We start from the raw sequence: 57,002 nt of genomic DNA on the forward strand, positions 1-57,002 counted from the left end.
CACATCGGTCGTGCGAGTGAGCTGTCCCAGCCTATTGTATATGCTGGTGGTCACCGCCCCGCGCGGATCGGTGGTCTGCACCAAATCGCCAAAGGCGTTGTATTGGTAGGTAGTGGTGCGAGCCGAGGAAGTCCCGGCTGCCTCGGTCATCGAGACGATCCGCCCATTCACGTCATAGTTGAACGTGGTTACCATGCCACGCGCATCGGTTGTGCTGGTACGGTTGCCATGCCCGTCATAGGCATGTTGGACCAACGCCTGCTCCGCCTCGCCAAATGCGGTATATTCGTGTGTGATCCGGCCCGCACCGTCATATTGATAGTGGCTGCGCGTCTGGTCGGCTGTGCCGTGCGCGATATAGATATTCGCGAGCGTGCCGTTCGCATTGTATTCCAACAAGGTGCGAACGCCCAGGCCATCATAGGTCGAGCTCACCCGCCCGGCAGCATCATACTCCCAGCGCGTATCCACCCAGGCACCAACTGCAAGGCTATTGACCTGCACGATCGTGGTCGCATCGCTAACACTGACCGGGGCATCCCAGATGACTTCACGGACCTTTCGATCCGCAGCATCATAATCATAGCGCCTTACATAACCTTCAGCGTCGATGCTGAACCGCAAAAGTCCGCTCGCTGTGTAGTAGTTGCGTGCGATCCTTGCCGCGGCGCCGCTGCCAGTCTGAACCCTTATGACTCTACCGCTGGTGTCATATGTGTAAGTCGTGACCAGCCCGAGTGGATCAGTGCTGGTCGCCAATCGTCCCGCACTGTCGTAAGTCAGTGCTGTGACCCGGTCATTGCCGTCGGCTACAATCGCGGATTTGACCGCGTCATACGTGTAATCAGCTGGCGTGATGGCAATCGCATGAACCTTGCTTGAGATCAGGTTCCCTGCAGCATCATAGTTAAAACTGGTAACCTGACCCGCGCCATTGACTTGATAGCGTAGTTGGCCCTGACCATCGTAGACGTAGCGCACCCGCCGGTTGTCGGCTTGAGCCGGATTGGCGCTCCAGCGCAGATTTGCAAGCGTCCCGGAATTCCAGAACTTCGACTCTGTGCGGGTGAGATAGGCCACTTCTTCGATCTTCCGGCCCGCCTGATCGTAAATGATCTCAGACAGATAACCTTCACCGTCGAGCATGCCGACCAATTGCCCGCTCCGATTGTAGAAGCTGCGGGTTACCTTGTCCCGTGCAGGGTCCAGGCCTGGAAGCTCAAATGTTGCTAGCTTGTATTTCTCATAATAGGTCTGGGCCGTATCGACTGCCGAAGGCGCGCGCCCTTCCTTCCACCCTTGGACCAGGAAATGGTGGAACGGATTGATATTCGCTGCCGCTACATCCGGATTCTGGGACAGATAGTAGTTGGTATCGAAAGCCACATTCGGCTTCCTTCCTTCGCGCCAGCCTTGCACACTGAAGTGCCAAAAAGGATCGACGCCCGCCGCAACAATATCTGGGTTGTTCTTGAGATAATAAGCCTCATCAAAACCGAGAGCCGGAAGCGGCCTATCTGTGCGAAGAGCGCTAAAGTCGGTTAAATCTGGAGGAGCAATCTTATAACTATTTATAACAGATTGATCGATTTTGTTTGCATATGATTTCGTGGAAATAATTCTTCCAGATGCATCATATTTAAATGTCGCAACCGATCCTGCGCCGTCGATACTGGCTACAACTCGCCCAACCGCATCAAAGACGGTCCACGACCAAATATCCGCGGAATTCGCTGCAGGGCGGAGATCGCTCATCTGCAATATGTTGTCCGGGTTCTCCAACTTGGTCAGATTGGCCGCAGAGATCGTCCCTGCATAGCGCACCTCCGCGATCACCCGACCGACCTGATCAAGCCGGTATTCGGTGAGTTGGCCAAGATGATTGACCTTGCCTACGAGTTGGCCTGCCCGGTCGTATACCAGAAAGTTCTTCGCGCCGGTCTCGTCTATCGTCATCCGCAAACGACCGTTCTTGTCGTAGCGGAACTGGCTCGCCCCGGTCACATCAAAATTGCCGCTGCCGACTGAACTGACCAGTTCGCCTGCTTTGTTGTAAGATTGAACGCTCGTATAGCCCGATGCCGACGTCACCGTCGTGGTTAGCGCTGCATCATTGAACACGAAAGTCGTAGTGCCGCCATGCACATCCGTGCTCGCGGTCATCCGTCCCAGCCCGTCGTAAAGGAAGCTCTCTGCCGCCTGCCCTTGCGCATTCCGCTGCAACAACCGCCCCGCTTGGTCATATGTGGTGTAGGCCCGGCTATAGCCTTCCGTCGCCAAGCCCTCTCCCGCGGCAGTAGCCTGGCCGTATTTCAGGACCTGTGTCTGGTTGCCACGCGCATCGTAGCTAAACACCGTAACCTTGGTTGAAGAACGGTCCGCCAGCGCATCGCGCCAGGCGTTCATCGTCGCTTCACTCACCACAGCCGAACCAACCGGATAGGCATGCTCCGGATATTCAATCGTGTATTGCAGCTCCCCCTGACTATTATAGCCGTACTCGATCACTCGACCGTCGCGGTCGATCGAATAACGCAGATGACCCTCGCCATCATAGGCAAAGCGCGAGTTCTGCTCGACACTGGAACTCGCCGCATCTGATCCGTATGTGCGCTCCCGAACCAAACGGTTGCCAGCATCATACCAGCGCTCAACCGTATTGAAGTTGGGATCGATGATCTTGGTGACATTGCCAAATTCGTCGTAAGAGTAGCGCGTGACCTTGCCGGCGGCATCGGTGACACTCACCAAATTGCCGTCTACATCATATGCGAACTGCACCACCTGGGCAGCCGCACCGACAAAGGCGGGCGGCGCGGTGATCTTCGTAAGTTGACCTGCCGCATCATAGTCAAGCCGCGTCACTTGCCCGTCAGGCCCTGTAACGCTGGTAAAGCCGCTACCGTAGGACAGGCTAGTTACCCTCACATCGCCTGCCGCGACCTGCTGGGTCACACTGCTCACCCGGCCCGAGCCGTCATAGGCAATATCGACCTGCGACCCATCTTTCTGCAGGATGCGTGTTACCCGCCCGGAACCATCATAGGTGTACCGGGTCCAGTATGATTGCACGAGGTCAGGGGAGAGGTTGTCATCGGGCGTCAGGTCGACGCGCACCTGGCTCAGCTTGCCATCTGTATAATCATACCATGTACGGGACAAAGTCTTCGCGGTGCCGGTCGCGATATCCGTATAACCCGTCGTGATCCGCGTAATGGCATTGCCTGACCAGGTATACTGGAGCCACTCGCCATTGGCGGTCATCACCTTGTCGAGTAAATCGCTCCCCGCCCGGTAACTAAACGTGAGCTTGTTGCCGTCCGTGTCACGCCGTTCGACCAGTCGCCACTCGCTCGCGCTGCCTGCAGACGCGGCATAAGTCTCAGCCACCTGGCTGTCGCCGTCAGTCCACATCCACGTATCGCCGGAGCCCCGCTCCAGCCGGTCATGCGCGCCAGACCCATCGGTGGTCCAGTAGGCCGAAATACCGCCGCGGGTGCCCCAAGCATAGGTAACAATTGAGCCATCCGAGCTCAGCCGTTTCACCGTACTCCCGGCCGCAGACAGGGTCCCAGTCAGGCCATAAATTCGCTGCGTCGTCGATTGCTGCCAGCGGTCACCATTGTCCCGGTCATCGCTCAATTGGCCCAAGCTGTTATAGGTCCGCAAAATCCCGGCATCGAGGCCGCGGCCGATCAAGAACTCGTCCTGGCGCGACAATACCAGATTGCCTGTCGCCGCGTTGACCGACATCCCCTCGCCGCCGCGCCCGAAAAATGCCGATCCCAATTGACCGGCAGAGCCCAGCACACTCGATGATCCACGGGCAAAACCAGAACCCAATCCCGTGAATATCGCAACCATCCCAAGAACCCTCAAATGAAGAAACACAAAACTTCGATTGGCAAATCCCACCAACCGCCGAAAAGTTTAGGAAAATTTCTGGGAAACGTTCCGCCCGATAGATTGGGCGCAGTTCGACTGTTCACGAAATGGGCAGGGCATTTGCTGCCATCGAAGGTTAGGTATCGGTCGCGGCAGGACAGTTCGACGACTTAAGAGGAAAGTGGATTTCTGCTGGCTTGCCTCTGCACTGCCTGAGATCTGGTATTGATCTTGAGAACAAGGTTAGGGCGGCGCGGAATACCAATTTTCTGCGCCGCTGCCGGGCCAAATCAACGCCCAGGCGAGCGATTTAGACGCAGTGGCAGTCTGTTAAGATTGATTCTTTGCGTCGGCCGCGCGCGATTTGGCCGCGCGCGCGAATCCTGCGGAAGGACCCCCAAAAGCGCCCCCCGGTTATTCACGGATTCCATCAACCAGCCGCGAACGGACGCGAACAATTGCCCGAAATTTATCTATGTTTTTCAGTGGATTGTGCTTGGCCGGGCGTCACGGCGACGAAGCTACTGGTGCCCAGAAGAGGACTCGAACCTCCACGGGGTTGCCCCCGCCGCCACCTGAAGACGGTGCGTCTACCAATTCCGCCATCTGGGCACTCAATCGGGACGGTCATCAAAGTCCGGCCTGAGGTAGGCGCGGGCCAATAGCGAGTGCCGACGCACTCTGTCAACGCCAGAAAACACATCGTGCAAGCCGCAACGCTTGCGGCGCGCGGCGCATTGCGGCAATGCGCCCTCACACCAAGCAGAGCAATCAACGACGGACCCCCGATGGCCAAGACCAATCCTCTCGCGAACAAGCTCGTCACCATCTTCGGTGGCAGCGGATTCCTGGGCAATTATGTCGCGCAAGCGCTACTTGAGCGCGGCGTCCGGCTACGCATCGCGAGTCGCAATCCCGAGCGGTCGTTCAACCTCAAACCGCTCGCCAATCTCGGCCAGCTGCAATTCCTCCGCTGCGACATCACCAACGAAGCCAGCCTCACGGCAGCGATCGAAGGATCAGAAGCGGTAGTGAACCTAGTCGGCGCCTTCGGAGGCGATCTACGACGGTTGATGAGCGAGGCGCCCGGCGCAATGGCGCGACTGGCGAAGGCGGCTGGTGTGCAGTCCTTCGTGCATGTCAGCGCGATCGGCAGCGATGACGTATCGGAAGTCGAATATGCCCGCACCAAAGGCCTTGGCGAAAAGGCGGTTCTGGCGAACTTCCCCAAAGCCACGATCATTCGCCCGTCGGTGATCTTTGGCGAGGACGACAACTTCATCAACATGTTCGCCGGGCTGATCCAGATGCTGCCCGTCCTGCCCGTTTTCGGGCCCGATGCGCAATTGCAGGCGACCTTTGTCGACGATGTCGCCGAAGCGATCGCCGTGGCTTTGGAAGGCCCTGCCCGCTACGGCGGCAAGATGTTCGAACTGGGGGGACCTGAATCGCTTACCATGCTCGAAATCAACCACCGCATTGCCGCAGCGCAAGGTCGCAAGCGGTACTTCATCCCGATGCCCGATGGCGCATCCTCGTTCTTCGCCGCGCTTCCGGGCACGCCGATGAGCCGCGACCAATGGGCGCTGCTCCGGCAGGGCAATGTCGTTTCAGGCGAATGCCCCGGCTACAAGCAGCTCGGGATCGAGCCGCGCCCCTTGGGTCTGTTCCTCGACAAGTGGATGATGCGCTACCGCAAGCACGGGCGCTTCACGCCGGTTACAGGCGCCAGCGCAGCCTAATCTCCGCCTTCACCGCTCGAGGATTCCTCGGGCGGCGCCAGCATGGCAGCCGGTTCGACGATCAGGATGGCACCTTCGCTTCCTGTAATGCGCACCCGAGTGCCGATCGCGAGATCGGGGCCCTTTGCCAGCCATTCGCTGTCACCGTGCCTGATCCGGCCCGAGCCGCCGTCGAATGCCTGCGTCACTACCGCCGTGTCCCCCACCAGTCGCGTTCCGCGCCGGTTGAGCAAGGGGTCCGAGCTTTCGATCGGCGAATCCTTCAGGAAGCGGCGCGCGCTGAAGGCAGCGATCAGCGAGGCCGAAACGAAAACCACGATCTGAGAGGGAAGCGCGAGATCGAGCCCGAAAGTCAGCACGCCGGTGACGATCGCCGCCACTGCCAGCCAGATCAGGTAGACCCCCGGCAAAAGCATTTCGAGCGCGGCGAGGACCAGCCCGATGGCGATCCACACCCAATGCGCGTCGAGGCCTTCGAAAAGGTTCATCAGCTATCACCCGCCCGGGGCACGCTCGAACGCGGGCGCACCGGCGGGAGCGGCTGGCCCGAAGCCGCGCTCCCCGGCACGGTCACATCGCCGTCCCTCGAACCGATCGCTTCCTTCACCAGCTCGCCGATCCCGCCGAGCGAGCCGATCAGCTGGGTCGCTTCGACCGGGAACAGGATAGTCTTGGCATTGGGGCTGGTGGCGAACTTGCCCACCGCCTTGGTGTATTCCTGCGCGATGAAGTAGTTGATCGCGGCGCTGCCGCTCTGCGCGATCGCATCCGACACCATCTGGGTGGCGCGCGCTTCCGCTTCCGCGGCGCGTTCGCGTGCTTCGGCGTCGCGGAATGCGGCTTCCTTCTTGCCCTCGGCGGAAAGGATTGCCGACTGCTTTTCACCCTCGGCGCGCAGGATGCGGCTGGCGCGTTCACCCTCGGCCTCGAGGATTTCGGCGCGCTTGAGGCGTTCCGCCTTCATCTGGCGCGCCATCGCCTCGGAGATGTCATGCGGCGGGCGGATATCCTTGATCTCGACGCGCGTGATCTTCACGCCCCAGGGCGAGGTCGCGTGATCGACCACGCTCAGCAGGCGTGCGTTAATCTCGTCGCGCTTCGACAGCGTCTCGTCGAGGTCCATGCTGCCCATCACCGTGCGCAGATTGGTAGTCGTCAGCGCCATGATCGCGGCGTAGAGATTATGCACTTCATAGGCCGCCTTGCCCGCATCAAGCACCTGGAAGAACACGACAGCGTCCACGCCGACCATGGCGTTGTCGCGCGTGATGATCTCCTGGCCCGGAATGTCGAGCACCTGCTCCATCATGTTCACCTTCTGCCCGACGCGGTCGATGAAGGGGATGATCAGGTGGAGGCCCGGATCGGCGGCGATAGTGAACTTGCCGAGCCGCTCGATGGTATAGACAAAACCCTGCCGCACCACGCGCACCGCCATGATGAGGAACGTGACCAGCAGGAACAGCAGCGCAAGCAGCACGAATTCCATCGAATATTTCTCCTCAATATCCCGTTCGGGAGGAGACTACATGGCAAGCCCCCCGCTTCCAAGGGAAACCGGCCTGGCCAGCTTTCGAATTCCCATGCCCCATTGCGCGCCATGCAAGTTGATGAAACCCACACGAACGGCATGTCAACGAGCGGACAAGACGCGCGGGTTCCGAGGAGTTCCAACAGGAGGGCGCAACACCGCCCATACCGCACGAAACCCATGTAGGAAAACGGCCCGAGCGGGCCCGAAACCGCCCGTGGACTCGGCCGACACACAATATCCTGCGTTGCCCGGCAAAGGTGCCCACAAGCCCATGTTGGCACCCTTCAGAGGGCCAGCATACACCGGTTCGCCGCACGGAAGGCCCGAACCACCCCTGCAGAGGGTGCAATCAGGCCGGTTGTTAATCTGGCAGAAAGGTTGACCTGCACACCGAGCGGCTTCATGTCGTCATTGTGTGGCCCATATGCCGCACACGCTATGGAACGAGATGAAGGGGTCTGGCAGCCGGACACGCCATCCCGAGAACCGGCCAAACGAAAGGCCGCGGGCGCACAGAGCCGGCTGAAGTAGTTTTAAGGAGTAGCGTAATGAGTGTCATTTCCACCAGGCAGGGAGCCCTGTTCCTGCTCGCCGCACTTGCCGTGCCCGCAACGGGCGGCCTGTCGGCGCAGCAGAACGAGTCCGCGACCGCCGACAACATTAATGTGTATGGTTCGCTTCCGACAGATCTGTCCGGTCTGCCCGAAGGGCCCGATCTCGACGGCTTCATTTCGGCGCGCAACGGCAACCGGGTGCAGATCACTGTCGCAGGCGGCACCAAGACCGTGGTCAATGTCGGCCCGGCGACGGAAATCAGGACCAGCGGCGGCTTCCTGGGCCTCAGCCGCGAAAAGCTCACCTCGAGCTCGCTCATGAACGGCCTGCCGGTCAGCGTCGAAACGGTGCAATGGGAAGGCGGCCTCGTCGCCAGCCGGATCGCGCTCAAGGGCAAGGACCTGAAGACCGCTGCGATGATCCGCAACGCCACCGACCAGCGCTTCGGCGAAAACGAAGCAGCGATCTCGGAAAACCAGACCGCCATCGCCGAAAACGTTGCAGCCACCGAAGCGCTGCGCGGCCGCATGGGCGACATCGACAAGTACAACATCAAGGGCACCACCAACGTCTATTTCGACACCGGCAAGTGGAACCTCTCGCCGGCCGCCCAGCGCGACCTGTGCGATGCGGCCGCGAATGCCAAGTCGATCGACAACGCACTGCTGCTCGTGGTTGGATACACCGATTCCACCGGCAGCTATGAAGTCAACCAGACCCTCAGCGAACGGCGCGCGGGCCGCGTCGTGAATTTCCTGCAGCAGGAATGCAAGTGGGAACCCTGGCGCATGCTTTCGCCCACCGGGATGGCCGCGTCCGACCCGCTGGCTGACAACAGCACCCGCGAAGGCAAGGCGCAGAACCGCCGCGTTTCGGTGAACATCCTCGTCAGCAAGAGCGTTGACGATATCTAAGGCATGCGGGGTGGGCCCGGCCCACCCCCACCTTTTTCTGCTGGCAAGCCGCGCTTCGGCAGCCGGCAAACCTCCTTACAAGGCATCCCCGTAAAGCTTGAGCATTTCGGCCCAGGCGCGCTCCGCCTCGGGCTCGTTGTATGCGGGGCTGTCAGGCACGCACCAGCCGTGATCTCCGGCGAAAACCTCGATCGCCGCCTTGCGCCCCGCAGCAGAGGCCGCTTCGCGCAACACATCCTTTTCACCCGGCGCCTTGGCGTCGTCATCCTGCGCGATCGCGATCAGCAACGAAGCTTCCATCCGGTCGAACAGCTTGTGCGGGCTCAGCGGATAGTCGGGCCGCACCAGCCCGCCGCCGTGGAAGCTGGCCGCAGCTTTCACGCGCGCAGGAACCGCCGCGGCGGTCCACATGGTGAAAGGCCCGCCCATGCAATAGCCTTGCGTGCCGATGCCGCGCTTGCTGTCGACCTCGTCACGGCTGTCAAGGAAGGCGACCACCGCTGTGGCGTCACGCATGATCGCTTCGGCATCCAGCCTGGCGCGCATTTCGCGCGCGCGCGGCCAGCCGCCATTCCCGGCGAAATCGGCAAAATCCTGCCAGATCGGGGCAGGCGTATCGCGATAATACTGGTTCACCACAAGCGCGGCAAAACCGCGATCAGCCAGCCGCCGCGCCATTGCCTTCTTGCTCTCGCGCAGGCCCGCAATATCTGGCCACAGGATAACCGCCGGGGCCGGACCCGACGTGGGTGCGACCAACCACCCGTCCATCGTTCCGTCCGGCGTTTCGAAAGCGACCGGCTGCTCGGTCCATGCCGGAAAGCCCGGCGAAGTGACCACCTGCGCGCCGCTATCCGCCTGGCCCGATTTGGGCGTGCAGGCGGCAGCAATCGCGGCCATTCCGGTGGCGACGCCGAACTGTCTGCGCGTCAGCCCTTCGCGCGCCCATTTCTCCAGATTTGCTTCATCGCACATTTTTCCAGCTCCCATTCCCTGTCGGCGATCCTGCCCGCACTCTCATAAATGCGCAATGGACAGCGCAAGCGCCAAGGGGCACTCTGTCTATCGAGGGAGAGAACTCACGATGATGGCGAAAGGTTTCATGACCGCAGCGATCGGCGCAGTGGCATTGCTGCTGGCGGGCTGCGGAGAACGCGGCGCGGAACGTTCGCCGCTGGCGACCGAAGGCGTAACCGATGCGATGATCGCAGCGGGCGTAGGCGACGAATGGCTGACCTATGGCGGCGGCTATGACGAGCAACGCTTCTCGCCGCTCGACCAGGTTAATGCCGGGAACGTGTCGCAGTTGGGCCTCGCCTGGTTTGCCGATCTCGACACGGCACGCGGGCAGGAAGCCACTCCGCTGATGCATGACGGCACACTCTACATCTCCACCGCGTGGAGCATGGTGAAAGCCTATGACGCGAAGACCGGCGCGCTCAAATGGGAATACGACCCTCAGGTCCCGCGCTCCAAGCTGGTCGAAGTGTGCTGCGATGCGGTGAACCGCGGGGTCGCGCTCTATGGCGACAAGCTCTATGTCGCGACGCTCGACGGGCGACTGGTCGCGCTTAACCAGAAAACCGGCAAGGTGGTGTGGGATAAGCTCACCATCCCCAAGGGCTCGCACATGGCGATCACCGGCGCGCCGCGCATCGTCAAGGGCATGGTCGTGATCGGATCGGCCGGCGCGGAATATTTCACCCGCGGTTATATCGCCTCGTTCGACGCGCAGACCGGCGAGGAGCTGTGGCGCTTCCATACCGTTCCGGGGAACCCGGCCGACGGCTTCGAGAACGAAGCGATGGAAAAGGCCGCCAAGACCTGGAGCGGCGAATGGTGGAAGCTGGGCGGCGGCGGCACGGTGTGGGATTCGATCACTTACGATCCCCAGACCGATTTGATCTATTTCGGTACCGCCAATGCCGAACCGTGGAACCCGGCCTATCGCAACACCGATGGCGCGGGTGACAGCCTCTACACCGCGTCGATCGTGGCGGTGAAGCCCGATACCGGCGAATATGCCTGGCACTTCCAGGAAACGCCCGAGGATCGCTGGGATTTCGATTCCAACCAGCAGATCACCGTCACCGACCTCGAAATCGGCGGCAAGTCGCGCCGCGTGGTGATGCATGCGCCCAAGAACGGGTTCTTCTACGTTCTCGATGCGGTGACCGGCCAGTTCATCTCCGGCAAGCCCTTCGTCGACGGGATCAATTGGGCCTTCGGGCTCGATCCCGTGACCGGCAAGCCCGACGTCAATCCGGAAGCCAAGTACGAATTGACCAGCAAGCCGTGGATCGGCGTGCCGGGCGCAGTCGGCGCGCATAGCTGGTCGCCGATGAGCTACAGCCCGATGACCGGGCTGGTCTATATCCCGACCAACAACACACCGCAGTATTATGCGCACGATCCGAACTGGGAGCCGGGAGAGACCGGGTTCCAGCTGGGCATCGACGTGAGCGGCGGCAACATCCCGGCAGACAAGGCCGTGCGCGAAGCGACCAAGGAAGCGCTCAACGGCGCCTTGGTCGCCTTCGACCCGGTGGCCGGCGAAGTGCGCTGGAAGGTGCCGCAGCCGAGCCCGACCAATGGCGGGACGCTGGCGACCGCAGGGAACCTAGTGTTCCAGGGCACGTCCACGGGCGAATTCCGCGCCTACACCGCCGATACGGGCAAGCAACTGTGGTCGTTCGAAACCCAGAGCGGCGTGCTCGCCGCGCCGATGACCTATGCCATCGACGGCGAGCAATATGTCGCCGTGCTGGTGGGCTGGGGCGGCGTGTGGGACGTGTCCGCAGGCAGGCTGGGCGGCGGGATCACGCCCAACATCAGCCGCCTGATGGTGTTCAAGCTGGGCGCCGACGGCAAGCTGCCACCGCTCAAGCCGACGCCAGCCCTGGTGCTCGATCCGCCGGCTCCGGCAGGTACGCCAGAGCAGATCGCCCTCGGCGAAAAGCTCTACAGCAACAGCTGCAGCGTCTGCCATGGCATCTCTGCGGTAGCGGGCAGCCTCAATCCGGACCTGCGCCATTCGGCCACGCTCAGCAAGAAGGACCTGTGGCAACAAGTCGTCCATGACGGACTGCTGGCGGACAACGGCATGGTTGCGTGGAAGGACCAGTTCAGCCGCGACCAGATCGAAGCGATGCGGCTCTACGTGCTCAAGCGCGCCAATGAGGACAAGGCGCTCGAAGGGAAATAAGGCAGCGGGCGGCGCGAGTGGCGCCGCCTAGCCCCTGAACACCACCGTGCGGGTGCCGTTCACAAGCACCCGTTCTTCCAGGTGCAGCCGCACCGCTTCGGCGAGCACGCGGCGCTCGATATCGCGGCCCTTGCGCACCAGCTCTTCCGGGCTGTCGGCATGGGTGATCGGCTCGACATCCTGGTGGATGATCGGCCCTTCATCGAGATCGCGCGTCACGTAATGCGCGGTGGCTCCGATCATCTTCACCCCGCGCGCATGTGCCTGGTGATAGGGCTTGGCGCCCTTGAAACCGGGCAGGAAGCTGTGGTGGATGTTGATGCAGCGGCCGGAAAAATGCGCCGCCTGCTCGTCCGAGAGGATCTGCATGTAGCGCGCCAGCACCACCAGCTCGGCGCCGGTTTCCGTCGCAATCGCGCGCACCTGCGCCTCTTGCTCCGCCTTGGTCTCGCGCGTCACCGGCAAATGGTGGAAGGGCACGTCGCCGACATCGGTATGTTCGATGCTTTCGCGCGGGTGGTTCGAAACGATCGCCACCGGCTCCATTGGCAATTCGCCGATGCGCCAGCGGTAAAGCAAATCGGCCAGGCAGTGGTCGAACTTGCTGACCATGATCAGCACCCGGCGCGCCCGGTCGCGCAGCGCCAGCTTCCATTCCATGCCATGCTCGGCCGCGAGCGGAGCGAATGCCTCGCGGATCGCTTCGCGCTGGAGAGCGCCCGGATCGAATTCGACCCGCATGAAGAAGCGGTCACTCTCGCGGTCGTTGAACTGCTGCGCCTCTAGCACATTGCCGCCGCGCTCGAACAGGAAGGAGGTCACCCTTGCGGTGATCCCCGGCCGGTCGGCGCAACTAAGCGTGAGGACGAGCGGTTCGGCCATGTCAGCGGCGCGTCAGCGCTTCCTCGCTTTCGGCCATCAGCGCCTGGATGATGTCCGCCACCGGCTCTTCCGCCTTGACCATGCCGACCGATTGCCCGGCCATGATCGATCCGTTCTCGACGTCGCCGTCGATCACCGCGCGGCGCAGCGCGCCAGCCCAGAAATGCTCGATCTGCAGCTGGGCCTCGCCCATCTCGACTTCACCGCGATCCAGCAAGCCGGCGACTTCGATCTGCTTGGCCGTGAATTCCTCGGTGCCCTTGTTCTTGAGCGCGCGCACCGGGATCACCGGCAAGCGCGGATCGACCTGCACGCTCGCCACGGCATCGCGGGCCGAAGCGCGGAAGAAGGCTTTCTTGAAGTCGGGATGCGCGATGCTTTCGGTCGCACAGGCGAAGCGCGTGCCAAGCTGCACCCCGGCGGCACCCATCTCCAGATAGCCCGCAATCGCCTGGCCCTTGCCGATCCCGCCCGCGACGAAGATCAGGTGCTCGTCGGCCAGTTCAGGCAGCATTTCCTGCGCCAGCACGCTGGTCGAAACCGGGCCGATATGCCCGCCCGCTTCCATCCCTTCGATGACCAGCGCATCCGCGCCCGAACGCAGCAGCTTCTTGGCGAGCGCCAGCGTGGGGGCGAAGCAGATCACCTTGGCGTCATTCCCGCTTTCGCCCTTGATCGCCTCGACGCTGCCCTTGGGCGGAATGCCGCCCGCCAGTACGACATGGCTCACGCCATGCTTGCGGCACACTTCGATCAGATCGAACAGCTGCGGGTGCATGGTGATGAGGTTCACGCCGAAAGGCTTGTCGGTCAGCGCCTTCGTCGCCGCGATCTCTTTATCGAGCAGTTCGGGCGTCATCGCACCGCAGGCGATCACGCCAAAGCCCCCGGCATTGCTGATGGCGGAGACGAGGTTGCGTTCGGACACCCAGCTCATCGCGCCGCACAGGATCGCGTATTCGCAGCCGAGAAAGTCTTTGCCGCGCTGCATCAGGCGGCTGGTCTTGGTAAAATTGCTCATGGCGCGGGCGATTAGGGCCGATGCGCGCCTACGGCAAGCTTATCAATCGCGATACTCGATCCGCACCTTGCCCGCCGCCTCGGCGGCGATCCGCCGTGCATGGTCGGTATTGCCTGCCGCCGCCAGCGCCACGCCCATACGGCGATACGGCCGCGTGGTGGGCTTGCCGAACAGCCGCACATCGACCGAGCCGCCCGGCACCGCCAGCGCATCCGCCACGCCATGGAACTCGAAATCGGCGCTGTCGCGATCGGCCAGGATCACTGCCGAAGCCGAAGGGCACGCATGGATTTCGTCCGGGACCGGCAGGCCCATGATCGCGCGGGCATGCAAGTCGAACTCGGTCAGGTCCTGCGAGATCAGCGTCACCATGCCGGTGTCGTGCGGGCGCGGCGACAGCTCGGAGAAGATCACTTCCTCGCCCTTCACGAAGAATTCCACCCCGAACAGGCCCCAGCCGCGGCCCGCGCCGCCAAGGTTCTCGACCACTTTGCGCGCCATGTCCTGCGCCCTGGCGATTGCAGCATCGCTCATCGGCGTGGGCTGCCAGCTTTCCTGATAGTCGCCGCGTTCCTGGCGGTGGCCGATCGGCGGGCAGAAGGTCACGCCGCCCGCGTGGCGCACGGTGAGCAAGGTGATCTCATAATCGAAGTCGATGAATTGCTCGACGATCACCCGCTGGCGGTCGCCGCGCATATTGGCCACGGCATAGTCCCACGCCGCTTCCAGCCCGGCTTCGCTATCGACCTTGCTCTGCCCCTTGCCCGAAGAGGACATGACCGGCTTGATCACGCAGGGAAAGCCGGTGCGCTGCGCCGCCGCGCGCACTTCCTCAAGGTTCTCCGCATAGCGATAGAGCGATGTGGTGAGGCCAAGCTCGTCCGCCGCCACGTCGCGGATACGGTCGCGGTTCATGGTCAGCTGGGTCGCACGGGCCGAGGGGACGACGTTGAAACCTTCCGCCTCGAGTTCGCCCAGCACTTCGGTGCGGATCGCTTCGATCTCGGGCACGATCAGATCGGGCCGGTGCTTCTCAGCCACCGCGCGCAGTGCCGCGCCGTCGAGCATAGAAAAGACCTCGCTGGCATCGGCCACCTGCATCGCGGGCGCGCCAGTATAGGAATCGCAAGCGATGACGCAGGCTCCCAGCCGCTTGGCCGAGATGGTGAATTCGCGGCCCAGCTCGCCCGAGCCCAGCAGCAGGATCTTTGCAGTGAATGGCATGCCGCTGCCTTAGCGGCAGATTGCCGCGCCTCCAAGCGCCTGCACCTAGGTTCCGGTGCGCTGGCCATGCCATGGCGGCAAGGAGTCGCGGATTTCGGCGCGCCTGCCGCCCAGCGCGCGCGCCACCACCAGCGCACGTTCGGCATTGATCATCACCGCATCGATCGAACCCGCGATCGGGGCGATCCCGGCAGAGGCGCTGAGCCGCGTTTCGGCGCGCTGCGCGTCGCTCGAAAGCCCGGCGAAGGTGGCGAGGATGTCGCGCGTGATGTCGTCTGCCGCCGCGCCGGTGCACCCGGGCATAAGCACTGCGAAGCGATCGCCGTCGAGCCGCGCAAGGATGAAATCCTCGGGCAGAACGTTCGAGAGGAAGCGCCCGAAGGCCCACAGCATTTCCTGCGCGATGGCATGGCCGAAATTGAGCTTGAGCGAAGCGAAGCGGTCGATCTCGAAAATCGCCAGCGCGCCCGGCGCGCCGTGCACGAGCAATTGCGCCAGCATGGCATGGAAGGCGCGCCCGTTGGCAAGCCCGGTGACAGTATCGGTCATAGCGGCAGCGGCCAGCTCGTCTTCGAGCGAGCGCCGCCCCTCGACCGAACGCAGCAGGCCCAGTGTGCCGCTGATGCGGCCATCCTCGTCTGGCGCGGGGCGCAGGCTGAGCGAATACCATGCCGCCTCGCCCGATGGGGTGGACACGGGGAATTCGAGCCGACCGGCGGTCGGGGCTCGCCCCTTCAGCGCTTCATCATGGAAGGCGCGCACGGCGGTGGCATGCCCGGCCAAAGCAAGATCGGCGATATGTGGCCTGAACAGCATTTCGGCGAGCCGCAGCCCCAATGCCTCGATCCCACGCGAAGCATCCTCGATGAAGCCCCCCGCATCGGTTTTGATAACGATACTGCCAGCCGTTTCGGCCAACATGTCCTGCAAGATATCCCCGTATCTTGCGGAGAAATTTCCTGTCATTGCCGCTTGCCCCCCGGCTCTGGCGACCAACCCCCGCCAATCCGCCCTCGGCCAAGCAAATGAAGTTAGCTAACTCCCGGCATTACTTTGCGTCGATTACGCAGAACCTTAGTGTAATGCCGATATAGACTGTTAGTTTGTTCATTTAACTTGACTAAAAAACGAATCAACTTATGGTATTGTTTACCATATTATTCGGATTGCACAGCGATTCTATTGCAGGAATTGCCTGGCCCGTCGATCAAATCTCGATCAGGATGCGGACTTGCCTGGCGTCGATTCCCAAGACCCGGGCGATCTGTTCGCGGCTCGACTGGAGCAGCTCGGAAACGCCATCGGGGCGCTGCGCTTCAAGCATTTCCTCGGCATCGAGGCCCAGCACTTCGGCAATCGCGGGAAGGCGCTCGTCCACCGGGCGTGCCTTGCCCTTTTCCCAGGCCCAGACGGTCGGCTTGCTCACGCCCAGCCGATCGGCAACCTGCGCCAGCGTGAGCCCGCGCGCCTTGCGGCTCTGTTCGAGCCTCTTGCCCAGCGCCACTCCGCGCGCATTTGGGCTTTCTGCCCGCCCGATCAGCGGCGGAAGCGGTGCATCCGCCTTGAGCTGCACCGCACTCAATGCAGCAGCGCCAATCGGGCGCAGGAACCGGCAACCGAACAGGCTGCCGCTGGCCCAGACGACTTGCGCCGCCACTGCGCCTTCATGCGGCAGTTCGACCGTGAGTTCGGCACCGCTAGCCAGTTTCAGCATTGATTCGATCAGCATCCCGCCTTCGGAGATGTTGTGCAGGGTGACATTGGCCTGCTCGCCGGAGGCAAACCCGCCATTGGCCTCAAGGTAGAGGTGGCGCCTGTCATGGCTCCGCGCATCGCCCTGCGGCGCGTGCTGTTCGAGATGTCCCCTGATCGGAATCGCCTGTGCTCCTTGCTACAGGCCCTGGGTGCGGGGAATACCCTTAAGTTTTGGTTAGTGGCTCGGATTAACGGAGGCCAAGGCGCGATGACGCGAAGGCACCTGCGCGATCAGGCCGCTTCGTCCTTCGCATCAAGCCCGTAAGCCGTGTGCAGCACGCGCACCGCCAGTTCGGTTTCGTCCTCGTCGATCATCACGCTGACCTTGATTTCGGAAGTCGAGATTGCCTGGATATTGATCCCGCGATCTGACAGCGCGCGGAACATCGTGCTGGCGACGCCCGCATGGCTCTTCATCCCCACGCCGACGACGCTGATCTTGGCGATCTTGCTGTCGGTGATGATGCGGTTGTAGCCGATCACGTCGCGCTTGTCCTCAAGCAACGCCTGCGCGCGTGCAAGGTCGGCCTGCGGAACGGTGAAGGTCACGTCGGTCTCGCCCTTGTCGCGGCCCACGTTCTGGATGATCATGTCGACATTGATCGCGGCCTGCGCCAGCGGCTCGAAGATATTGGCCACCGCACCCGGCTTGTCGGGCACGCGGGTGAGGATCACCTTGGCTTCGTTCTTGTCATGCGCGATACCGGTGACGAGCTGGCGTTCCATATCGCCGTTCTCCACTAATTGATCCATTTCCTCGTCCGACACGATCAGCGTGCCGGGCAATTGGTCGGCGGGCACGGCGTCATCGCCGAGGAAGCTCGAGAGGACTTGCACCCGCACGCCTTCCTTCATTGCCAGCCCGACCGAGCGGGTTTGCAGCACCTTGGCCCCGACCGAAGCGAGTTCGAGCATTTCCTCGTAAGTGACTGCCTTGAGCTTGTGCGCCTTGGCGACGATGCGCGGGTCGGTGGTGTAGACCCCGTCGACATCGGTGTAGATGTCGCAGCGGTCCGCATCGATCGCTGCAGCCACCGCCACTGCCGAAGTGTCCGACCCGCCGCGGCCCAGCGTGGTCACGCGCCCATCGCTGCCGATGCCCTGGAAGCCCGGGATCACTGCGATCTCGCCCGCTTCCATCGACGCGACCAGCGCGTCCGAATCGATCGAATCGATCCGCGCCTTGGCATGCGCTTCAATTGTGTGGACCGGCAATTGCCAGCCGAGCCAGCTGCGCGCCTTGCAGCCGAGCGATTGCAGCGTCAGCGCCAGCAGGCCCGATGTGACCTGTTCGCCGCTGGCCACTACCACGTCGTATTCGGCCGGATCGTAAAGCGCATTGGCTTCGCGGCAGAAGTTCACCAGCCGGTCGGTCTCGCCCGCCATGGCCGAAACCACCACCGCGACTTGATGCCCGGCAGCCTGCTGCTTGCGCACGATATTCGCCACGCGACGAATGCGCTCGGTCCCCGCCATCGAGGTTCCGCCGAATTTCATCACGATACGTGCCAAGGCTTCCGTGCTCCTAGCTGGTCCGAATCCCCGCGCGCTGTTAGGGATGCCGCATGGCAAAGGCAAATGTCACAAATGTAACTATCCGCCCAGAGGAAGAAGCACATTTTTCCGGGCTGGCGCGCGAATGGTGGAATGCGAAGGGGCCGATGGCTTCGCTGCACCAGGTAAATCCGGTGCGGCTCGCCTTCCTGCGCGAAGCGGTGGACCGGCATTGGGGTGGCGATGTTCGCACCGTGCACCCGCTCGCGGGCAGGAGCGCGCTCGACGTGGGTTGCGGCGCGGGGCTGGTGTGCGAGCCGCTGGCGCGCTGGAGAGCGGACGTGACCGGGGTCGATGCCTCGGCTGAGAATGTGGGCGTCGCCAGCGCGCATGCCCAAGGTGCCGGGCTCGATATCCGCTATATGGCAGGCGAACTGGCCAGCCTCGATCTCGGGACGTTCGATCTCGTCACTTCATTCGAAGTGGTGGAGCATGTGGCCAACAAGCGCGCCTTCGTCGCAGCGCTAGCGGAAAGCGTGGCCACGGGCGGCTTGCTGGTCCTTTCGACCCCAAACCGCACCGCTGCGAGCCGGCTGCTGCTGGTCGAAGCGGCCGAGCGGGTCGGCTATGTCCCGCGCGGCACGCATCACTGGGAAGATTTCGTCACGCCGGAGGAGCTGGACGAACTGCTGTCCGAAGCGGGGCTGGTAATGGGCGCGCCATGCGGGATCGCCTGGCGCCCCGGCAAGGGGCTGCATCTGTCGCCGAGCGACCTCTCGCTCAACTACCTCGTCACCGCGACCCGCGCCTGACCTATTCGAACAGGTCGGGCGCGTCGGTGAAGATCCCGGCGACGCCCGCACGCACGAGCATGTCCTTCAGCGCCGTGGCATTGCCGTGCGCGGCATCGCCGCCTGCCCCACGCAAGGGCGCCGGCAGGAAGGCATTCTCGGGCCGCAGGGTCCATGCATGGACCTCCAGCCCCGCCTCCTTTGCGTCCGCAACCAGCGAGGTAGGCGATCCGTCGAGCGTGAGCACCAGGCCGATATGCGCACCCAGCACGTCGGCATACTTGGCGATCTCGGCCAGGCCCGAAGGCGCGATCATCTCGGCATAGCGCATCGCGGGCTCGTCTGCCGGGCCGTCCTCGGGTTTGACCAGCTGCACCAGTTTGAAGTCGCTGCGCCGGTCGAGCCGTTGCAGCACGCCGACTTCGAAGCTCTGGATGAACACCGGGTCAGCTTCGTTCACGCCCAGCCGCCGCAATTCGCGCAGCAGCAGGTCGACCATGTCGATCCCCGCTTCCTGCAGCAGGAAATTGGGATGCTTGAGCTCGGGGTAGAGGCCGATCCGCCGCTCGGTCTCGGCTTCCTTCGCGCGCACCAGCTTCACGATGTCTTCCAGCGTGGGTACCTGGTAGAGCCCGTCGAACCGCGCATTGGCCGGGCGCACCAGCGGTATCCGCTCCTTCGCACGCAGCGTGCGCAGTTCCGCCAGAGTGAAATCCTCGACGAACCAGCCCGCCACGCGCTGCCCGTCGACGGTCTTGTCGCGGCGGCGATCCTCGAATTCATCGCGGCTGGCGACGTCGGTTGTGTCGGACAATTCGTTCTCGTGCCGCGCCACCAGCACAAGGTCCTTGGTCGCGACCAGATCGGGCTCGATATAATCCGCACCCTGCTCGATCGCCATTTCATAGGCCGCCAGCGTGTGCTCGGGCCGCTCGGCGCTGGCGCCGCGATGCGCGATGACCAGCACCTCCCCTTCCGCCGCGAGCAAGGGCGCGGGCGCGCCCATCGTGAGGCCGATCAGGGTAAACAGGCTGGTCAGGCACGAATTTAACCTGTGGTTAGGGCTGATCGCGCTACATTCGCTGGCTATGTTCAAGAAGCTGCTCCTGGCTACTCTGATCGTCATTATCGGCCTGTGGGGGGCCGGCTATGACGTAATGGCGATCAAGGATGACATTTTGGGTGCCGCCAACAAGCAGGCCGGCAACATGAGCGGTCGCACGCAAATCGAAGGTGGCGACTGGGGCGCCGACGCGACCTAGAAACTCGCGTCCCACTCGCTTTCCTTGAAACCGACCAGGATCGCGCCCTGATGCTCGACCACCGGCCGCTTGATCAGCGAAGGCTGTTCCACCATCACCCGCACAGCATCGCCCGCGTCGATCGCGGCCTTTTCGGCATCTGAAAGCTTGCGAAATGTGGTGCCGCGCCGGTTCAGCACCGTGTCGAGGCCCTTTGCCTCCACCCAGCTGGCCACGCGCGCGGGATCGGCGCCTTCCTTCTTGAAATCGTGGAATGTGTAGGCGAGCCCCTTCGCTTCGAGCCACACGCGCGCCTTCTTCACCGTGTCGCAATTGGGGATGCCGTAAAACTCGATGGCCATTTTCTCTCCTATGCCCTGGGGACCAGATGCGCGTCCGCAATCGCCACGGCCAGCGCGTCGGCGGCATCGGCCCCGGCGATCTGCGCTCCCGGCAGCAGCACCTTGAGCATCGCCTGGACCTGCGCCTTGTCCGCACCGCCGGTGCCGACCACCGATTTCTTGACCAGCCGCGCGGCATGCTCGTTCACCAGCAGCCCGCCCGCCGCGCAGGCTGCCAGCACCGCCCCGCGCGCTTGCGCCAGCTTGAGCGTCGATTGCGGGTTCTTGTTGAGGAATATCTCTTCCGCCGCGGCACGATCGGGCGCGTAGGTCGCGATCACCGCACGGATCGCGTCGTGCAAATGATGCAGGCGCTCGGCTATCGGCGCCTTGGCATCGGTCTTCACTTCGCCATTGGCGACATGCGCGATGCGCGAACCTTCGGCCCGCACCGCGCCCCATCCGGTGCAACTGAGCGAAGGGTCGAGGCCAAGGATGATCACAGTGCGGTCAGAACCTGATGCCGATGCGCGGCCCGAACTGCACCATTGCCAGATAGAGCACCAGCGTAAGCGCACATCCGGCCGCGAGTGCCACCCAGAAGCTGAAGCCCTGCCGCAGCATCATCGGTATCAGCAGGAACATCGGCAAGCTCGGCAGCACGAACCAGAAGGTCGATTGCGCATGCACCGCCATGTTCTCCGCGTCGGGCCGCGCGTGCCACAGGAAGATCATTCCCAGGATCGAGACCAAGGGAAGCGACGCGATCAGCGCCGCCATGGTTGGAAGCCGCCGTCCGACTTCCGCAATCGCCGCGATCATCACGCCGGCCAGCAGCGCCTTCGCGACAAAAGCCCACATCAGCCCAACTTCTCCATGATCTCGTCGCTGATCTCGTAATTGCCCCACACGGTCTGGACGTCGTCGTCATCGTCAAGCGTGTCGACCAGCTTGAGCAAGGTCGTGGCGCCTGCCTCGTCCATCGCGACAGTGATGTTGGGTTTCCACGCCAGCTTGACGTTCTCAGCCTCGCCCAGCACGCCTTCGAGCGCGGTGGCGACTGCATGGAGATCGTCCGAAGCGGTCCAGATCGTGTGGCCGTCGTCCGAGCTTTCGACATCGTCCGCGCCCGCTTCGATCGCGGCTTCGAGCACCTTTTCCTCATCGCCCGCGCTGGCGGGATATTCGATCAGCCCCTTGCGCTCGAACCCGTGCTGGACCGAGCCTTCGCTGCCGAGGTTTCCGCCGTTCTTGCTGAAGGCGGTGCGCACATTGGTGGCGGTGCGGTTGCGATTGTCGGTCAGTGCCTCGACGATCAGCGCGACGCCGCCGGGGCCGTAGCCCTCGTAGCGCACTTCCTCGTAGTCCTCGCCGCCGGCCATGCTGGCCTTGTCGATCGCGCGCTGGATATTGTCCTTGGGCATGGACTGCGCCTTGGCCGCGTTGACCGCCAGCCGCAGGCGCGGGTTCATGTCCGGATCGGGCATGCCCATCTTGGCCGCGACGGTGATTTCACGCGAAAGCTTGGAGAACATCGCCGAGCGCTTCTTGTCCTGCGCGCCCTTGCGATGCATGATGTTCTTGAATTTGGAATGGCCTGCCATGGGTTTTCACTTCGAAAATCTGGATGGTGGGAATCGGGGGTCGCATTAGCCGCATGATTGGTGAAACCACAAGCCTTCCCGCGCTTCCTGATGCTCGCGCGGAGTGGAAGAACTATCTCGCTTTCGTAAAGCGCCCTGTTTTGCCGGAGCGTGCCGCACCGATCGGAGCGCCCGGATTGCGCGCCTTGGGGCGCATGCTGGTGCTGGACCTCAGCATCATGCTGGTGCTGGTTTCGGCGGCAATCGCGGCGCTGGTGGTGGGCGTCGATCTGCCCGAAACCGCACTGGCCGGGCTCGACATAAACCTGCAGCTGGCGCTGATGGTGGTGGTGGTGGCACCAATCGCTGAGGAGATCGTCTTTCGGGGGTGGCTGTCAGGCAGGCCAAGCGTGGTCTGGAGCACGGCGATCCTGTTTGTTGGCCTGCTCGGGATGCAATGGGTTGTTACCCATGCACAGACATTCGAGCAGCTCAATCCGATCTTCTGGATCGCGGTGCTGAGCGTGGCGACCGCCGCGGCGGCGATCTACCTGCTTCGCGATCGAGCGCCCTATCGCTGGTTCCGCGCGATCTTCCCACTGCTGTTCTGGCTCAGCTCGCTGGGCTTCGCTTCGATCCATCTGCTCAATTACGAGGAAGGCAGCCTTGCGATCCTGCTGCCGCTGGTGCTGCCGCAATTCGTGCTGGGCACGATCCTCGCCTATCTGCGGGTCAATTACGGGTTTTGGAGCTGCATCCTGCTCCACGCGGCGCACAACGGGCTGATCCTGGGGATCGTGGCGCTGGCGGCCGGTTTCGAAGCCTGATGCCCGGCGCTAAACCGGCATGTGAGCGGTCAGGAAGCCGATCACCGCCGCATTGAAGGCGTCGTTCTTGTCGCCCGCCACCATATGCCCCGCTTCGCTCACGTCGACGCATTCGGCATGCGGCACCTTGGCGCGGAACGACGCGATGCTCGAATCCGACACGATGTCGCTCAGCTTGCCGCGCACCACCAGCACAGGCACTTCGGCGCGCTGGCCCAGCTTTTCGGTCGAACGCGCGAGCGGCTCGCGGAACTGGCTCGGGTCTTCGACCTGGAACATCACCGGGTCCCAATGCCAGTAAAGGCGCCCGTCATCGCGCAGCCGCAAATTCTTCATCAGCCCGCTGGGGTCTTTGGGGCGCGGCCGTTCGGGGTAATAGGCGGCGACGGCATCGGCCGCTTCGTCGAGCGAGGCAAAACCGCCGTGATGCGCATTCATGAAGCCGACGATGCGTTCGACCCCCTTGGGCTCCATGTCGGGCACGATATCGACCAGCACCAGCGCTGCGGGCGCCAGCCCCTGCCCCACCGCATGGATCGAAGTGAGCCCGCCCATCGACGCGCCGACCAGCGCGAAGGGCGTGCCGCAACCGTCGACCACAGCGTGAATGTCCTTGATCCGGTCGTTGATCGTATAGGCCCGCGCGTCAGACCATTCACTTTCGCCGTGGCCGCGAGCGTCGAGATTGACCACTCGGTAACCCGCCGCAATGAGCGCGCGCATCGCCCCCGCCCAACTGTGCCGCGTCTGCCCGCCGCCATGCATCAGTAGCACCAGCGGCGCGCCTTCGGGCCCGCCGATATCGCCGGCCAGCGCAAGGCCGTCGGAAGCGGTGAACTTGCGGGGCGTCGGCTCGGTCAAGCGATCAGATCCTGACCGCGGTGCCGCTGGCGCTGACCATCAGCATCGAACCGGTGTCGCCGATCACTTCATAGTCGAGATCGACGCCGACAACGGCGTTGCCGCCGCGCGCGCCGCATTCGGCCTGCAGTTCCTGGATCGCCTGTTCGCGCGCTTCGGCCAGGATGCGCTCATAGCTGCCCGAACGGCCGCCCACGATGTCGCGGATATTGGCGAACAGGTCGCGGAAGATGTTCGCGCCCACGATCACTTCGCCGGTCACGATGCCGAGATATTGCTGGATCGGCTGCCCTTCGATCGTGGGCGTGGTGGTGACGATGATCCCGCGAGCGTCCTTCCAGGGTCCGGCCATGCTTTATCTCCCGTTACGTTTCGGATCAGGCGAGCCCGAGCGCCGCCTTGTAGGTATCGAGCACCATTTCCATTTCGGCGCGATCGTCGGGCTTCATTTTGCGCAGGCGCACGATCTGGCGCATGATCTTGGTGTCATAGCCGACCGCCTTGGCTTCGGAATAGACGTCGCGGATATCGTCGGCGATGCCCTTCTTCTCTTCCTCGAGGCGTTCGATACGCTCGATCAGCAGGCGCAGGCGGTCGTCGGTGGCTTCGGCCATGATTGTATTAGCTCCGGTGAATTGAGAATCGGTTGGGTGGTCGATAGCCAGCCGGTTGCGGGGCGTGAACCCGCTGCGGCGATTATTGCTGTGCGTTTCTTGCCAGGCTCGCCTCCATCGCTGCCAGCTGCTCGGGCGTCGCCTCGCGCTGGTGCTTCGCTTTCCACTCGTCCATCGGCATGCCGTGGATGAGTTCGCGCGCGGCACCCTTGTCGCCAGCGTAGCCTGCGTCGCGGATCCAGTCGGCCAGGCAATTGCGGCAAAACCCCGCCAGCCCCATCAGCTCGATATTCTGCGCATCGTGTCGGTGGCGCAGATGGCGCACCAGCCGGCGAAAAGCCGCAGCGGCGACGCGATCGTCCAGATCGTCGAGCGGATCGGGCGCATTCGTATCCATTGAGACTATTCCTTGAGTTGCAACACAGCTGTGCCATAGCATCGCGCCATGTCGAGACGCGAAACTGCCAGTACCATCGCCGCCCGCAAGGTCGACCCGCGCGGTCGCAAGGTCAAGATTCTCGCCACCGTGGGTCCGGCGAGCAACTCACCCGATATGCTCGACCGGCTGTTCAAGGCCGGGGCCGACGCGTTCCGTGTCAACATGAGCCATGGCGAGCATTCGGTGCATGGCGGCACGATCAAGGCGATCCGCGCGCTCGAGAAGAAATACGGCCGCCCGATCGCCATCCTGGCCGATTTGCAGGGGCCGAAGCTGCGCGTCGGCACTTTCAAGGACGGGCAGGCAGTGATCCGCCATTCGGGCCATTTCACGCTCGACCGAAATCCCGAGCCGGGCGACGAAACGCGCGTGTGCCTGCCGCATCCCGAATTGTTCGGCATCCTGGAAAAGGGCCAGCGGCTGTTGATCAATGACGGCAAGATCCGGCTCAAGGTGATCCGCGCGAGCGAAGACGAAATCCTGTGTTCGGCCGAGGTCGGCGGAGTGATTTCGGACCGCAAGGGCGTCAACGTGCCCGATGCCGAAGTGCCGATCCCGGCGCTGACCGAAAAGGATCGCCGCGATCTCGATTTCGCGGTGGACCAGGGCGTCGACTGGATCGGCCTCAGCTTCGTCCAGCGCCCCGAAGACCTTGCCGAAGCGCGCAAGCTGATCGGTGGCAGGGCCGCGCTTTGCGCCAAGATCGAAAAGCCGATGGCGATCCGCCGCCTGCACGAGATCATCGAGATGTCCGACGGGATCATGGTGGCGCGCGGCGACCTGGGGGTCGAGCTCGAGCCCTATGAGGTTCCGCCGCTGCAGAAGAAGATCGTCAACGCAGCGCGCACCGAAGGCAAGCCGGTGATCGTGGCGACGCAGATGCTCGAATCGATGATCGAGAACCCGACGCCGACCCGCGCCGAAGTGTCCGACGTCGCGAATGCCGTTTACGACGGGGCGGATGCAGTGATGCTGAGCGCCGAAAGCGCGGCGGGCGAATGGCCCGAGGAATCGGTGTCGATGATGGACAAGATCGCGACGCAGGTCGAGCGCAGCGAAGACTATCGCGCGCGCGTGCGCTTCCTCGATACACCGCCCGATGCCACCACCGCCGACGCACTCAGCCATGCTTGCATGACGATCGCCGACACGGTTTCGATCAGCGCGATCACTGTGTTCACCTCATCGGGTTCGACCGCGCGCCGCGTCGCGCGCGAGCGGCCCGACACGCCAATGCTGGTGCTGACGCCATCGAGCAAGACCGCCCGGCGCGTGGCGCTGCTGTGGGGCGCGCATGCGGTGGTGACCAAGGATATCGGCAGCTTCGAAGAGATGATCGCCAAGGGCAAACGGATGGCGCTGCGCCATGGTTACGGCAAGGCGGGCAGCAAGCTGATCGCGCTGGCCGGTGTCCCATTCGGCACTCCGGGCGCGACCAACCTGCTGCATGTCGTGACGCTGACCGGCGACGAGCTGGACAAGCACGGCACCTAACCCGCGCGCACTCGAAATTTCGTAGGGTTCAGGCCGCGAGGCGGCTGAGATGTTCGAGCGTCGGCTCGTAGAGCGGCTCTTCGAACGCGATCCCGGCGCGCTGGTCTTCGATCCAGATCACTTCGGCTGGCTGGAATCCCAGGCCGGGCAGCTTGACCGACACCGCTTCGCCGGGGCGGATCGACCACGAACGCGCATCGACCATGCAGCCGCCCAGGCTGATGTCGAGCACCGGCAGCTGGAGCTTCATGCCCGAACGATAGCGCACTTCGGCACTGTAGTTCGCAGCAAAGCGATCGTTCTGTCTGCGCTCCATCGCAAGGTTCCCTTAGCTTCAAACACGCTGAATTGCTTTGCCCGGAGTAACGCAACGCAATTGCCAATCCGATGACGATCATGCCCTCTAATTGGTTAACAAAGAGCGTTTCGCGGAGGTGAAGATTGGGCCGTGCGGCCCGCTGGCAATCAACCGTGCGCGGCCTTTTCCAGCCGGGCGCGCGCTTCGGCCTCGCCGATCAGCGGCAGCAATTCGCCCATGTCCGGCCCATGATCCATGCCGGTGAACGCCTGCCGCAGCGGCAAGAACAGCAGCTTGCCCTTGCGCCCGGTGCTGTCCTTGAGCGCTGCGGTGAGCGCATGCCACGGGTCCTCGCCCCAATGGAGCTGGCGCGCGGCCTCGGCGAGGTAAGCGCGATCCTCGGCAGAGAATTCGACCTGGTCGATCGGACCAGTAACGAGCCGCCACAGCTCGATGGCCTCATGCACGGTGGACAGGTTCGGCCTCACCGCATGCCAGCCCGCCTCGTCCATTCCGGCGGGTAGGCGATCTTTGACAGTATCGAATTCCATCTGGTGGACGATCGCGGTGTTGAGCCGCTCGAGTTCGGCATCGTCGAACCGGGCCGGGGCGCGGCCGAAGGTCGAAAGGTCGAAGCTCTCGATCAGTTTCGCACGGTCCGCGATCGGCTCGACCGGCTGCGCCGTGCCCAGCCGCGCAAGCAAGGCGATGAGCGCTTCGGGCTCTATCCCCTTCTCGCGAAAGGCATCGCAGCCGAGCGATCCAAGCCGCTTCGAGAGTTTGCCTTCATTGCCCACCAGCAGCGCTTCATGCGCAAATTCGGGCAGCGGTTTTGCTGCGGCAAAACCTGCAGCATAAAGTGCGGTAAAGATCTGAATCTGAACGGCTGTGTTTGAGACATGGTCTTCGCCGCGAAGCACATGGGTCACGTCCATGTCGACATCGTCGACCGCCGAAGGAAGCATGTAGAGCCAGCTTCCGTCGGCGCGGCGCACAACCGGATCGGACAGCTGAGCAGCGTCGAATTTCTGCGCGCCGCGGATGCCGTCAGTCCATTCGATCGGTTCGTCATGATTAAGCTTGAAGCGCCAGTGCGCGGCGATGCCTTCGGCTTCCTTGGCTGCGCGCTGCGCGTCGCTCAGTTCCAGAGCACCGCGGTCGTAGATCGGCGGCAGGCCGCGCCCCAGCAGCACCTTGCGCTTGAGGTCGAGCTCCTGCGCGGTCTCATAACAGGGATAGACCCGGCCTGCGGCCTTCAGCACCGCAAACGCCGCCTCGTAGCGATCGAGCCGTGCCGACTGGCGCTCTTCTCCATCGGGTTCGATCCCGAGCCAGGCGAGATCGGCACGGATCGCCTCGACATATTCCTCGCGCGAACGCTCGGCATCGGTGTCGTCGATCCGCAGCAGGAAGCGCCCGCCATGCTTCTTCGCGAGCATCCAGTTATGGAGCGCGGTGCGAATATTGCCGACATGCAGCCGGCCGGTTGGAGAGGGCGCGAAGCGGGTTGTTGTCATGGCAGGAGCCGTTAGCCGGATTGTTCGGAAAAACGAAGCCCCGCCGGATCGCTCCAGCGGGGCTCCTGTTCGTCAGTCGAAAGGCCGGGCGAAGATTACTCTTCGCCGCCTTCCGCAGGTGCCGCAGGCGCCATCGCTGCCATCGCCGCCTTCATCGCTTCTTCCGAAGGAATGGCGTCGGCTTCGGGCTCAGGCTCCGACTGGCCGGACGCGGTGAGCGCATCCTGCTGCTTCTTCCACGCTGCGCGCAGGGCCGCGTCGCGGCTCGAAGCGGTGACGCGCATGCGGTTCATGCCCGCGCCGGTACCGGCAGGGATCAGGCGGCCCACGATCACGTTCTCCTTGAGACCGATCAGCGTGTCCTTCTTGCCTTCGACCGCCGCCTGCGTGAGCACGCGGGTGGTTTCCTGGAACGACGCGGCCGAGATGAAACTGCGGGTCTGGAGAGAGGCCTTGGTGATGCCCAGCAGCACCGGATTGCCGGTGGCCGGCAGCTTGCCCTTGGCCAGCTTCGCGTTGATCGCATTCATCTCTTCGAGGTCGACCTGTTCGCCCGGCAGCAGGGTGGTGTCGCCACCGTCGGTGATCTCGACCTTCTGCAGCATCTGGCGAACGATCACCTCGATGTGCTTGTCGTTGATCTTCACGCCCTGCAAGCGATAGACTTCCTGGATCTCGTTGACGAGATATTCGGCCAGCGCTTCCACGCCGAGCACTTCCAGGATGTCATGCGGGTTGGGCGAACCGGAGATGAGCGTATCGCCCTTCTTCACATAGTCGCCTTCCTGCACATCGATCACCTTGGTCTTGGGGATCAGGTATTCCACTGCATCCCCTTCCTCCGGCACGATCGCTATCTTGCGCTTCGCCTTGTACTCGCGGACGAATTCGATCTTGCCCGAAATCTTGGCGATGATCGCATTGTCCTTGGGCAGGCGCGCTTCGAACAGCTCGGCAACACGCGGCAGACCGCCGGTGATGTCGCGCGTCTTGGCGGCTTCACGCGAAGCACGGGCAAGGATGTCACCCGCCTGCACTTCCTGGCCGTCTTCGACCGAGAGCGTGGTGCCCGGAGCCAGCATGTAGCGCTGTGCTTCGGTTTCCTCGCCCTTCTTTGCCCCCGAACTGACCGAGCCTTCGCCGAGCAGAGTAAGGCGCGGACGCAGGTCTTCCTTCTTCTTGCGGCCGATCGCACGGTTTTCGGTGACGACGCGCTGGGCGATGCCAGTCGCTTCGTCGACCCGCTCTTCCAGCGTCGTACCTTCGACCAAGTCCTGGTACTTCACGATGCCCGAGGTTTCGGTGATGATCGGCAGAGTGAACGGATCCCATTCGGCCAGGCGATCGCCTTCCTTCACCTTGCCGCCATCCTTGTGCATCAGCACGGTGCCGTAAGGTACCTTGTGGATTTCGCGCTCGCGCCCTTCGGCGTCGATCACCGCGATCTCGCCATTGCGGGCGAGCGAGAGAATCCGGCCGCGCTTGTCGGTGATGGTCGGCATGTCGCGATAGACCACGGTGCCGTCCGAAATCGCTTCGAGGTGCGAAGTTTCGTTCAGCTGCGCAGCACCGCCGATGTGGAAGGTACGCATGGTCAGCTGCGTGCCCGGTTCACCGATCGACTGCGCGGCGATCACGCCGACAGCCTCGCCGATGTTGACCGGAGTACCGCGAGCGAGGTCGCGGCCATAGCAGGTCGCGCACACGCCCTGTTCGGCTTCGCAGATCAGCGGCGAGCGGATCTTGGCCGACTGCACTTCGGCTTCCTCGATCGACTTGACCATCGGCTCGTCGAGCAGAGTGCCGGCCTTGACGATGACTTCACCGGTCTTCGCATTGACGAGGTCTTCGGCCACGGTGCGGCCGAGGATACGTTCGCCGAGCGAAGCGATCACCGAACCACCCTGCACGATGGCGCGCATTTCGAGCGCGTTCTCGGTGCCGCAATCGATTTCGACGATCACGCAGTCCTGCGACACGTCGACCAGGCGGCGGGTCAGGTAGCCCGAATTCGCCGTCTTGAGCGCGGTGTCGGCCAGGCCCTTGCGGGCGCCGTGGGTCGAGTTGAAGTATTCAAGGACGGTCAGGCCTTCCTTGAAGTTCGAGATGATCGGCGTTTCGATGATCTCGCCCGAAGGCTTGGCCATCAGGCCGCGCATGCCGGCGAGCTGCTTCATCTGCGCCGGCGAACCGCGCGCACCCGAGTGGCTCATCATGTAGATCGAGTTGATCTGCGCTTCCTTGCCGTCGTCGCCGATCGGGCGGGCCTTGATCTTGTCCATCATGGCGTCCGCCACCTGGTCGCCGCAGCGGCTCCAGGCGTCGATCACCTTGTTGTACTTTTCCTGCTGGGTGATCAGGCCGTCCTGGTACTGCTGTTCATAGTCAGCGACCAGCGCCTTGGTCTGCTCGACCAGATCCACCTTCTCGATCGGGATGATCATGTCATCCTTGCCGAAGGAGATGCCGGCGCGGAACGCGTGGCGGAAGCCCAGCGCCATGATGGCGTCGGCGAACAGCACGGTGTCCTTCTGGCCGGTGTGGCGATAGACCTCGTCGATCACGTCGCCGATGTCCTTCTTGGTGAGAAGGCGGTTGACGATGTCGAACGGAACCTTGTGGTTCTTCGGCAGGCATTCGCCGATCAGCATGCGGCCCGGCGTGGTGACGAAGCGCTGCATCGACACATTGCCCTTCTCGTCCGCCTGCGGCACGCGCGCGATGATGCGGGTGTGCAGCGTGACCGACTTGACCTCGAGCGCCTGGTGCACTTCGGCCATGTCTGAGAAGCGCTGCAGCTTTTCGACCTTCTCGCCGCCCTTTTCCTCGATGAACTCAGGCGTCTTTTCCTGGCGTTCCATCGACAGGTAATAGAGGCCCAGCACCATGTCCTGCGAAGGCACGATGATCGGCTTGCCGTTGGCGGGCGAGAGGATGTTGTTGGTGCTCATCATGAGCACGCGCGCTTCCAACTGCGCCTCGAGGCTCAGCGGGACGTGCACGGCCATCTGGTCACCGTCGAAGTCGGCGTTGAAGGCGGCGCAGACCAGCGGGTGGAGCTGGATCGCCTTGCCTTCGATCAGCACGGGCTCGAACGCCTGGATGCCGAGGCGGTGGAGCGTCGGCGCGCGGTTGAGCAGCACCGGATGCTCGCGGATCACTTCATCCAGGATGTCCCAGACTTCCTTGCGTTCCTTTTCGACCCACTTCTTCGCCTGCTTCAGGGTCATCGAAAGACCCTTGGCGTCGAGGCGCGCGTAGATGAACGGCTTGAACAGTTCGAGCGCCATCTTCTTCGGCAGGCCGCACTGGTGCAGCTTGAGTTCGGGACCGGTCACGATCACCGAACGGCCCGAATAGTCGACGCGCTTGCCGAGCAGGTTCTGGCGGAAACGGCCTTGCTTGCCCTTGAGCATGTCGCTGAGCGACTTGAGCGGGCGCTTGTTGGCGCCGGTGATCACGCGGCCGCGGCGACCGTTGTCGAACAGCGCGTCAACGGCTTCCTGCAGCATGCGCTTTTCGTTGCGCACGATGATGTCGGGCGCGCGCAGTTCGATCAGGCGCTTCAGGCGGTTGTTGCGGTTGATCACGCGGCGATAGAGGTCGTTGAGGTCCGACGTCGCGAAGCGGCCACCGTCCAGCGGCACCAGCGGGCGCAGTTCGGGCGGAATGACCGGGATCACTTCGAGGATCATCCATTCGGGGCGGTTGCCCGATTCGATGAAGCTTTCGACGACCTTGAGGCGCTTGATGATCTTCTTGGGCTTGAGCGCGGACTTGGTGGTCGCGAGCTCTTCCAGCAGCGCTTCACGCTCGGACTCGAGGTCGAGGTCCATCAGCATGTGCTTGACCGCTTCGGCGCCGATCCCGGCGCTGAAGGCGTCTTCGCCATACTCGTCCTGGTATTCGAGCAACTCGTCTTCCGACAGCAGCTGGTACTTGTCGAGCGGAGTCAGGCCCGGCTCGATCACTACGTAGTTCTCGAAGTAGAGGATCCGCTCAAGCTGCTTGAGCTGCATGTCGAGCAGCAGGCCGATGCGCGAAGGCAGCGACTTGAGGAACCAGATGTGCGCGACCGGCGCGGCCAGTTCGATGTGGCCCATGCGTTCGCGGCGGACCTTGGTCACGGTCACTTCCACGCCGCACTTTTCGCAGACGACGCCCTTGTACTTCATGCGCTTGTACTTGCCGCACAGGCACTCGTAATCCTTCACCGGGCCGAAGATGCGCGCGCAGAACAACCCGTCACGCTCAGGCTTGAACGTGCGGTAGTTGATCGTTTCCGGCTTCTTGATCTCGCCGAACGACCAGCTGCGGATGCGCTCGGGCGAGGCAATGCCGATCTGGATCTGGTCGAAGGTTTCCGGCTTGGCCAGGTGGTTGGTGAATTTGGTCAGTTCGTTCATTTTTCGTGTTCCCTTACGGGTGAAATCTCGGGACGGAAGCGGAGGGGCCGGCTCGGCCCGCTCCTGTTATTCCGCCGCCTCCGGCCATTCGTCCTGGTCTTCCTCATCCTCGCCAAGCGACTTGAGTTCGACGTTGAGGCCGAGCGAGCGCATTTCCTTCACAAGCACGTTGAAGCTTTCCGGAATGCCCGCTTCGAAGGTGTCGTCGCCCTTGACGATCGCTTCGTAGACCTTGGTACGGCCGACCACGTCGTCCGACTTGACGGTGAGCATTTCCTGCAGGGTGTAGGCAGCGCCATATGCCTGCAGCGCCCAGACCTCCATTTCACCGAAGCGCTGGCCGCCGAACTGCGCCTTGCCGCCCAGCGGCTGCTGGGTGACGAGCGAGTAGGGGCCGATCGAACGGGCGTGGATCTTGTCGTCGACCAGGTGGTGGAGCTTCAGCATGTAGATGTAGCCCACGGTCACCTTGCGGTCGAACGCCTCGCCGGTGCGCCCGTCATAGAGCGTGACCTGGCCCGAAGTGTCGAGCCCGGCCTTGGCAAGCATGTCCGAAACGTCCGCTTCGCGCGCACCGTCGAACACCGGCGTGCCCATCGGGACACCGGCGGTGAGATTGCCGGCGAGTTCGATGATCTCGTCATCCGAACGGGCCTTGATCTCGGATTCGTAGGTGTCGCCATAGACGTCCACAAGCTTCTCGCGGACCGCCTTGGGCGGCTTGGCCGCCTGCGGATCGGGGTTGGCATCGCGCCATTCCTCAAGCGCCGCGGCAACCTGCTGGCCGAGGCCGCGCGCGGCCATGCCGAGGTGCGTTTCGAAGATCTGTCCGACGTTCATGCGCGAAGGCACGCCCAGCGGGTTGAGCACGATGTCGACCGGGGTGCCGTCTTCGAGGAAAGGCATGTCTTCCTGCGGAAGGATCCGCGAGATGACGCCCTTGTTCCCGTGGCGGCCGGCCATCTTGTCGCCCGGCTGCAGCTTGCGCTTCACCGCAACGAAGACCTTGACCATCTTGAGCACGCCCGGAGCGAGTTCGTCGCCGCGTTCGAGCTTCTCCTTGCGGTCTTCGAACTTGTCGTCGATGCCCTTGGCGGCTTCGTCATACTGGCTCTTGACCGCTTCGAGCTGGGCCTGGCGGTTGTCGTCGGCCACCGCGAACTTGAACCATTCGTGGCGTTCGATTTCCTCGAGCAGTTCGTCGGTGATCACCGCGCCCTTCTTCACGCCCTTGGGAGCTGCCGAAGCGGTCTGGCCGACCAGCATGTCCTTGAGGCGGTTGTAGGTCGCACGGTTGAGGATCGCGCGTTCGTCTTTCGCGTCCTTGCGCAGGCGCTCGATTTCCTCGTGCTGGATCGCACGCGTACGGTCGTCGATCTCGATGCCGTGACGGTTGAACACGCGCACTTCCACGATCGTGCCGGCCACGCCCGGGGGCAGGCGGAGCGAAGTGTCGCGCACGTCGCTGGCCTTTTCGCCGAAGATCGCGCGGAGCAGCTTTTCTTCCGGCGTCATCGGGCTCTCGCCCTTCGGCGTGATCTTGCCGACCAGGATATCGCCCGGATGCACTTCGGCGCCGATGTAGACGATGCCCGCTTCGTCGAGGTTGCGCAGCGCTTCCTCGCCGACGTTCGGGATGTCGCGGGTGATGTCTTCCGGCCCCAGCTTGGTGTCGCGAGCCATCACTTCGAATTCCTCGATGTGGATCGACGTGAACACGTCGTCCTTCACGATGCGTTCGGAGATCAGGATCGAGTCTTCGTAATTGTAGCCGTTCCACGGCATGAACGCGACGAGGCTGTTCTTGCCGAGCGCCAGTTCGCCGAGATCGGTCGAGGGACCGTCAGCGATGATGTCGCCTTCCTCGACCACGTCACCCACCTTCACCAGCGGACGCTGGTTGATGCAGGTGTTCTGGTTCGAGCGCTGGAACTTCTGCAGCGTGTAGATGTCAACGCCCGACTGGCCGGGTTCGACATCGCCGATCGCGCGGATCACGATGCGGGTCGCGTCAACCTGGTCGACGATACCGCCGCGGGTCGCGGTGATCGCAGCGCCCGAATCGCGCGCCACGGTTTCTTCCATGCCGGTGCCGACAAACGGCGCTTCGGCGCGAACCAGCGGCACCGCCTGGCGCTGCATGTTCGAGCCCATCAGCGCGCGGTTGGCGTCATCGTTTTCAAGGAACGGGATCAGCGAGGCCGCAACCGAAACGAGCTGCTTCGGGCTGACGTCCATCAGCGTGATCTGTTCGCGCGGAGCCATGAAGTAGTCGCCGTTCTGGCGCGCCGAAACGAATTCCTCAGCAAAGCTGCCGTCATCGTTCAGCTCTGCCGAAGCCTGCGCAACGGTGTGCTTCTGCTCTTCCATGGCCGAAAGGTAGATCACTTCGCTGGTGACCTTGCCGTCGGCAACGGTGCGATACGGCGTTTCGATGAAGCCGTACTTGTTGACGCGGCTGAAGCTCGCGAGCGAGTTGATCAGGCCGATGTTCGGGCCTTCCGGCGTTTCGATCGGGCAGATGCGGCCATAGTGCGTCGGGTGAACGTCGCGGACTTCGAAGCCGGCGCGCTCGCGGGTGAGGCCGCCCGGGCCAAGCGCCGAAACGCGGCGCTTGTGGGTGACTTCCGACAGCGGGTTGGTCTGGTCCATGAACTGCGAGAGCTGCGAGGAACCGAAGAACTCGCGCACCGCGGCAACCGCGGGCTTAGCGTTGATCAGGTCGTTCGGCATCACGGTCGACACGTCGACCGAGCTCATGCGTTCCTTCACCGCGCGTTCCATGCGCAGCAGGCCGACGCGGTACTGGTTTTCGAGCAGTTCGCCGACCGAGCGGACGCGGCGGTTGCCGAGGTTGTCGATGTCATCGACTTCGCCCTTGCCGTCCTTCAGGCCGACCAGTTCCTTCACCACTGCCAGGATGTCTTCCTTGCGCAGCGTGGTGACGGTGTCTTCGGCATCGAGGCCGAGGCGCATGTTGAGCTTGACGCGGCCGACCGCCGAAAGGTCGTAGCGCTCCCCGTCGAAGAACAGGCCTTCGAACAGCGCTTCGGCGGTTTCAAGCGTCGGCGGTTCGCCGGGGCGCATGACCTTGTAGATCGCTTCCAGGCCTTCGTCGCGGTTCTCGGCCTTGTCGACCTTCAGTGTGTTGCGGATCCACGGGCCTGTGTTGACCTCGTCGATGTCGAGCAGGTCGACCTGGTCGATGCCTGCCTTGTCGAGCATGTCGAGGTTTTCAGGCGCAACTTCGTCGCCCGCTTCGATGTAGATGCGACCGGTCTTCTCGTCGATCATGTCGCTGGCGGCATAGCGGCCGAAGATTTCCTCGGTCGGCAGCAGCAGTTCTTCGAGACCGTCCTTGGCAGCCTTGTTGGCGGCACGCGGGCTGATCTTCTGGCCGGCGGGGAACACTTCCTCGCCGGTCTTCGCATCGACCAGCGGGAAAGCCGGCTTCTGGCCGCGCCATGCTTCTGCCACGAACGGGATCTTCCAGCCGTCCTTGGCGCGCTGCCAGGTCACGGTCTGGTAGAAGTAATGCAGGATGTCTTCGCTATCGAGGCCCAGCGCATAAAGCAGCGAGGTCACCGGCAGCTTGCGCTTGCGGTCGATGCGGACGTTCACGATGTCCTTGGCGTCGAATTCGAAATCGAGCCACGAACCGCGATAGGGGATCACGCGTGCAGCGAACAGCAGCTTGCCCGAGCTGTGGGTCTTGCCGCGGTCATGGTCGAACAGCACACCCGGCGAACGGTGCATCTGCGACACGATCACACGCTCGGTGCCGTTGATGATGAAGGTGCCGTTCTCGGTCATGAGCGGCATGTCGCCCATGTACACGTCCTGCTCCTTGATATCGAGCACGGAGCGAGTTTCGGTTTCCTGGTCCACCTCGAACACGATCAGGCGCAGCGTCACCTTCATCGGGGCGGCATAGGTGATGCCGCGCTGGCGACACTCGGTCGTGTCGTACTTGGGCTCTTCCAGCTCGTAATGGACGAAGTCGAGTTCGGCAGTGCCGGCAAAATCGCGGATCGGGAACACGCTGCGCAGCGTCTTCTCGAGACCCGACACATAACCGGTCTGCTTGTCGGAACGCAGGAACTGCTCGTAGCTTTCGCGCTGAACCTCGATCAGGTTCGGCATCTGCACCACTTCGTGGATGTCGCCGAAGATCTTGCGGATGCGCTTCTTTGCAGTGCCCTGTGCCTTAGGGGACTTCGCCTTGGTAGCCATGGAGAGGAACGCCTCTTTATCTGTTAGGCCGGCACCACATGGGGCCGGCAGTCGTGAACTCAATCGATCACGCGTAGGGTGTTCCAAATCCGGGACGCGAAAAGGCCGCAGCGAATGACACGCCTTCCCCGGCGCGCTGCTGCAGCACATCAAACGTCGCGAATATGGAACCCGCCGCTTCCATTCCGTGGTCGATTCCCGCGCATGAATCGGCCTTGCTCGAAGCGGGCTGGGAGTGGCGAAATAGGGAGCCGACTGCGCTTTGTCAAACCGTACGCACCCCCCGCGCCCCGGCGAAATCACCCCGCTCCACTCCCGGATTGAGCCGTTTTTTGCGAAACGATAAGCGATATATCGTTTTTCAATACTATTGATTGACAATATGCCCGACTCGGATTATTGACTATCAATATCACGGATCAAGGAGATCGATAAATGACCCGCTTTCAATCACAGTTCGCCGCAGCGATCGCTGCAGTCCTCATCGTTTCGGCCTCGTTCGCCGCGATGTTCAGCGTCTCGCCGGCCTTAACCGCTGCCAGCACCGTGCCGCTGCTGGCCTAGAAAGGGAGGAAAGCATGACCGACACCCTTCAAAACGACGGACTGCTCAAAGCGGCCCGACTGCTCACCGGCGTCTTCCAGATTCTTTTGGGCCTGCTGTTCGTGGGCCTGATCGTCGGCGGCCCGATTGTCCTGGCCAGCCAAAACCACATTGCCGATGAACTGCTCGCCACTGCGACTGCCAGCGTCGGCACAATTGCATTCGCAATTGTCGGCGTGATGCTCCTCGGAGCTGTGATGGTTGGACTGGGCTGGATCTTCCTGAGACTGCTCAGGCAGATGATCGACACGGTCGGGAAGGGCGACCCTTTCATCGGCGAAAACGCGGAACGGCTGCACAAGATGGGCTGGATCGCCGTGGCCATTGAACTGCTCAAGCTGCCCACCGGTGCCATTGCGGTTTTCATCGCGCACCAGCTCAAGCCCGAGACCTTCGAGATCGATGTGGAGTTTTCCTTCACCGGCCTACTGATCGCATTGGTGCTGTTCATCCTTGCCCGCGTGTTCCGCCATGGCGCCGCAATGCGCGAAGACCTGGAAGGGACCGTGTGATGCCGGCCGAAGAAGGAGCAAACATCGTGGTCAAACTGGACGACCTGCTGCACGCGCGGCGCATGACCCTGACCGAACTGGCCGATCGCGTCGGCCTTACCCTCGCCAATCTTTCGATCCTCAAGACCGGTAAGGCCAAGGCGATCCGCTTCTCGACGCTCGAAGCGATCTGCCGCGAGCTCGAATGCCAGCCTGGCGACCTGCTTGGGTATGAGGCGAATTAGCGCCTTTTCCTTGACAGCAGCCGCAAAACACGTAGAGGCCCGCCACCGATTGGCGGGTCTCTTCGATTCCGCCGGTCGTCCGTCCGAGACAGTTGGTGACCGGAATTTGCCGGTCTTAATTTCCAGCCTAGACGGGGAAACGAGATTTTCCGGCCTCCTCCATGGCGGCCTGTCCGATGCCTGTGCGGCATCCTCCTTCCCTTGTCACGGACTCGCCCATGTCGCTTCGGCGGCATGGACAAACGTAGCCGGCCGCAGCGGAGCCATCCGATGCGGTCATAGTGAAGGAGTATGGCATGGATCGTTCGCAGAAAGCCGATGCGGTCGCCCAGCTCAACGACGTCTTCAAAGAGGTCGGCGTGGTGGTTGTCACCCGCAACCTCGGCCTGACGGTGGCCCAGTCCACCGAACTGCGCTCGAAGATGCGTGAAGCCGGTGCGTCCTACAAGGTTGCGAAGAACCGTCTCGCCAAGCTCGCCCTGAAGGACACCGACTACGTCGGGCTCGAGGATTTCCTCAACGGCCCGACCGCGCTGGCCTGGTCGACCGACCCGGTCGCAGCCGCCAAGGCTGCTGTCGATTTCGCAAAGTCGAACGACAAGCTGGAAATCGTCGGTGGATCGATGGGTACGCAGGTGCTCGACGAAGCAGGGGTCAAGGCACTCGCCTCGATGCCCAGCCTCGACGAACTGCGTGGCAAGATCGTGGGTCTCATCAACGCCCCGGCGACTAAGGTCGCTCAGGTCGTCAATGCCCCGGCTGCCAAGCTGGCCCGTGTCTTTGGTGCCTATGGCGCCAAGGAAGCGGCATAAGGTTCATCGCACACAGCGATTTTTTCCGGGGCCAAGGAATGGACCGACGCCCCAGCCGAATTTTTGGAGTGAAACATCATGGCCGATATTGCCAAGCTTGTTGAAGAACTGTCGAAGCTGACCGTCCTCGAGGCGGCCGAACTTGCCAAGGCGCTGGAAGAAGAGTGGGGCGTTAGCGCCGCTGCTGCCGTCGCCGTTGCTGGCCCCGCTGCTGGCGGTGGCGATGCTGGCGCAGCTGCTGAAGAGAAGACCGAATTCGACGTCATCCTGACCGGTGACGGCGGCAAGAAGATCCAGGTGATCAAGGAAGTCCGCGCCATCACCGGCCTGGGCCTGACCGAAGCCAAGGCGCTGGTCGAAAGCGCTCCGAAGGCGCTCAAGGAAGGCGTGAACAAGGCCGAAGCCGAAGACATCAAGGGCAAGATCGAAGCAGCCGGCGGCACCGTCGAGCTGAAGTAAGCTTCGTTCAGCTCTAGCTGAATTCACGGAAGGGCGGTGCCGCAAGGTGCCGCCCTTCTTGCATGTGTGGCACGGAAACCGCAGCCACGCGTGCTTGCTACGGCCAAGCCAACAAGGCGCTTTCCCCGCCCCTGCCATGCGCCTATCCGGTCCGGCTGTCCGCCGAAATCGGGCAGCGACCCGATCTATGCATGACGGACATGCCTTGAAGCCCCTGCCCCTGCGCAGCGAAGGCTGGCGCGGCGAAGTTGCCGCGACCTTCCGGCTCGCCTGGCCGCTGGCGCTTGCCAACTTGTTGCAGATGCTGGTGCATGCGGTCGATGTGATCTTCGTCGCGCGGCTGGGCGAAGTGGAACTTGCCGCTTCGGCACTGGGCATCGCGCTGTTCGGCCTGCTGATGTGGGCTTTCTCGGGCCTCACCGGCATTGTCGCCGCGCTGATCGCGGAAGAGCTTGGCCGCCGCCGCCATGCCGTGCGCGAAGTGCGCCGCTCGGTGCGGATGGGGCTGTGGCTCGCACTCGCTTCGGGCATCGTCGGCATGGCGATCTGCTGGCATGGCGAAGCGCTGATGCTCGCGACCGGGCAGGACGCGCATCTCTCGTCCCGCGCGGGCGACTTCCTGCGCATCATCATGTGGGCGATGGTGCCGATGATCATGGCGAACGTGCTGCGCAATTTCGTCTCGGCACTGGGCCGCCCGGTCTTCGCCACCGCGATCACCGGGCTGGCGCTGGGCACCAGCGTGCTCGCCAATTACACCTTCGTGTTCGGCCATTTCGGCGCGCCGGCCATGGGGCTTGAGGGCTCGGCGCTGGCCAGCGTCGTCACTTCGCTCTTCATCCTCGCGAGCTACCTCGTGGCGATCGCTACGGACCGCAGGCTGCGGCGCTATCAGGTGCTGGGCAATTGGTGGCGCCCCGAATGGGACCGGCTGCGCCTGCTGCTGAAGCTCGGCTCGCCGGTCATGGTCATCATCATCGCAGAGGCTGGCCTCTTCAGCGGCGCGGCGCTGCTGATGGGCCGCATCGGCGCATCCGAACTTGCCGGGCATACAGTCGCGCTGCAAGTCGCGGCGCTCGCCTTCCAGGTGCCTTTCGGCATCGGCCAGGCCGCGACGATCCGCGTCGGCTACCATTTCGGCGCGGGCGACCGCGAGGCGATCGGCCGGGCAGGCTGGGTCGGGATCGTGATGGGCGGCGGCTTCATGTGCTTCACCGCCGCGCTGATGATCCTTGCGCCCGAATTGCTGCTGCGCATCTATGTCGACCCGCTCGACCCCGCCAATGCCGCGATGGTCGGTTTTGCCGTGAGCTACATGGTGGTGGCTGCGGCGTTCCAGCTGTTCGACGGGGTGCAGGCGGTGGCGGCCGGCGCGCTGCGCGGCGTGCAGGACACGCGCGTGCCGATGCTGATCGCGATCTTCAGCTATTGGGTGCCCGGCTATGGCGTGGCGATCTGGCTCGGCTTCTATACTCCGCTCGAAGGGACCGGGGTGTGGATCGGGCTAGCGATTGGCCTCGTCTTCTCCGCCGGGCTGCTCACCCGCCGCTGGTCGCGGCGCGAGCGGCTGGGCCTGACGATCCGCACCGCCTGACCTGCCGAAACGCTGTGGCCGGGTGCAAAATTTTTGCGCCCGCGCGTGTTGACTCACCGGCCAACCATCCCCAAATGCGCCGCGCTGGCACTCTCGAGGGGAGAGTGCCAAGGCAGATATTCACTCAAGCAAGAAAGGTCATCCACATGGCATTTCGTCCGCTGCACGACCGCGTTCTGGTCCGTCGCATCGAAGCCGAAGAAAAGACGGCCGGTGGCATCATCATCCCTGACAGCGCCAAGGAAAAGCCGAGCGAAGGCGAAGTCATCGCCGTCGGCGAAGGCAATCGCGACGACGATGGCGAGCGTATCCCGCTCGACGTCAAGGCCGGCGATCGCATCCTGTTCGGCAAGTGGTCGGGCACCGAAGTCAAGATCGACGGCGAAGAGCTGCTGATCATGAAGGAAAGCGACATCATGGGGATCATTTCCTGATCGCCTGAGCCACGCGCTTCCTTTCCAACAATTCTATTCCAGGAGAAACACCAATGGCAGCCAAGGACGTAAAGTTCGGCCGCGACGCGCGCGAAGGCATTCTGCGCGGCGTCAACACCCTCGCCAATGCGGTGAAGGTTACGCTGGGCCCCAAGGGCCGCAACGTCGTGATCGACAAGAGCTTCGGCGCACCGCGCATCACCAAGGACGGTGTCTCGGTCGCCAAGGAAATCGAGCTGAAGGACAAGTTCGAGAACATGGGCGCACAGATGCTGCGCGAAGTGGCCTCGAAGACCAACGACCTCGCGGGCGACGGTACCACCACCGCCACCGTTCTGGCGCAGGCGATCGTGACCGAAGGCATGAAGTCGGTCGCCGCCGGCATGAACCCGATGGACCTCAAGCGCGGCATCGACCTCGCAGTCGAAAAGATCGTCGCAAACCTCAAGGGCCGTTCCAAGGAAGTGGCCGGTTCGAACGAGATCGCCCAGGTCGGCATCATCTCGGCCAATGGCGACCGTGAAGTCGGCGAGAAGATCGCCGAAGCCATGGAAAAGGTCGGCAAGGAAGGCGTGATCACCGTCGAGGAAGCCAAGGGCCTCGAGTTCGAACTCGACGTCGTCGAAGGCATGCAGTTCGACCGCGGTTACCTGAGCCCGTACTTCATCACCAACCCGGACAAGATGACCGTCGAGCTCGACAACCCCTACATCCTGATCCACGAAAAGAAGCTGTCGAACCTGCAGCCGATGCTGCCGATCCTCGAAGCCGTGGTGCAGAGCGGCCGTCCGCTGCTGATCATCGCGGAAGACATCGAAGGCGAAGCGCTGGCGACTCTCGTGGTCAACAAGCTGCGCGGCGGCCTGAAGGTTGCAGCGGTCAAGGCACCGGGCTTCGGCGATCGCCGCAAGGCGATGCTGCAGGACATCGCGATCCTCACCAAGGGTGAAATGGTCAGCGAAGACCTCGGCATCAAGCTCGAAAGCGTGACCGTGGGCATGCTCGGCGAAGCCAAGCGCGTCAGCATCGACAAGGACAACACCACCATCGTCGATGGCGCCGGTGCGGCGGACGACATCAAGGCACGGGTCGAACAGATCCGCGCCCAGATCGAAACCACCACCAGCGACTATGACCGCGAGAAGCTGCAGGAACGCCTCGCCAAGCTCGCCGGCGGTGTCGCCGTGATCAAGGTTGGCGGCGCTTCGGAAGTCGAAGTGAAGGAACGCAAGGACCGCGTCGACGACGCGCTGCACGCGACCCGCGCAGCCGTGGAAGAAGGCATCGTCCCGGGCGGCGGTACTGCCCTGCTCTTTGCCACCCGCGCGCTCGACGGCCTGGCTGGCGCCAATGAAGACCAGACCCGCGGCGTCGACATCGTGCGCAAGGCGATCCTTGCTCCCGTGCGCCAGATTGCTGAAAACGCCGGCCATGACGGTGCGGTGGTTTCGGGCAAGCTGCTCGAATCGAAGGACGAGACCTTCGGCTTCAACGCTGCAACCGACGTGTACGAGAACCTCGTCGAAGCCGGCGTAATCGACCCGACCAAAGTCGTGCGCACTGCGCTGCAGGACGCGGCCTCGGTCGCTGGCCTGCTGATCACCACCGAGGCGGCTATCGTCGAAAAGCCGGAAGACAAGCCGGCCCCGGCGATGCCCGACATGGGCGGCATGGGCGGCATGGGCTTCTAAGCATGTCCTGAGCCCTGTCGAAGGGCACTACCCAGCCAAACAGGCACAAAGAGGCCCGGCGGAGCGATCCGCCGGGCCTTTTCCTTTGCCGGTCGATGCGAAGGGCAGGCCGCAAGAGCGGCTGCCCTCACTCGCGCGTCACCCGCCCTTGCGGCTTGCCTCCAGCCGGTCGAGCACTTCCTTCGGCCAGGTTACCTGCGTCTGCGTTTGCGGGTTGAACAGGTCGCCCGGATAGATCGCCGCTTCCGCCGCCGTGATTTCCTCGGCCGAGAGGAATTCGCTCGGCTCAAGCGCGAAGACGTCGAGCCCGCGTGCGATCTCAGTCGCGTAGATCCGGCCCTTGTACCAATAGGCAGACCAATATCCGCCCATCCCCAGCTGGTCCTTGTCGACCGGGCCGCGGTCGAAATAGGCGATCTCGTGGATATTGTCCGGATCGGTGAAGTCGATCACGCTGATCCCGCCCTGGTACCATGCCTGCACGAAGATATCACGCCCCGGCACCGGAATGATCGAGCCGTTGTGCGCGACGCAGTTTTCCTTGTCGCTCTGCGGCGCGGGCAGCTTGAACCCGCCGTGATGGACCAGCTTGCCATCCTCGATCGCGTAGAAGGCATCGGCGCCCCAGTTCATCGGATCGCCTGCCTGGCAACGCGGACGCCCGCCTCCTCCCCATTCGTCGGTGAACAGCACCTTGGTGCCGTCATTGTTGAACGTGGCCGAGTGCCAATAGGCAAAGCCCTTGTCGGTCACATCGTCGATGCGCGTCGGCTTGAGCGGATCGGAAATGTCGAGGATGATCCCGTTGCCCGAGCATGCGCCCGCGGCCAGCTTCTTCGCCGGGAACACGGTGATGTCGTGGCACTGGTTGGTGACGCTGGTGTCCTGGGTCCCTTCGCCATGGTCGCCGCCGCGCCACAGGCCGGCAATCTGCCCATCCTTGGCGAAAACGCGCGGCCGGTCGACGATGCGCGCAGCCGCAGGATTGGCGACCGGGATCTCGATCACATCGATGCTGAAAAGCGCAGTCTCGTCGCCCGCATTGCTGAAGCAGCCTGCCAGTTCTTCGCTGTCGCGCACATAGGACGTGCCCGAATTGTAGATCACGATCCGCTGGCTGTCGGCGCTCACGACTGAATGGGTGTGGCTGCCGCGGCAGGTCTGGACCTGGCCCACCTGGCGCGGCCGGGTGATGTCCGAGATGTCGAAAATGCGCACGCCGCGGAAGCGTTCGCTGTCGACCTTTCCATCGGTGCCTTCGAGCCCGCAATTGATCCGCCCGCGCTGTTCCTCGACGCTCATGATCAGCAGGTCGCCGACGATCGAGACGTCGCCCTGCCCGCCGGGGCAGACGATCGAGCTGACCAGCTGCGGCATGCCGTCCGCGCCCAGCCGATAAGCGTTGAAGCCGTGGTAATTGCCCGCCACCAGCAAATCGCCTGAGAAGGCCATGTCGGTGTTGGCGAAATCGAGCAGCGAGCCGCGTTCGCCGAATTGCGGCTTCTCCTCTTCCTTCTCTTCGTCGCGCGGATCGGGCGGCGGCGCGCCCTTGCCCGCCTCTGCCTTGGCGGGCATGGCGTGACCGGCATGCGGATCCGCAGCGTCGGCCTTCGCCGTTTCCTTCTTGGGCTTGAGCGGCTGCAAGCCTGCGGGGTTCGCCGGATCGAAGAAGCCCGCGGGCTTGGGCAGTGCGGCAAGGTGGCGCAAATTGCTGATCGCTTCGCCTGCATCGCGGAAACCCGCCGCCAGCGTGGCGCGCGGATCGCTCGAAAGCCCGGCGAGCAGCTTGTTCATCCGCTCGATCTCGGCGCGCTGGTCGCTCACCACGTCGTTGGTGAACTGGAACATCACCGGATCGTAGGCTGTGCCAGGGGTGCTGTGCAAATCGCTCACCATGTCGAGCGCGCCGCGGTGGTGCGCGATCATCAGCTGCAGGAACAGCCGGTCGAAGGAAGTGCTGCTGGCGGCGGCGAGTTCGGCCATCTGCGCCGGGCTCGCCATGCCCATCATGCTGTGGTGTGCATGGCCCATTCCGGCCATTTCCAACGGCTCGCCCCGCGCTTCGAGCCATTCGCGCATGAACTTCATCTCGTCGGCCTGGCCGGCGTTGATGCGCCCGGCGACCGCGACAACGTCAGGATTGTTGGTGCGTCCCTCAACCAGTTCAGCCATGTCGACCGCCTGCTGGTGGTGCACGATCATGCCCTGCATGAAGCTGACGTCGCCCGGAGCGTAGGAGGTTGCAGCGAGCCGGGTCGCTTCCTCGGCGGTCAGCACCCGGGTCGGCTTGCCGGGTGCGCCGGGCTTCACGATCGGTGCGTCCTGCGCGATGGCGATTGTGGCCGAAGTGCCCGCCAGCAGGCTGGCAGTCGCGAGTGCGATCCCGCGGAATGCGGAGAGCGGAATTTTCGAAGTCATGCAAAGCCCCATTTGCAAAGATTGAACGGGCGTAGTCCTGCCATGGACACAATCGAGGTCAAGCCGGATTGCCCGCTAAGCTATCAAAGCGCCGAATTCTTCGACGAACGACACGGCTGAGCGAAGGGAATCCATGCCCCTCGCACGCCGAATCATCGGGCCCAACATGTTGATTCTGGCGCAAGCATGGAACCTTTCATCGCAGCAAGGAGCTTTCGAGCTTGCAGCGAGGAATCGCTAGCCGTTAACCCTGTGCAAACCACAAACGGGTAAGGTTGGGGCATGAAACGGCCAGTCACAGCATTTTTGGCCCTCGCGCTAGTATTTGGCGGCGCATCCGCAGCGCTCGCGCAAACTCAGGACTTCGAAGCGGCGTTCGACCGCGCGCTCGGCACCGAGCTGCGCGCGCCGCAGACTTTCGAAGCGGTCTATGAAACCTCGCTCGAGCGCCGCATCGCACAACTGGCCGATGGCAGCCGCGGCCGGATCGGCGTCGCCGCGATCGACCTGACCACCGGCGAGCGGATCGGCGTGCTCGACGACCAGCTGTTCCCGATGGCTTCCACCAGCAAGGTCGCGGTCGCCGCGACCTTTCTCGAAATGGTCGAGCAGGGCAAATATTCGCTCTCTAGCGAATTCCCGCTGATGCTCCCGGTCGCATCGGCGCGCTTCTCATCGCCCGTCGCTCCGGTGCGCGCAGGTGAATATATGCCGGCAAGCCAGCTAATCGAAATCATGATCGCACGCTCGAGCAATCCCGCGACCGATGCGCTGCTTGCAGCCGTTGGCGGTCCGGCGAAAGTCACTGACTGGATGCGGCGGCACGGCTACAAGGAATTCAGCATCAATCGCGACATCGCCACGCTGGTGCGCGATGACGGAGAGTTCAATCCGGCTTCGCATATCGACAAGCGCGATGCTGCAACGCCGCGCGCCATGCTCGATTTCCTCGCCGGGCTGTATCAAGGCAAGTTCCTGAAGCCCGAAAGCCGCCAAGTGCTGCTCGATGCGATGTCCAAGACCCGCACCGGCAAGCGGCGCATCCCTGCGCAGATGCCGGAATTCGTCGAAGTCAGCCACAAGACCGGGTCGCTCAACAACACATCTAGCGATATTGGCATCATAGAAGGGCCCGACGGTCGCGCAATTGCAGTGGCGATTTACGTTACCGGACAGGGAACGCGCGCAGCACGGGAAGACCGGATCGCGTCAATCGCGCGGGCACTCTATGATGGCTTTGCCGAGCGCGCCAAAAAACAGCAACCCAACTGGACCAACGCCGAGCACACTGGCGGCTGAGCCGTCGCGGCGGATCGAACCGCCCCATTCCCTGCAGGCAAACGAAAAGGGCGGCGCCTTGCGGCACCGCCCTTCACAAATCGAAAAATCGATTCTGCCGAATTACTCAGCCGGTGCTTCTTCAGCAGCAGCTTCTGCAGTGTCGGTGGCTTCAGCAGCAGCTTCAGCAGTCGCGTCAACGGCTTCTTCGGTCGCTTCAACAGCGGCGTCAGCATTGGCTTCTGCGTCAGCAGCCATTGCGTCAGCGGTTTCGCCAGCTTCTTCAGCGGTTTCCGAGCAAGCAGCGAGGCCAAGAGCCGAAACGGCAACAGCGGCAGCAAGAACGATCTTACGCATAGGTTTAATTCCTTGATCAGCGAGTGTTTCTGCGCGACCCCCAAAGCAGGATCTCACACAAAGCGAACCCAGGAGCTCACTTCGGGGGCGGTAAATAATGGCCATTTTGTGGCCACGCAAGCGAATTTGCGTGATCCTTGCCATTTTGCTGCCTCAATTCATCCCGTTCGAAACCCACCCTGCCCCCGGCCCGAATAGCTTGCAAACTCTGCGCATAGCTGCCCCAAAGCAGCTTACCAGCGCGGCCCTGCGCTGCTAGCAATGCGACATGGCCGAGCAGCAGCACCTCTATCTCGTCGACGGTTCTTCCTACATTTTCCGGGCCTATCACCGGTTGCCGCCGCTGACCGATCCCGAAGGTACGCCGGTGGGCGCAGTCTATGGCTACACCACCATGTTGTGGAAGCTGGCGGAAGATCTCGACAAGGCGGAAGGGCCGACTCACCTTGCGGTGATCCTCGACAAGGATTCGAAGAGCTTCCGCAACGAGATCTATGACCAGTACAAGGCCAACCGCCCGCCCGCGCCCGAAGACCTCGTGCCGCAATTCCCGCTGATCCGCGACGCCACCCGCGCCTTCAGCCTGCCCTGTATCGAGATGGCGGGATACGAGGCCGACGACCTGATCGCCTCTTATGCGCGTGCGGCGCAGGAACGCGGATGGAACGTCACAATCGTCTCATCCGACAAGGATTTGATGCAACTGGTGGGCGAGCACGATGGCGCGCGCATCGACATGCTCGACACGATGAAGAACCAGCGCATCTTCCGCGACGAGGTGGAAGAGAAGTTCGGCGTGGGACCCGAGTTGGTCGGCGACGTGCTGGCGCTGATGGGCGATTCGGTCGACAATGTGCCGGGCATTTTCGGGATCGGCCCCAAGACCGCTTCGAAGCTGATCGCCGAACACGGATCGCTCACCGCCGCGCTCGACGCCGCGCCCGAGATGAAGTCCTCCAAGCTCAAGGACCGGCTGATCGAAGGGCGCGGCGATGCCGAGCTGAGCAAGGTGCTGGTCACGCTGAAAGAGGATTGCGAGCTGCCCGAGCCGCTCGACGATTTCAAGCTCGACGGCGTCCCGCCCGCACCGCTCGCCGCCTTTCTCGGCAAGCACGGCTTCACTTCGCTGCTGCGTCGGCTCGACGGCGGACATGGCAGCCCGTCGCGCGCGACCGACCTCAACCCGCCCAAGCAACAGACGCAATCGGACAAGGGCGCGCATGAGGGCAACCGCCAGCCGCTGCCCGAAATGCCGCCGATCGACCGCAGCGCCTATGAAACGGTGCAGACCATCGAGCGGCTCGAACACTGGGTCGAGCGTGCCTTCGCCGCGCGGCAAGTCGCGGTCGACACCGAAACCTCGTCGCTCGATTCGGTCGCGGCGGACCTCGTCGGGGTGAGCCTGGCGCTGGGCCCCAACGACGCGTGCTACATCCCTCTTGCCCATGGCGGCAGCGACATGTTCGCCGAAAAGCCGCAGCAGGTGCCGCTGGCGGATGCGATCGCTGCGCTCAAGCCGCTGCTCGAAAGCGACGCAGTGCTCAAGATCGGGCAGAACATCAAATACGACCTCAACGTGCTGGCGCGGCAAGGCATCGCGGTGGCCCCGGTCGACGACACGATGATCCTCAGCTTCACGCTCGATGCGGGGCGCGGTGAGGGCATGGGAGGCGGCCACGGCATGGACGAGCTGTCTGAGCGCCACCTCGGCCACACGCCGCTCGCCTTCAAGGATGTGTGCGGCACTGGCAAGAAGCAGATCCCCTTTGGCGAAGTGCCGCTGGACAAGGCGACCGAATATGCGGCGGAGGACGCCGACGTCACCTGGCGCCTTCACCAGCATCTCAAGCCGCGTCTGTCGTTCGAGGGTGGCACGCGTATCTATGAGCGGGTCGACCGCCCGCTGATCCCGGTCGTCGCGCAGATGGAACGCCACGGGATCAAGGTCGATCGTGCGCAGTTGGCCAGGCTGTCGGAGGAATTCGCCAGCGAAACGGGCCGGCTCGAAAAGGAAATCCACCAGCTGGCGGGCGAGGAATTCACAGTCGGCAGCCCCAAGCAATTGGGCGACATCCTGTTCGACAAGCTCGGCTACAAGGGCGGCAAGAAGGGCAAGAGCGGCCAATATTCGACCGACCAGAGCGTGCTAGAAGGGCTTGCCGCGCAGGGTGCGGAGATCGCGCGCAAAGTGCTCGAATGGCGTCATCTCGCCAAGCTCAAGTCGACCTATACCGACGCCTTGCAGGAACAGATCAACCCGGCGACCGGGCGGGTCCACACCAGCTACAGTCTCGTCGGTGCGCAGACCGGGCGGCTTTCCTCGACCGACCCCAATTTGCAGAACATCCCGGTTCGCACGCCGATCGGTCGGCAGATCCGCGAAGCCTTCGTGCCCGAAGCGGGCAATCTGCTGCTCGCCGCCGACTATTCGCAGATCGAGCTGCGGCTCGCGGCGCATATGGCCGACGTGCCCACGCTGAAGGAAGCCTTCGCCAATGGCGAGGACATCCACGCCCGCACCGCGCAGGAGATGTTCGGCGAAGTGACGCGCGACACCCGCGCGCGCGCCAAGACGATCAACTTCGCAATCCTCTACGGCATTTCGCGCTGGGGGCTCGCGGCGCGGCTCGAAGTCGAGCCGGACGAAGCGCAGGCGATGATCGACACCTATTTTCAGCGCTTCCCCGGCATCCAGCGCTATATCCATGAGACGCTCGAGTCCGTGCGCGAGCGTGGCTATTCCGAAACGCTGTTCGGCCGCAAAACATGGTTCCCGCGCATCAATTCGAAGAACCAGGCCGAACGGCAGGGCAGCGAGCGAGCCGCGATCAACGCGCCAATCCAGGGCACCAGCGCGGATATCATCAAGCGCGCGATGGCGCGGATGATGCCTGCGCTGGACGAGGCAGGCCTGGGCCATGTGCGTATGCTGCTGCAAGTGCATGACGAACTGGTGTTCGAACTACCCGAAGGCGACGTCAGCAAAGCCTCGCCGATCATCGAGCGCGTGATGGCCGAAGCGGCCCGCCCGGCTGTCGAACTGTCCGTGCCGCTGGGGGTCGATATCGGCACCGGAACCAGCTGGGACGCAGCGCATTGATTTTGCGCAGGCTTTGCAACGTCGGGCATTTCCGCATAGGTCTGGTGTGATGCTGGACAGATACAATCCACTCAATTGGGAAATCGACTGGATCGCCATCGGCGAGGGAGCGCTGCTCGTCTCCATCGCCGTAACGGTCGCTTATCTGCTTTATCGGGCGGTTTTTGCGGTTGTCCGGCGCCTTACTGCGCTTTCCGAAACCCATGTCGACGAGATGGTGGTCGAGCGCGTCCGCCGTCCGGTCAAATGGTCATTCATTGCCATCGGCGTCACCGTAGTGGCGCAATCGGACCCGCATCTTCAAGGCATTTGGGAACCGATCGCGCGCTTCGTGCGACCCGCGCTGCTCGGCTGGATCGCCTATACGCTGGTCAAGGCGTTCACCGCCGCGATCGAATACCGGCTGGAGATTTCCGACGATCCTGTCGCGATGCGCAGTCGCAAAACGCGCATCGCTATCCTTTCCCGCACGGCGACCTTCGCCATCATCTTCATCACAGTGGGCCTGATGTTGATGGGCATTCCCGGTGTGCGTGATATCGGCACGACCCTACTCGCATCGGCGGGCCTTGCCGCACTGGCGGTAGGCGCCGCAGCGCAGCCTGCGCTCAAATCGCTGATCGCCGGGCTGCAGATGGCGGTAACCGAACCGCTCAGGATTGGCGATCTTGTGAAGGTAGATGGCCAAGCCGGACGGGTCGAGGAAATCAAGATGAGCTTCGTCACCGTGCGCACCTGGGACGAACGCGTGCTGATCGTGCCAACCAGCCGGTTTCTGGACGAAGGCTTCGAGAACTGGTCGCGCAAGAGCGAAGCCCTGACCGGGCCAGTGATGCTGCACCTCGATCCGATCGCTGACGTTGGCCCGATCCGCGCGGAATTCGAACGCTATGTGCAGGAGCATGAGCTGTTCGACCAACGCAACATGGCGCTGGTGATGACCGAAGCCTATCCCGAAAGCGTGGAGCTGCGCATGTCGGTGAGCGCGAAGACTATTGGCGAATTGTTCCAGCTGCGCTGCGACCTGCGCGAACACATGCTCAAATGGCTGCGCGAGAACCAGCCCGAGGCGCTGATCCGCCATCGGCTGGAATTGCCCGGCGGCCATGCCAAGGCGGGCGAGCCTAACGGTCCAAACGCCTGACGCGACCGGGCGGAACCGTTCCGCCTATTCGATCCCGCTTTCCTCCGGCGAGGTGCCGTGCTTACGCCCGCGGGTCGGTTCGACCATGCCTTCATGGATGAAGCCGATTGGCCGGACTTCGGCCGCGCGCTTCTTCAGCTCGCCGCGCATCTTCTGGTATTCGCTTTCCATCGCTTCGGTCACGGTGGCACGCGCATCCTCCAGCGCTTCGGCGAAGTCCTGCGCTTCGACCTGCTCGACATCGCCGCCCACGCGGCGCAGCGCGTTGAGCCCGGCGCGGCGCACCACGTCTTCCAAGTCGGCCCCGGTGAAACGCTCGGTCTTTGCGGCGATTGCGGCAAGATCGACATCGCTCGCCAGCGGCATGTCCTTGGTGTGAATCTGCAGGATATGCTCGCGCCCGCCCTTGTCGGGCGTGCCGACATAGACCAGCTCGTCGAAGCGACCGGGGCGGAGCAGCGCCGGATCGACCAGCGCCGGGCGGTTGGTCGCGCCGATCACCACCACCGATTGCAGCTCTTCCAGCCCGTCCATTTCCGCGAGGATGGTGTTGACCACGCGGCCGGTTACTTGCGGTTCGCCCTGTCCGCTGCCGCGCGCGGGCACCAGGCTGTCGATCTCGTCGATGAAGATCACGCATGGTGCGACCGAGCGCGCGCGCTGGAACATGCGCGCGATCTGCTGCTCGCTTTCGCCATACCACTTGCTGAGCAGGTCCGAACTCTTCATCGAAATGAAGTTCGCTTCGGCTTCCTTCGCCACTGCCTTGGCCAGCAGCGTCTTGCCGGTGCCCGGCGGGCCATAGAGCAGGAAGCCCTTGGCCGGGCGGATACCCAGCCGGTCGAACGCAGCGCGGTTTTTGAGCGGCAGTTCGATCCCTTCCTTGAGCTTGTCGACCGCATCAGCGACCCCGCCGATATCGCTCCAGCTGACCTTGGGGATCTGCACCATCACTTCGCGCATGGCGGAGGGCTGGATACGCTTGAGCGCGGCGAGGAAATCGTCACGGGTGACGCAGAGTTCCTCGAGCACTTCGGGAGGGACAGTCCGCTCGTCGAGATCAAGCTTGGGCATGATCCGGCGAACGGCTTCGATCGCGGCTTCACGCGCCAATGCGGCGATATCAGCGCCGACGAAGCCATGCGTGGTGCGTGCAAGCTCCTGCAAATCGACCTTCTCGCCGAGCGGCATGCCGCGGGTATGAATCGCCAGTATCTCGCGCCGCCCGCCTTCGTCGGGCACGCCGAGCACGATCTCGCGGTCGAAGCGGCCCGGCCGACGCAGCGCCTCGTCGATCGCATCGGGCCGGTTGGTGGCGGCGATCACGACCAGGTTCGAACGCGCTTCGAGCCCGTCCATCAGTGTCAGCAGCTGCGCGACCAGCCGCTTTTCCGCTTCGCCCGGAACCTGGGTTCGCTTGGGCGCGATCGAATCGATCTCGTCGATAAAGATGATCGACGGCGCGGCGCGCGCCGCCTCCTCGAACACTTCGCGCAGCCGCTTCTCGCTCTCGCCATAGCCCGAGCCCATGATTTCCGGCCCGTTGATGGTGAAGAATTCGGCTTCGCTTTCATTGGCCACCGCCTGCGCCAGCCGTGTCTTGCCGGTGCCCGGCGGGCCATGCAGCAGCACGCCCTTGGGCGGATCGACCCCGAGCCGTGTGAACAGCTCAGGGTAGCGCAGCGGCAGTTCGACCATCTCGCGCAGCTGCCGGATCGTATCGCCCATCCCGCCGACATCGTCGTAATTGACGACGGCGCGCGCATCGCGCGGCTCCTCGAACTCGGCGCGCAGTTCGACTTCGGTATCCTCGTCGATATGGACGATGCCCTTGGGCGCGGTCGATACGACCGAAAGGCGGATCTGGGTCAACGCATAGGCCGGCGCGCGCAGAAGCTGGCGCACGTCAGGCGGCATGTTCTGCACCGGCTGCTGGCCGGTGGTCGCCACAAGGTCGCCGGCCACTAGCGGGCGGCGGAAGAAGTTGCGCTTCAGCGCCTGGCCCGGCCCCTGCAGCCGCATTTCGCGCTGCGCCGGGGCGAATACCACGCGCGTCGCCGGGCGCGACTGCGCCACCGCGATGGTGACGTGCTCGCCCGAACCGACTTCGGCATTGCCGCGCTGCAGCCCGTCGAGCCGCACGACGTCGAGCGCCTCGTCCTCGCTATAGGCCGCCATGGCGATTGCAGGCGTGCTGCGCTTGCCGGTGATTTCGATCACATCGCCTTCGGTTATGCCCAGCGCCTGGAAGGCCGAACGGGGAATGCGCGCGATGCCCTGGCCCGATTCCTCCTGCCGCGCGGCGGCGACCTGGAGCCGGACCGTCTTGGGTTCCGTCTTTTTGCTGCTGGCTGGCGCATCGGCCATGGGGAACTCCCGATTACCTGGACAAACCCAAGCTAGGGAGCCGGAGGCCAATGTTCAAACGGGGATCGCGATTGCGGCGCTTTGGCCGCGGGCAAAGAAAAAGGCCCGACCAAAAGGCCGGGCCGGAAAGTCTTTGGGAGAGGATGCCTAAAAGGCCTCTTCCCTATGCGGACGAGCCCATTTTTGTGCAAGTGCGAAAAGGTCATCGATAGTTGCAAGAAACGCAACCGTACGCCTTCTATCGGGCGTCAGGTTTCTGAAATTTCATCATAAACCTGTCTGTCTTTCCGCGCACGGACTCGTCGAACACATTCTTCGACAGGTCGTCATTGCTGCGCCGCAACACATCGCTTTGCGCTTCAAGCACGAACCCCGCTTGCGTCATCGCACTCACCACATTCTCGGGCGCGATGCGATGGACACGCTCGGTGACTTCGCGCGGATCGCCCGCCGGACCGACGTGGTCGATCACGATCACATGCCCGCCGGGCTTCACTGCGGCGAACCAGTTGGCGAGCACCCCGTCGACATCAAGCCGCGGAAAGCCGAACCTCTCCGATTCCCAAAAGAGGTCATGGAAATTGAGGTGAGTGAAGATCGTGTCGACGCTGCCGGGCGCGAGCAGCATCGCGCGCGGATCGACCGCCATGGGGCGGATATTGCCATGCGCGGCGACTCGTTGCGCCCATTCCTCGGCATTGTAGAATCGCGTGGGATTGATCGCGTAGACCGCGCCCTTTTTGCCGACCAAATCGGCCAGCAGCGCGGAATAATAGCCGCCGCCGGCCATGAAATCGGCCACCGTGTCGCCCGGCGCGACGCCGACAAAGCGCAACACATCGGCGGGATGGCGGCCTTCGTCGAGCGCGCGATCGGCTGCGGTGCGGCTTTTCGCGGCAAGTGCATTGTCCACTTCATCGGCCCAGGCCGGCGCGGCCTGCGCCAGCGCAAGCGCCGCCAATGCGGAGCCAAACATAATCCTGATCATATATTCCCCCTCCTCTATCCTCGAACGCGAAAGCAGGATCGCTGACGGAAGCCTCGTGTGCAAGCTGCCTCCGACCAAGCAGGGGCATCCGTCGACGAGCGGCCAGCGCACCGGCTTCTCCCAAGACAGCGGATGACAGCCCTCCGGCGAGGCGCTATGCGCGCCGACGGGCGAACTCTCCCGCCCTGCCAGACCTGAGAGGCCGATGCAGAAACTCTATCCCGATGCCGCCACCGCGCTCGAAGGAGTGCTTCGCGACGACATGCTAATCGCCAGCGGGGGCTTCGGCCTGTGCGGCATTCCCGAACGCCTGCTTGATGCGATCCGCGATAGCGGGGTGAAGGGCCTGACTTTCGCCAGCAACAATGCCGGGATCGACAATGAAGGCATCGGCAAGCTGCTGCGCACTCGGCAGGTGAGGAAGATGATCTCCTCCTATGTCGGCGAGAACAAGGAGTTCGAACGGCAATTCCTTTCGGGCGAACTCGAAGTCGAATTCTGCCCGCAGGGCACGCTGGCCGAACGCATGCGCGCCGGCGGCGCGGGCATCCCGGGATTCTACACCAAGACCGGCGTCGGCACGCAGGTCGCCGAGGGCAAGGAGCACAAGGACTTCCCCAATCGCGACGGGGCGATGGAAACCTACATCCTCGAGCATGGGATCTTCGCCGACTTGGCGATCGTCAAGGCATGGAAGGCCGACGAAACCGGCAATGTGATGTTCCGCAAGACCGCGCGCAATTTCAACGTGCCCGCCGCAACCTGCGGCAAGGTGTGCGTGGTCGAAGTCGAGGAAGTGGTGCCCGCCGGATCGCTCGATCCCGACTGCATCCATTTGCCCGGCGTCTATGTGAACCGGATGATCGTGGGCGCGCCCTACGACAAGAAGATCGAGTTCAGAACGGTCCGTGAAAGGGAGATCGCCTAATGCCCTGGGATCGCAACCAGATGGCCGCGCGAGCGGCGCAGGAATTGGAAGACGGCTATTACGTCAACCTCGGCATTGGCATTCCCACGCTGGTCGCCAACCACATTCCCTCAGGGATGCATGTGACGCTGCAGAGCGAGAACGGCATGCTGGGGATCGGCCCCTTTCCTTATGACGACGAGGTTGATCCCGACCTGATCAACGCAGGCAAGCAGACCATCAGCGAGCTGCCGCACAGCGCCTATTTCGACAGCGCGCAGAGCTTCGCGATGATCCGCGGCGGACATATCGACCTGACCGTGCTGGGCGCGATGGAAGTGGCCGAGAATGGCGACATCGCCAACTGGATGATCCCGGGCAAGATGATCAAGGGCATGGGCGGCGCGATGGACCTCGTCGCGGGTGTAAAGAAGATCATCGTGGTGATGGACCACAATGCCAAGGACGGCAGCCCCAAGTTCATCCCGGCCTGCACGCTTCCGCTGACCGGCAAGAACGTGGTCGACATGATCATCACCGATCTGGGCGTGTTCCATCGGCCTGATCACTCCAGCCCGTTCCGCCTGGTTGAACTGGCACCGGGCGTGACCACGGAGGAAATCGCCGCCAAGACGACGGCACATTACGAGGTGGCGCTTTAGGCTCGACGATGTGGCTAGGTAATCCGCGAAACCCGAACGCTCCGCTCGCCGGCCTCAAGGTGGTCGAGCTGGCGCGCGTGCTCGCGGGGCCATGGGCGGGGCAGATCCTGGCTGACCTAGGTGCGGACGTGATCAAGGTTGAAAGCCCCGATGGCGACGGCACGCGCAAATGGGGCCCTCCCTGGGTCGAGCGCGAAGGGCCTGACGGCGAAGTTCGGCGCGAGGCCGCCTATTACCATGCCACCAATCGCGGCAAGCGCTCGATTGTGGCGGATTTCGGCGATGCGGGTGACCTTGCGCGCGTGAAGGCGCTGATCGCTGATGCCGACGTGGTGCTGGAGAACTTCAAGACCGGCTCGCTCGAAAAGTTCGGGCTAGACTACGCGTCGCTCGCCGCCGCCAACCCGCGGCTGGTCTATTGCTCGATTACCGGCTTCGGCCAGACCGGGCCGCGCGCGCATGAGGCCGGGTACGATTTCGTGATCCAGGGCATGAGCGGCTTCATGGCGCTGACGGGCGAACCCGAAGGCCAGCCGATGAAGATGGGCATCTCCATCTCGGACCTCACCTGCGGGCTTTATGGCGTGATCGGTATC

At 63.2% G+C, this 57,002-nt stretch carries 48 protein-coding genes and 1 tRNA gene (2 of these 49 cut by a window edge); 21 read left to right on the forward strand and 28 right to left on the reverse strand.

Annotated elements, in window-relative coordinates:
* Positions 1-3,864: the 5' portion of a LysM peptidoglycan-binding domain-containing protein gene (locus ACUJ47_RS07880; RefSeq protein ID WP_445537861.1), read on the reverse strand. 7,101 nt of this gene lie to the left of the window's left edge; only the first 3,864 of its 10,965 coding nucleotides appear in the window; the start codon lies at positions 3,862-3,864; the stop codon falls past the left edge of the window.
* A 546-nt stretch (positions 3,865-4,410) separates the two neighbouring features.
* Positions 4,411-4,497 (reverse strand) — tRNA-Leu (locus ACUJ47_RS07885).
* Between the two features lie 176 nt (positions 4,498-4,673).
* On the opposite strand from ACUJ47_RS07885, the gene ACUJ47_RS07890 reads away from it, so the two are divergent.
* A complete protein-coding gene (locus tag ACUJ47_RS07890) occupies positions 4,674-5,627 on the forward strand; it encodes a complex I NDUFA9 subunit family protein (RefSeq protein ID WP_445537862.1) in 954 nt (317 codons plus the stop codon).
* Here ACUJ47_RS07890 and ACUJ47_RS07895 read toward each other — a convergent pair.
* Complete coding sequence (locus tag ACUJ47_RS07895) at positions 5,624-6,115, reverse strand: NfeD family protein (protein WP_445537863.1); 492 nt, start codon at positions 6,113-6,115, stop codon at positions 5,624-5,626. The two genes, ACUJ47_RS07890 and ACUJ47_RS07895, sit on opposite strands and share 4 nt — an antisense overlap.
* The gene (locus tag ACUJ47_RS07900) at positions 6,115-7,116 is read right to left on the reverse strand and encodes an SPFH domain-containing protein (protein ID WP_445537864.1); all 1,002 of its coding nucleotides are present in this window, start codon (positions 7,114-7,116) and stop codon (positions 6,115-6,117) included. Before ACUJ47_RS07900 ends, ACUJ47_RS07895 begins: the two co-directional genes overlap by 1 nt.
* 593 nt (positions 7,117-7,709) lie before the next feature.
* Here ACUJ47_RS07900 and ACUJ47_RS07905 point away from each other — a divergent pair.
* Positions 7,710-8,630 carry an OmpA family protein gene (locus ACUJ47_RS07905; RefSeq protein WP_445537865.1) on the forward strand — a complete coding sequence of 307 codons (921 nt, stop codon included), beginning with the start codon at positions 7,710-7,712 and terminating at the stop codon, positions 8,628-8,630.
* Positions 8,631-8,705: 75 nt separating this feature from the next.
* On the opposite strand, the gene ACUJ47_RS07910 is transcribed toward ACUJ47_RS07905, so the two are convergent.
* A complete protein-coding gene (locus tag ACUJ47_RS07910) occupies positions 8,706-9,605 on the reverse strand; it encodes a dienelactone hydrolase family protein (RefSeq protein ID WP_445537866.1) in 900 nt (299 codons plus the stop codon).
* 109 nt (positions 9,606-9,714) lie between these two features.
* Between ACUJ47_RS07910 and ACUJ47_RS07915 the strand changes: the two genes are divergently transcribed.
* A complete protein-coding gene (locus tag ACUJ47_RS07915) occupies positions 9,715-11,835 on the forward strand; it encodes a PQQ-dependent dehydrogenase, methanol/ethanol family (RefSeq protein WP_445537867.1) in 2,121 nt (706 codons plus the stop codon).
* A 27-nt stretch (positions 11,836-11,862) separates the two neighbouring features.
* Here ACUJ47_RS07915 and purU read toward each other — a convergent pair whose 3' ends face one another.
* The 6 genes from purU to ACUJ47_RS07945 form a co-directional block, all read right to left on the reverse strand.
* Positions 11,863-12,717, reverse strand: a complete 855-nt coding sequence (gene purU, locus ACUJ47_RS07920; protein ID WP_445537868.1) for a formyltetrahydrofolate deformylase — start codon at positions 12,715-12,717, stop codon at positions 11,863-11,865.
* Position 12,718: 1 nt separating this feature from the next.
* Positions 12,719-13,738 carry an NAD(P)H-dependent flavin oxidoreductase gene (locus tag ACUJ47_RS07925; protein ID WP_445537869.1) on the reverse strand — a complete coding sequence of 340 codons (1,020 nt, stop codon included), beginning with the start codon at positions 13,736-13,738 and terminating at the stop codon, positions 12,719-12,721.
* Between the two features lie 42 nt (positions 13,739-13,780).
* The gene (gene purT / locus ACUJ47_RS07930; protein ID WP_445537870.1) at positions 13,781-14,962 is read right to left on the reverse strand and encodes a formate-dependent phosphoribosylglycinamide formyltransferase; all 1,182 of its coding nucleotides are present in this window, start codon (positions 14,960-14,962) and stop codon (positions 13,781-13,783) included.
* 45 nt (positions 14,963-15,007) lie between these two features.
* The gene (locus tag ACUJ47_RS07935) at positions 15,008-15,883 is read right to left on the reverse strand and encodes a GGDEF domain-containing protein (RefSeq protein WP_445537871.1); all 876 of its coding nucleotides are present in this window, start codon (positions 15,881-15,883) and stop codon (positions 15,008-15,010) included.
* Between the two features lie 286 nt (positions 15,884-16,169).
* Entirely contained in the window at positions 16,170-16,838 is a 669-nt protein-coding gene (locus ACUJ47_RS07940) for a helix-turn-helix domain-containing protein (RefSeq protein WP_445538877.1), read from the reverse strand.
* 110 nt (positions 16,839-16,948) lie between these two features.
* A complete protein-coding gene (locus tag ACUJ47_RS07945; protein WP_445537872.1) occupies positions 16,949-18,229 on the reverse strand; it encodes an aspartate kinase in 1,281 nt (426 codons plus the stop codon).
* Between the two features lie 53 nt (positions 18,230-18,282).
* Here ACUJ47_RS07945 and ubiG point away from each other — a divergent pair, with 53 nt between their 5' ends.
* The gene (gene ubiG, locus ACUJ47_RS07950) at positions 18,283-19,023 is read left to right on the forward strand and encodes a bifunctional 2-polyprenyl-6-hydroxyphenol methylase/3-demethylubiquinol 3-O-methyltransferase UbiG (RefSeq protein WP_445537873.1); all 741 of its coding nucleotides are present in this window, start codon (positions 18,283-18,285) and stop codon (positions 19,021-19,023) included.
* 1 nt (position 19,024) lies between these two features.
* Here the strand turns inward: ubiG and ACUJ47_RS07955 are convergent, their stop codons facing one another.
* On the reverse strand, positions 19,025-20,008 hold the full coding sequence (locus ACUJ47_RS07955) for a glycerophosphodiester phosphodiesterase family protein (RefSeq protein ID WP_445538878.1): 984 nt from the start codon (positions 20,006-20,008) through the stop codon (positions 19,025-19,027).
* 82 nt (positions 20,009-20,090) lie between these two features.
* Here ACUJ47_RS07955 and ACUJ47_RS07960 point away from each other — a divergent pair, with 82 nt between their 5' ends.
* Positions 20,091-20,264, forward strand: coding sequence for a hypothetical protein (locus ACUJ47_RS07960; protein WP_445537874.1), 174 nt, complete (start codon positions 20,091-20,093; stop codon positions 20,262-20,264).
* Here the strand turns inward: ACUJ47_RS07960 and ACUJ47_RS07965 are convergent.
* Genes ACUJ47_RS07965 through ACUJ47_RS07980 form a run of 4 tightly spaced genes read right to left on the reverse strand, consistent with a single transcriptional unit; the run spans position 20,261 to position 22,188 of the window.
* The gene (locus ACUJ47_RS07965; RefSeq protein WP_445537875.1) at positions 20,261-20,605 is read right to left on the reverse strand and encodes an arsenate reductase; all 345 of its coding nucleotides are present in this window, start codon (positions 20,603-20,605) and stop codon (positions 20,261-20,263) included. The genes ACUJ47_RS07960 and ACUJ47_RS07965 overlap by 4 nt on opposite strands.
* A gap of 8 nt (positions 20,606-20,613) precedes the next feature.
* Entirely contained in the window at positions 20,614-21,087 is a 474-nt protein-coding gene (gene ruvC / locus ACUJ47_RS07970) for a crossover junction endodeoxyribonuclease RuvC (protein WP_445537876.1), read from the reverse strand.
* A 7-nt stretch (positions 21,088-21,094) separates the two neighbouring features.
* The gene (locus ACUJ47_RS07975; protein WP_445537877.1) at positions 21,095-21,445 is read right to left on the reverse strand and encodes a DUF3147 family protein; all 351 of its coding nucleotides are present in this window, start codon (positions 21,443-21,445) and stop codon (positions 21,095-21,097) included.
* Positions 21,445-22,188 carry a YebC/PmpR family DNA-binding transcriptional regulator gene (locus ACUJ47_RS07980; protein ID WP_445537878.1) on the reverse strand — a complete coding sequence of 248 codons (744 nt, stop codon included), beginning with the start codon at positions 22,186-22,188 and terminating at the stop codon, positions 21,445-21,447. Before ACUJ47_RS07980 ends, ACUJ47_RS07975 begins: the two co-directional genes overlap by 1 nt.
* A 194-nt stretch (positions 22,189-22,382) precedes the next feature.
* On the opposite strand from ACUJ47_RS07980, the gene ACUJ47_RS07985 reads away from it, so the two are divergent.
* Positions 22,383-22,994: a CPBP family glutamic-type intramembrane protease gene (locus tag ACUJ47_RS07985; RefSeq protein ID WP_445537879.1), complete on the forward strand. Its 612-nt coding sequence runs from the start codon at positions 22,383-22,385 to the stop codon at positions 22,992-22,994.
* A 9-nt stretch (positions 22,995-23,003) separates the two neighbouring features.
* Here the strand turns inward: ACUJ47_RS07985 and ACUJ47_RS07990 are convergent, their stop codons facing one another.
* The 4 genes from ACUJ47_RS07990 to ACUJ47_RS08005 form a co-directional block, all read right to left on the reverse strand.
* Entirely contained in the window at positions 23,004-23,855 is an 852-nt protein-coding gene (locus tag ACUJ47_RS07990; RefSeq protein ID WP_445537880.1) for an alpha/beta fold hydrolase, read from the reverse strand.
* Positions 23,856-23,859: 4 nt separating this feature from the next.
* Entirely contained in the window at positions 23,860-24,207 is a 348-nt protein-coding gene (locus tag ACUJ47_RS07995; RefSeq protein WP_354143856.1) for a heavy metal-binding domain-containing protein, read from the reverse strand.
* Between the two features lie 25 nt (positions 24,208-24,232).
* Entirely contained in the window at positions 24,233-24,469 is a 237-nt protein-coding gene (locus ACUJ47_RS08000) for a DUF2312 domain-containing protein (RefSeq protein ID WP_445537881.1), read from the reverse strand.
* A gap of 82 nt (positions 24,470-24,551) precedes the next feature.
* Positions 24,552-24,866 carry a DUF1244 domain-containing protein gene (locus ACUJ47_RS08005; protein ID WP_445537882.1) on the reverse strand — a complete coding sequence of 105 codons (315 nt, stop codon included), beginning with the start codon at positions 24,864-24,866 and terminating at the stop codon, positions 24,552-24,554.
* Positions 24,867-24,914: 48 nt separating this feature from the next.
* Between ACUJ47_RS08005 and pyk the strand changes: the two genes are divergently transcribed.
* Positions 24,915-26,402: a pyruvate kinase gene (gene pyk / locus ACUJ47_RS08010; RefSeq protein ID WP_445537883.1), complete on the forward strand. Its 1,488-nt coding sequence runs from the start codon at positions 24,915-24,917 to the stop codon at positions 26,400-26,402.
* Between the two features lie 28 nt (positions 26,403-26,430).
* On the opposite strand, the gene ACUJ47_RS08015 is transcribed toward pyk, so the two are convergent.
* The 4 genes from ACUJ47_RS08015 to rpoB all read right to left on the reverse strand — a co-directional run bounded on the left by ACUJ47_RS08015 (position 26,431) and on the right by rpoB (position 36,856).
* Positions 26,431-26,718, reverse strand: a complete 288-nt coding sequence (locus tag ACUJ47_RS08015) for a PilZ domain-containing protein (protein WP_445537884.1) — start codon at positions 26,716-26,718, stop codon at positions 26,431-26,433.
* 149 nt (positions 26,719-26,867) lie between these two features.
* The gene (gene gltX / locus ACUJ47_RS08020; protein ID WP_445537885.1) at positions 26,868-28,217 is read right to left on the reverse strand and encodes a glutamate--tRNA ligase; all 1,350 of its coding nucleotides are present in this window, start codon (positions 28,215-28,217) and stop codon (positions 26,868-26,870) included.
* Positions 28,218-28,312: 95 nt separating this feature from the next.
* Positions 28,313-32,623, reverse strand: coding sequence for a DNA-directed RNA polymerase subunit beta' (gene rpoC, locus ACUJ47_RS08025; RefSeq protein ID WP_445537886.1), 4,311 nt, complete (start codon positions 32,621-32,623; stop codon positions 28,313-28,315).
* A 66-nt stretch (positions 32,624-32,689) separates the two neighbouring features.
* Positions 32,690-36,856 carry a DNA-directed RNA polymerase subunit beta gene (gene rpoB, locus ACUJ47_RS08030; protein WP_445537887.1) on the reverse strand — a complete coding sequence of 1,389 codons (4,167 nt, stop codon included), beginning with the start codon at positions 36,854-36,856 and terminating at the stop codon, positions 32,690-32,692.
* 435 nt (positions 36,857-37,291) lie between these two features.
* Between rpoB and ACUJ47_RS08035 the strand changes: the two genes are divergently transcribed.
* The 8 genes from ACUJ47_RS08035 (at position 37,292) to groL (ending at position 43,185) form a co-directional block, all read left to right on the forward strand.
* A complete protein-coding gene (locus ACUJ47_RS08035; RefSeq protein WP_445537888.1) occupies positions 37,292-37,420 on the forward strand; it encodes a hypothetical protein in 129 nt (42 codons plus the stop codon).
* A gap of 14 nt (positions 37,421-37,434) precedes the next feature.
* Entirely contained in the window at positions 37,435-37,971 is a 537-nt protein-coding gene (locus ACUJ47_RS08040; RefSeq protein ID WP_445537889.1) for a DUF2975 domain-containing protein, read from the forward strand.
* Complete coding sequence (locus ACUJ47_RS08045) at positions 37,971-38,195, forward strand: helix-turn-helix domain-containing protein (RefSeq protein ID WP_445537890.1); 225 nt, start codon at positions 37,971-37,973, stop codon at positions 38,193-38,195. Before ACUJ47_RS08040 ends, ACUJ47_RS08045 begins: the two co-directional genes overlap by 1 nt.
* Positions 38,196-38,491: 296 nt before the next feature.
* Complete coding sequence (gene rplJ, locus ACUJ47_RS08050; protein WP_445537891.1) at positions 38,492-39,007, forward strand: 50S ribosomal protein L10; 516 nt, start codon at positions 38,492-38,494, stop codon at positions 39,005-39,007.
* Positions 39,008-39,085: 78 nt separating this feature from the next.
* A complete protein-coding gene (rplL, locus tag ACUJ47_RS08055; protein WP_354143844.1) occupies positions 39,086-39,466 on the forward strand; it encodes a 50S ribosomal protein L7/L12 in 381 nt (126 codons plus the stop codon).
* Between the two features lie 187 nt (positions 39,467-39,653).
* On the forward strand, positions 39,654-41,060 hold the full coding sequence (locus tag ACUJ47_RS08060) for an MATE family efflux transporter (protein WP_445537892.1): 1,407 nt from the start codon (positions 39,654-39,656) through the stop codon (positions 41,058-41,060).
* Positions 41,061-41,206: 146 nt separating this feature from the next.
* A complete protein-coding gene (gene groES, locus ACUJ47_RS08065) occupies positions 41,207-41,494 on the forward strand; it encodes a co-chaperone GroES (RefSeq protein ID WP_354143842.1) in 288 nt (95 codons plus the stop codon).
* A 53-nt stretch (positions 41,495-41,547) separates the two neighbouring features.
* Positions 41,548-43,185: a chaperonin GroEL gene (gene groL / locus ACUJ47_RS08070; RefSeq protein WP_445537893.1), complete on the forward strand. Its 1,638-nt coding sequence runs from the start codon at positions 41,548-41,550 to the stop codon at positions 43,183-43,185.
* Positions 43,186-43,323: 138 nt separating this feature from the next.
* Here the strand turns inward: groL and ACUJ47_RS08075 are convergent, their stop codons facing one another.
* Positions 43,324-45,603: a DUF305 domain-containing protein gene (locus tag ACUJ47_RS08075; RefSeq protein ID WP_445537894.1), complete on the reverse strand. Its 2,280-nt coding sequence runs from the start codon at positions 45,601-45,603 to the stop codon at positions 43,324-43,326.
* Positions 45,604-45,885: 282 nt separating this feature from the next.
* Between ACUJ47_RS08075 and ACUJ47_RS08080 the strand changes: the two genes are divergently transcribed.
* The gene (locus tag ACUJ47_RS08080) at positions 45,886-46,902 is read left to right on the forward strand and encodes a serine hydrolase (protein WP_445537895.1); all 1,017 of its coding nucleotides are present in this window, start codon (positions 45,886-45,888) and stop codon (positions 46,900-46,902) included.
* Positions 46,903-47,004: 102 nt separating this feature from the next.
* Here ACUJ47_RS08080 and ACUJ47_RS08085 read toward each other — a convergent pair whose 3' ends face one another.
* On the reverse strand, positions 47,005-47,382 hold the full coding sequence (locus ACUJ47_RS08085; RefSeq protein ID WP_445537896.1) for a hypothetical protein: 378 nt from the start codon (positions 47,380-47,382) through the stop codon (positions 47,005-47,007).
* A gap of 124 nt (positions 47,383-47,506) precedes the next feature.
* Here ACUJ47_RS08085 and polA point away from each other — a divergent pair, with 124 nt between their 5' ends.
* Together polA and ACUJ47_RS08095 are read left to right on the forward strand one after the other, a co-directional pair.
* Entirely contained in the window at positions 47,507-50,338 is a 2,832-nt protein-coding gene (gene polA, locus ACUJ47_RS08090; protein ID WP_445537897.1) for a DNA polymerase I, read from the forward strand.
* A 49-nt stretch (positions 50,339-50,387) separates the two neighbouring features.
* Positions 50,388-51,482, forward strand: coding sequence for a mechanosensitive ion channel family protein (locus tag ACUJ47_RS08095; protein ID WP_445537898.1), 1,095 nt, complete (start codon positions 50,388-50,390; stop codon positions 51,480-51,482).
* A gap of 24 nt (positions 51,483-51,506) precedes the next feature.
* Here the strand turns inward: ACUJ47_RS08095 and ACUJ47_RS08100 are convergent, their stop codons facing one another.
* The gene (locus ACUJ47_RS08100; RefSeq protein WP_445537899.1) at positions 51,507-53,849 is read right to left on the reverse strand and encodes a CDC48 family AAA ATPase; all 2,343 of its coding nucleotides are present in this window, start codon (positions 53,847-53,849) and stop codon (positions 51,507-51,509) included.
* A gap of 238 nt (positions 53,850-54,087) precedes the next feature.
* Entirely contained in the window at positions 54,088-54,837 is a 750-nt protein-coding gene (locus ACUJ47_RS08105) for a class I SAM-dependent methyltransferase (RefSeq protein WP_445537900.1), read from the reverse strand.
* Between the two features lie 205 nt (positions 54,838-55,042).
* Here ACUJ47_RS08105 and ACUJ47_RS08110 point away from each other — a divergent pair, with 205 nt between their 5' ends.
* The 3 genes in view from ACUJ47_RS08110 to ACUJ47_RS08120 are tightly spaced (at most 8 nt apart) and all read left to right on the forward strand, a layout consistent with a single transcriptional unit that may run on beyond the window.
* Positions 55,043-55,765: a CoA transferase subunit A gene (locus ACUJ47_RS08110; protein WP_445537901.1), complete on the forward strand. Its 723-nt coding sequence runs from the start codon at positions 55,043-55,045 to the stop codon at positions 55,763-55,765.
* Positions 55,765-56,406, forward strand: coding sequence for a CoA transferase subunit B (locus ACUJ47_RS08115; RefSeq protein WP_445537902.1), 642 nt, complete (start codon positions 55,765-55,767; stop codon positions 56,404-56,406). The genes ACUJ47_RS08110 and ACUJ47_RS08115 overlap by 1 nt, the downstream gene beginning before the upstream one ends.
* Before the next feature lie 8 nt (positions 56,407-56,414).
* Positions 56,415-57,002 carry the 5' portion of a CaiB/BaiF CoA transferase family protein gene (locus tag ACUJ47_RS08120; protein ID WP_445537903.1) on the forward strand. The gene runs 576 nt beyond the window's last position, so only the first 588 of its 1,164 coding nucleotides appear in the window; it begins with the start codon at positions 56,415-56,417; the stop codon falls past the right edge of the window.

This window comes from Altererythrobacter sp. Z27 (assembly GCF_052683155.1).

What these genes read in the sequence shown, in the direction of transcription:
- ACUJ47_RS07915 (WP_445537867.1), top strand. Translation starts at nt 9,715, where the DNA reads ATGATGGCGAAAGGTTTCATGACCGCAGCGATCGGCGCAGTGGCATTG.
- rpoB (WP_445537887.1), bottom strand. Translation starts at nt 36,856, where the DNA reads ATGGCTACCAAGGCGAAGTCCCCTAAGGCACAGGGCACTGCAAAGAAG.
- groL (WP_445537893.1), top strand. Translation starts at nt 41,548, where the DNA reads ATGGCAGCCAAGGACGTAAAGTTCGGCCGCGACGCGCGCGAAGGCATT.
- ACUJ47_RS07890 (WP_445537862.1), top strand. Translation starts at nt 4,674, where the DNA reads ATGGCCAAGACCAATCCTCTCGCGAACAAGCTCGTCACCATCTTCGGT.
- rplL (WP_354143844.1), top strand. Translation starts at nt 39,086, where the DNA reads ATGGCCGATATTGCCAAGCTTGTTGAAGAACTGTCGAAGCTGACCGTC.
- ACUJ47_RS07995 (WP_354143856.1), bottom strand. Translation starts at nt 24,207, where the DNA reads ATGGCCGGACCCTGGAAGGACGCTCGCGGGATCATCGTCACCACCACG.
- ACUJ47_RS08015 (WP_445537884.1), bottom strand. Translation starts at nt 26,718, where the DNA reads ATGGAGCGCAGACAGAACGATCGCTTTGCTGCGAACTACAGTGCCGAA.
- ACUJ47_RS08075 (WP_445537894.1), bottom strand. Translation starts at nt 45,603, where the DNA reads ATGACTTCGAAAATTCCGCTCTCCGCATTCCGCGGGATCGCACTCGCG.
- ACUJ47_RS08085 (WP_445537896.1), bottom strand. Translation starts at nt 47,382, where the DNA reads ATGGCAAGGATCACGCAAATTCGCTTGCGTGGCCACAAAATGGCCATT.
- ubiG (WP_445537873.1), top strand. Translation starts at nt 18,283, where the DNA reads ATGGCAAAGGCAAATGTCACAAATGTAACTATCCGCCCAGAGGAAGAA.
- ACUJ47_RS08115 (WP_445537902.1), top strand. Translation starts at nt 55,765, where the DNA reads ATGCCCTGGGATCGCAACCAGATGGCCGCGCGAGCGGCGCAGGAATTG.
- ACUJ47_RS08105 (WP_445537900.1), bottom strand. Translation starts at nt 54,837, where the DNA reads ATGATCAGGATTATGTTTGGCTCCGCATTGGCGGCGCTTGCGCTGGCG.
- ACUJ47_RS07955 (WP_445538878.1), bottom strand. Translation starts at nt 20,008, where the DNA reads ATGGGCGCGCCCGCGCCCTTGCTCGCGGCGGAAGGGGAGGTGCTGGTC.
- ACUJ47_RS07965 (WP_445537875.1), bottom strand. Translation starts at nt 20,605, where the DNA reads ATGGCCATCGAGTTTTACGGCATCCCCAATTGCGACACGGTGAAGAAG.
- purT (WP_445537870.1), bottom strand. Translation starts at nt 14,962, where the DNA reads ATGCCATTCACTGCAAAGATCCTGCTGCTGGGCTCGGGCGAGCTGGGC.
- groES (WP_354143842.1), top strand. Translation starts at nt 41,207, where the DNA reads ATGGCATTTCGTCCGCTGCACGACCGCGTTCTGGTCCGTCGCATCGAA.
- ACUJ47_RS07925 (WP_445537869.1), bottom strand. Translation starts at nt 13,738, where the DNA reads ATGAGCAATTTTACCAAGACCAGCCGCCTGATGCAGCGCGGCAAAGAC.
- ACUJ47_RS08045 (WP_445537890.1), top strand. Translation starts at nt 37,971, where the DNA reads ATGCCGGCCGAAGAAGGAGCAAACATCGTGGTCAAACTGGACGACCTG.
- ACUJ47_RS08000 (WP_445537881.1), bottom strand. Translation starts at nt 24,469, where the DNA reads ATGGCCGAAGCCACCGACGACCGCCTGCGCCTGCTGATCGAGCGTATC.
- ACUJ47_RS07980 (WP_445537878.1), bottom strand. Translation starts at nt 22,188, where the DNA reads ATGGCAGGCCATTCCAAATTCAAGAACATCATGCATCGCAAGGGCGCG.
- polA (WP_445537897.1), top strand. Translation starts at nt 47,507, where the DNA reads ATGGCCGAGCAGCAGCACCTCTATCTCGTCGACGGTTCTTCCTACATT.
- ACUJ47_RS07935 (WP_445537871.1), bottom strand. Translation starts at nt 15,883, where the DNA reads ATGTTGGCCGAAACGGCTGGCAGTATCGTTATCAAAACCGATGCGGGG.
- gltX (WP_445537885.1), bottom strand. Translation starts at nt 28,217, where the DNA reads ATGACAACAACCCGCTTCGCGCCCTCTCCAACCGGCCGGCTGCATGTC.
- ACUJ47_RS08100 (WP_445537899.1), bottom strand. Translation starts at nt 53,849, where the DNA reads ATGGCCGATGCGCCAGCCAGCAGCAAAAAGACGGAACCCAAGACGGTC.
- ACUJ47_RS08060 (WP_445537892.1), top strand. Translation starts at nt 39,654, where the DNA reads ATGCATGACGGACATGCCTTGAAGCCCCTGCCCCTGCGCAGCGAAGGC.
- ACUJ47_RS08080 (WP_445537895.1), top strand. Translation starts at nt 45,886, where the DNA reads ATGAAACGGCCAGTCACAGCATTTTTGGCCCTCGCGCTAGTATTTGGC.
- ACUJ47_RS08005 (WP_445537882.1), bottom strand. Translation starts at nt 24,866, where the DNA reads ATGGATACGAATGCGCCCGATCCGCTCGACGATCTGGACGATCGCGTC.
- ACUJ47_RS08095 (WP_445537898.1), top strand. Translation starts at nt 50,388, where the DNA reads ATGCTGGACAGATACAATCCACTCAATTGGGAAATCGACTGGATCGCC.
- rplJ (WP_445537891.1), top strand. Translation starts at nt 38,492, where the DNA reads ATGGATCGTTCGCAGAAAGCCGATGCGGTCGCCCAGCTCAACGACGTC.
- ACUJ47_RS07975 (WP_445537877.1), bottom strand. Translation starts at nt 21,445, where the DNA reads ATGTGGGCTTTTGTCGCGAAGGCGCTGCTGGCCGGCGTGATGATCGCG.
- ACUJ47_RS07895 (WP_445537863.1), bottom strand. Translation starts at nt 6,115, where the DNA reads ATGAACCTTTTCGAAGGCCTCGACGCGCATTGGGTGTGGATCGCCATC.
- ACUJ47_RS08110 (WP_445537901.1), top strand. Translation starts at nt 55,043, where the DNA reads ATGCAGAAACTCTATCCCGATGCCGCCACCGCGCTCGAAGGAGTGCTT.
- ACUJ47_RS07905 (WP_445537865.1), top strand. Translation starts at nt 7,710, where the DNA reads ATGAGTGTCATTTCCACCAGGCAGGGAGCCCTGTTCCTGCTCGCCGCA.
- ACUJ47_RS07910 (WP_445537866.1), bottom strand. Translation starts at nt 9,605, where the DNA reads ATGTGCGATGAAGCAAATCTGGAGAAATGGGCGCGCGAAGGGCTGACG.
- purU (WP_445537868.1), bottom strand. Translation starts at nt 12,717, where the DNA reads ATGGCCGAACCGCTCGTCCTCACGCTTAGTTGCGCCGACCGGCCGGGG.
- ACUJ47_RS07985 (WP_445537879.1), top strand. Translation starts at nt 22,383, where the DNA reads ATGCTGGTGCTGGACCTCAGCATCATGCTGGTGCTGGTTTCGGCGGCA.
- ACUJ47_RS07900 (WP_445537864.1), bottom strand. Translation starts at nt 7,116, where the DNA reads ATGGAATTCGTGCTGCTTGCGCTGCTGTTCCTGCTGGTCACGTTCCTC.
- pyk (WP_445537883.1), top strand. Translation starts at nt 24,915, where the DNA reads ATGTCGAGACGCGAAACTGCCAGTACCATCGCCGCCCGCAAGGTCGAC.
- ACUJ47_RS08035 (WP_445537888.1), top strand. Translation starts at nt 37,292, where the DNA reads ATGACCCGCTTTCAATCACAGTTCGCCGCAGCGATCGCTGCAGTCCTC.
- rpoC (WP_445537886.1), bottom strand. Translation starts at nt 32,623, where the DNA reads ATGAACGAACTGACCAAATTCACCAACCACCTGGCCAAGCCGGAAACC.
- ACUJ47_RS08040 (WP_445537889.1), top strand. Translation starts at nt 37,435, where the DNA reads ATGACCGACACCCTTCAAAACGACGGACTGCTCAAAGCGGCCCGACTG.
- ACUJ47_RS07960 (WP_445537874.1), top strand. Translation starts at nt 20,091, where the DNA reads ATGTTCAAGAAGCTGCTCCTGGCTACTCTGATCGTCATTATCGGCCTG.